At 70.0% G+C, this 57,671-nt stretch carries 41 protein-coding genes, 2 tRNA genes, 3 rRNA genes and 1 riboswitch (2 of these 47 running past the window's edge); of the genes, 24 read left to right on the top strand and 22 right to left on the bottom strand.

Annotation, left to right across the window (positions count from 1 at the left end):
- The 5 genes from ACFQZ6_RS17260 to ACFQZ6_RS17240 all read left to right on the top strand — a co-directional run.
- Positions 1 to 112 carry the 3' end of a metallopeptidase family protein gene (locus ACFQZ6_RS17260; protein ID WP_381609886.1) on the top strand. Its footprint begins 239 nt before the window's first position, so the window shows 112 of its 351 coding nt (coding positions 240-351); its start codon lies beyond the left edge, outside the window; the stop codon is at positions 110 to 112.
- Between the two features lie 97 nt (positions 113 to 209).
- A complete protein-coding gene (locus ACFQZ6_RS17255; RefSeq protein WP_381609883.1) occupies positions 210 to 776 on the top strand; it encodes a hypothetical protein in 567 nt (188 codons plus the stop codon).
- A 234-nt stretch (positions 777 to 1,010) separates the two neighbouring features.
- On the top strand, positions 1,011 to 3,203 hold the full coding sequence (locus ACFQZ6_RS17250) for a DEAD/DEAH box helicase (protein ID WP_381609880.1): 2,193 nt from the start codon (positions 1,011 to 1,013) through the stop codon (positions 3,201 to 3,203).
- Between the two features lie 194 nt (positions 3,204 to 3,397).
- The gene (locus tag ACFQZ6_RS17245; RefSeq protein ID WP_381609877.1) at positions 3,398 to 6,442 is read left to right on the top strand and encodes an FG-GAP repeat domain-containing protein; all 3,045 of its coding nucleotides are present in this window, start codon (positions 3,398 to 3,400) and stop codon (positions 6,440 to 6,442) included.
- Positions 6,443 to 6,521: 79 nt separating this feature from the next.
- Positions 6,522 to 6,594 (top strand) — tRNA-Lys (locus ACFQZ6_RS17240).
- Between the two features lie 129 nt (positions 6,595 to 6,723).
- Here the strand turns inward: ACFQZ6_RS17240 and ACFQZ6_RS17235 are convergent.
- The 4 genes from ACFQZ6_RS17235 to ACFQZ6_RS17220 all read right to left on the bottom strand — a co-directional run bounded on the left by ACFQZ6_RS17235 (position 6,724) and on the right by ACFQZ6_RS17220 (position 9,702).
- Positions 6,724 to 7,173 carry a DUF6907 domain-containing protein gene (locus ACFQZ6_RS17235; protein WP_381609874.1) on the bottom strand — a complete coding sequence of 150 codons (450 nt, stop codon included), beginning with the start codon at positions 7,171 to 7,173 and terminating at the stop codon, positions 6,724 to 6,726.
- Positions 7,174 to 7,234: 61 nt separating this feature from the next.
- Positions 7,235 to 7,891, bottom strand: coding sequence for a hypothetical protein (locus ACFQZ6_RS17230; protein WP_381609871.1), 657 nt, complete (start codon positions 7,889 to 7,891; stop codon positions 7,235 to 7,237).
- 102 nt (positions 7,892 to 7,993) lie between these two features.
- Complete coding sequence (locus ACFQZ6_RS17225) at positions 7,994 to 8,290, bottom strand: hypothetical protein (protein WP_115743256.1); 297 nt, start codon at positions 8,288 to 8,290, stop codon at positions 7,994 to 7,996.
- A 989-nt stretch (positions 8,291 to 9,279) separates the two neighbouring features.
- The gene (locus ACFQZ6_RS17220) at positions 9,280 to 9,702 is read right to left on the bottom strand and encodes a DUF7144 family membrane protein (RefSeq protein ID WP_381609866.1); all 423 of its coding nucleotides are present in this window, start codon (positions 9,700 to 9,702) and stop codon (positions 9,280 to 9,282) included.
- A 178-nt stretch (positions 9,703 to 9,880) separates the two neighbouring features.
- On the opposite strand from ACFQZ6_RS17220, the gene ACFQZ6_RS17215 reads away from it, so the two are divergent.
- The gene (locus tag ACFQZ6_RS17215) at positions 9,881 to 11,083 is read left to right on the top strand and encodes a cation:proton antiporter (RefSeq protein WP_381609863.1); all 1,203 of its coding nucleotides are present in this window, start codon (positions 9,881 to 9,883) and stop codon (positions 11,081 to 11,083) included.
- A 7-nt stretch (positions 11,084 to 11,090) separates the two neighbouring features.
- On the opposite strand, the gene ACFQZ6_RS17210 is transcribed toward ACFQZ6_RS17215, so the two are convergent.
- Together ACFQZ6_RS17210 and ACFQZ6_RS17205 are read right to left on the bottom strand one after the other, a co-directional pair.
- The gene (locus ACFQZ6_RS17210) at positions 11,091 to 11,717 is read right to left on the bottom strand and encodes a GTP cyclohydrolase II (RefSeq protein WP_381609860.1); all 627 of its coding nucleotides are present in this window, start codon (positions 11,715 to 11,717) and stop codon (positions 11,091 to 11,093) included.
- Positions 11,718 to 11,861: 144 nt separating this feature from the next.
- Positions 11,862 to 12,377, bottom strand: coding sequence for a MarR family winged helix-turn-helix transcriptional regulator (locus ACFQZ6_RS17205; protein WP_381609857.1), 516 nt, complete (start codon positions 12,375 to 12,377; stop codon positions 11,862 to 11,864).
- A 60-nt stretch (positions 12,378 to 12,437) separates the two neighbouring features.
- Here ACFQZ6_RS17205 and ACFQZ6_RS17200 point away from each other — a divergent pair, with 60 nt between their 5' ends.
- The 4 genes from ACFQZ6_RS17200 to ACFQZ6_RS17185 all read left to right on the top strand — a co-directional run bounded on the left by ACFQZ6_RS17200 (position 12,438) and on the right by ACFQZ6_RS17185 (position 17,019).
- The gene (locus ACFQZ6_RS17200; RefSeq protein ID WP_381609854.1) at positions 12,438 to 13,568 is read left to right on the top strand and encodes a dihydrofolate reductase family protein; all 1,131 of its coding nucleotides are present in this window, start codon (positions 12,438 to 12,440) and stop codon (positions 13,566 to 13,568) included.
- 708 nt (positions 13,569 to 14,276) lie between these two features.
- On the top strand, positions 14,277 to 15,290 hold the full coding sequence (locus ACFQZ6_RS17195) for an alginate lyase family protein (protein WP_381609851.1): 1,014 nt from the start codon (positions 14,277 to 14,279) through the stop codon (positions 15,288 to 15,290).
- 47 nt (positions 15,291 to 15,337) lie between these two features.
- Positions 15,338 to 15,411, top strand: a tRNA-Met gene (locus ACFQZ6_RS17190).
- A 323-nt stretch (positions 15,412 to 15,734) separates the two neighbouring features.
- Positions 15,735 to 15,892: riboswitch (cyclic di-AMP (ydaO/yuaA leader) on the top strand.
- Positions 15,893 to 15,903: 11 nt separating this feature from the next.
- Positions 15,904 to 17,019 (top strand): M23 family metallopeptidase, encoded by a 1,116-nt coding sequence (locus tag ACFQZ6_RS17185; protein ID WP_381609848.1) that lies wholly within the window; start codon positions 15,904 to 15,906, stop codon positions 17,017 to 17,019.
- A gap of 75 nt (positions 17,020 to 17,094) precedes the next feature.
- Here the strand turns inward: ACFQZ6_RS17185 and ACFQZ6_RS17180 are convergent, their stop codons facing one another.
- The 4 genes from ACFQZ6_RS17180 to ACFQZ6_RS17165 form a co-directional block, all read right to left on the bottom strand.
- The gene (locus ACFQZ6_RS17180; RefSeq protein WP_381609845.1) at positions 17,095 to 18,501 is read right to left on the bottom strand and encodes a PrsW family intramembrane metalloprotease; all 1,407 of its coding nucleotides are present in this window, start codon (positions 18,499 to 18,501) and stop codon (positions 17,095 to 17,097) included.
- Between the two features lie 40 nt (positions 18,502 to 18,541).
- Positions 18,542 to 19,363, bottom strand: a complete 822-nt coding sequence (trmB, locus tag ACFQZ6_RS17175; protein WP_381609842.1) for a tRNA (guanosine(46)-N7)-methyltransferase TrmB — start codon at positions 19,361 to 19,363, stop codon at positions 18,542 to 18,544.
- Between the two features lie 132 nt (positions 19,364 to 19,495).
- A complete protein-coding gene (locus ACFQZ6_RS17170) occupies positions 19,496 to 20,566 on the bottom strand; it encodes an FAD-dependent oxidoreductase (protein ID WP_381609839.1) in 1,071 nt (356 codons plus the stop codon).
- Between the two features lie 71 nt (positions 20,567 to 20,637).
- Positions 20,638 to 22,062 (bottom strand): MFS transporter, encoded by a 1,425-nt coding sequence (locus tag ACFQZ6_RS17165; protein ID WP_381609836.1) that lies wholly within the window; start codon positions 22,060 to 22,062, stop codon positions 20,638 to 20,640.
- A gap of 780 nt (positions 22,063 to 22,842) precedes the next feature.
- Between ACFQZ6_RS17165 and ACFQZ6_RS17160 the strand changes: the two genes are divergently transcribed.
- Complete coding sequence (locus ACFQZ6_RS17160; protein WP_381609832.1) at positions 22,843 to 24,921, top strand: asparagine synthase-related protein; 2,079 nt, start codon at positions 22,843 to 22,845, stop codon at positions 24,919 to 24,921.
- Between the two features lie 34 nt (positions 24,922 to 24,955).
- On the opposite strand, the gene ACFQZ6_RS17155 is transcribed toward ACFQZ6_RS17160, so the two are convergent.
- On the bottom strand, positions 24,956 to 26,899 hold the full coding sequence (locus ACFQZ6_RS17155) for a sigma-70 family RNA polymerase sigma factor (RefSeq protein ID WP_381609829.1): 1,944 nt from the start codon (positions 26,897 to 26,899) through the stop codon (positions 24,956 to 24,958).
- A gap of 201 nt (positions 26,900 to 27,100) precedes the next feature.
- Complete coding sequence (locus ACFQZ6_RS17150; RefSeq protein WP_381609827.1) at positions 27,101 to 27,874, bottom strand: TetR family transcriptional regulator; 774 nt, start codon at positions 27,872 to 27,874, stop codon at positions 27,101 to 27,103.
- A gap of 374 nt (positions 27,875 to 28,248) precedes the next feature.
- On the opposite strand from ACFQZ6_RS17150, the gene ACFQZ6_RS17145 reads away from it, so the two are divergent.
- The 3 genes from ACFQZ6_RS17145 (at position 28,249) to ACFQZ6_RS17135 (ending at position 32,388) form a co-directional block, all read left to right on the top strand.
- A complete protein-coding gene (locus tag ACFQZ6_RS17145) occupies positions 28,249 to 29,628 on the top strand; it encodes an NAD(P)/FAD-dependent oxidoreductase (protein WP_381609824.1) in 1,380 nt (459 codons plus the stop codon).
- Between the two features lie 246 nt (positions 29,629 to 29,874).
- The gene (locus ACFQZ6_RS17140) at positions 29,875 to 31,542 is read left to right on the top strand and encodes an ATP-binding SpoIIE family protein phosphatase (protein WP_381609821.1); all 1,668 of its coding nucleotides are present in this window, start codon (positions 29,875 to 29,877) and stop codon (positions 31,540 to 31,542) included.
- Between the two features lie 33 nt (positions 31,543 to 31,575).
- Positions 31,576 to 32,388, top strand: coding sequence for a class I SAM-dependent methyltransferase (locus ACFQZ6_RS17135; RefSeq protein WP_381609819.1), 813 nt, complete (start codon positions 31,576 to 31,578; stop codon positions 32,386 to 32,388).
- 71 nt (positions 32,389 to 32,459) lie between these two features.
- On the opposite strand, the gene ACFQZ6_RS17130 is transcribed toward ACFQZ6_RS17135, so the two are convergent.
- Complete coding sequence (locus tag ACFQZ6_RS17130) at positions 32,460 to 33,734, bottom strand: MFS transporter (protein WP_381618381.1); 1,275 nt, start codon at positions 33,732 to 33,734, stop codon at positions 32,460 to 32,462.
- 135 nt (positions 33,735 to 33,869) lie between these two features.
- Here ACFQZ6_RS17130 and ACFQZ6_RS17125 point away from each other — a divergent pair, with 135 nt between their 5' ends.
- The 4 genes from ACFQZ6_RS17125 (at position 33,870) to rrf (ending at position 40,124) form a co-directional block, all read left to right on the top strand.
- Complete coding sequence (locus tag ACFQZ6_RS17125; protein ID WP_381609816.1) at positions 33,870 to 34,418, top strand: MarR family winged helix-turn-helix transcriptional regulator; 549 nt, start codon at positions 33,870 to 33,872, stop codon at positions 34,416 to 34,418.
- 576 nt (positions 34,419 to 34,994) lie between these two features.
- Positions 34,995 to 36,522, top strand: a 16S ribosomal RNA gene (locus ACFQZ6_RS17120).
- A 274-nt stretch (positions 36,523 to 36,796) separates the two neighbouring features.
- A 23S ribosomal RNA gene (locus tag ACFQZ6_RS17115) occupies positions 36,797 to 39,919 on the top strand.
- Positions 39,920 to 40,007: 88 nt separating this feature from the next.
- Positions 40,008 to 40,124: ribosomal RNA gene (rrf, locus tag ACFQZ6_RS17110) — 5S ribosomal RNA — on the top strand.
- The 16S, 23S and 5S rRNA genes sit together here, the layout of an rRNA operon.
- Positions 40,125 to 40,271: 147 nt before the next feature.
- On the opposite strand, the gene ACFQZ6_RS17105 is transcribed toward rrf, so the two are convergent.
- From ACFQZ6_RS17105 to ACFQZ6_RS17080, 6 genes are all read right to left on the bottom strand, one after another.
- A complete protein-coding gene (locus ACFQZ6_RS17105) occupies positions 40,272 to 41,744 on the bottom strand; it encodes a type VI secretion protein (protein ID WP_381609813.1) in 1,473 nt (490 codons plus the stop codon).
- A gap of 34 nt (positions 41,745 to 41,778) precedes the next feature.
- The gene (locus tag ACFQZ6_RS17100) at positions 41,779 to 43,191 is read right to left on the bottom strand and encodes an ATP-binding protein (protein WP_381609810.1); all 1,413 of its coding nucleotides are present in this window, start codon (positions 43,189 to 43,191) and stop codon (positions 41,779 to 41,781) included.
- 14 nt (positions 43,192 to 43,205) lie between these two features.
- Positions 43,206 to 44,744, bottom strand: a complete 1,539-nt coding sequence (locus ACFQZ6_RS17095) for an SCO6880 family protein (protein WP_381618378.1) — start codon at positions 44,742 to 44,744, stop codon at positions 43,206 to 43,208.
- Between the two features lie 23 nt (positions 44,745 to 44,767).
- Positions 44,768 to 46,096 carry a hypothetical protein gene (locus ACFQZ6_RS17090; RefSeq protein WP_381609808.1) on the bottom strand — a complete coding sequence of 443 codons (1,329 nt, stop codon included), beginning with the start codon at positions 46,094 to 46,096 and terminating at the stop codon, positions 44,768 to 44,770.
- Positions 46,086 to 46,922, bottom strand: a complete 837-nt coding sequence (locus tag ACFQZ6_RS17085) for a hypothetical protein (RefSeq protein ID WP_381609805.1) — start codon at positions 46,920 to 46,922, stop codon at positions 46,086 to 46,088. The genes ACFQZ6_RS17090 and ACFQZ6_RS17085 overlap by 11 nt, the downstream gene beginning before the upstream one ends.
- A 200-nt stretch (positions 46,923 to 47,122) precedes the next feature.
- Positions 47,123 to 47,431 (bottom strand): hypothetical protein, encoded by a 309-nt coding sequence (locus tag ACFQZ6_RS17080; protein ID WP_360226935.1) that lies wholly within the window; start codon positions 47,429 to 47,431, stop codon positions 47,123 to 47,125.
- A gap of 431 nt (positions 47,432 to 47,862) precedes the next feature.
- Between ACFQZ6_RS17080 and ACFQZ6_RS17075 the strand changes: the two genes are divergently transcribed.
- Together ACFQZ6_RS17075 and ACFQZ6_RS17070 are read left to right on the top strand one after the other, a co-directional pair.
- Entirely contained in the window at positions 47,863 to 48,807 is a 945-nt protein-coding gene (locus tag ACFQZ6_RS17075) for a C40 family peptidase (protein WP_381618375.1), read from the top strand.
- 185 nt (positions 48,808 to 48,992) lie between these two features.
- Positions 48,993 to 49,748: a phosphatase PAP2 family protein gene (locus ACFQZ6_RS17070; protein ID WP_381609800.1), complete on the top strand. Its 756-nt coding sequence runs from the start codon at positions 48,993 to 48,995 to the stop codon at positions 49,746 to 49,748.
- A 135-nt stretch (positions 49,749 to 49,883) separates the two neighbouring features.
- Here ACFQZ6_RS17070 and ACFQZ6_RS17065 read toward each other — a convergent pair whose 3' ends face one another.
- Complete coding sequence (locus ACFQZ6_RS17065) at positions 49,884 to 51,437, bottom strand: FAD-binding oxidoreductase (RefSeq protein ID WP_381609797.1); 1,554 nt, start codon at positions 51,435 to 51,437, stop codon at positions 49,884 to 49,886.
- 404 nt (positions 51,438 to 51,841) lie between these two features.
- Between ACFQZ6_RS17065 and pstS the strand changes: the two genes are divergently transcribed.
- From pstS to pstB, 4 genes are all read left to right on the top strand, one after another.
- Complete coding sequence (gene pstS / locus ACFQZ6_RS17060; RefSeq protein WP_381618372.1) at positions 51,842 to 52,969, top strand: phosphate ABC transporter substrate-binding protein PstS; 1,128 nt, start codon at positions 51,842 to 51,844, stop codon at positions 52,967 to 52,969.
- Positions 52,970 to 53,109: 140 nt separating this feature from the next.
- Complete coding sequence (gene pstC, locus ACFQZ6_RS17055; protein ID WP_381609794.1) at positions 53,110 to 54,114, top strand: phosphate ABC transporter permease subunit PstC; 1,005 nt, start codon at positions 53,110 to 53,112, stop codon at positions 54,112 to 54,114.
- Complete coding sequence (gene pstA / locus ACFQZ6_RS17050) at positions 54,111 to 55,181, top strand: phosphate ABC transporter permease PstA (protein ID WP_381609791.1); 1,071 nt, start codon at positions 54,111 to 54,113, stop codon at positions 55,179 to 55,181. Before pstC ends, pstA begins: the two co-directional genes overlap by 4 nt.
- Before the next feature lie 52 nt (positions 55,182 to 55,233).
- Positions 55,234 to 56,010 (top strand): phosphate ABC transporter ATP-binding protein PstB, encoded by a 777-nt coding sequence (pstB, locus tag ACFQZ6_RS17045; RefSeq protein ID WP_360226953.1) that lies wholly within the window; start codon positions 55,234 to 55,236, stop codon positions 56,008 to 56,010.
- A gap of 363 nt (positions 56,011 to 56,373) precedes the next feature.
- Here the strand turns inward: pstB and ACFQZ6_RS17040 are convergent, their stop codons facing one another.
- Entirely contained in the window at positions 56,374 to 57,372 is a 999-nt protein-coding gene (locus tag ACFQZ6_RS17040) for an inorganic phosphate transporter (RefSeq protein ID WP_381609788.1), read from the bottom strand.
- A gap of 7 nt (positions 57,373 to 57,379) precedes the next feature.
- Positions 57,380 to 57,671: the 3' end of a DUF47 domain-containing protein gene (locus ACFQZ6_RS17035; RefSeq protein ID WP_381609785.1), read on the bottom strand. The gene runs 329 nt beyond the window's last position; the window shows 292 of its 621 coding nt (coding positions 330-621); the start codon falls outside the window, past its right edge; its stop codon occupies positions 57,380 to 57,382.

Genomic DNA, 57,671 nt, shown 5'->3' with positions numbered 1-57,671 from the left:
CTGCGCGTCGCGGGAGGACGTGGTGGCCGAGACGGAGATCACCGTCGTGCACGAGATCGCCCACCACTTCGGCATCGACGACGCGCGCCTGCACGCGCTCGGCTACGGCTGAGCCCGCCCGGGCTTCACGCGGCGCGTGTCCTCTTGTGGGCGGCGGGAGTTGGGCACGTTGACTCCTTCACCCGCCCCGCTCCCCGGAGGTGGCCCCCGTGCGCCCCTTGTACGTTCCCGCCCGCCTGGCCGTCACCGTCGTGGCCGTCGCCGCTGCCGCCGGTTGCATGAGCGTGGGTGACGGCGGTGGCGACCGGGCCCAGCCGTCGCACTCGGCGGGCGAGCGCGGCGGCGCGGAGTCCGGCGGATCGGCGGTGTCCAGCGACGGCGTCGGCTACGGCGAGGTCGCGGGCGGCGCGGACGACGGCCGGGGCGGGAAGAAGGGCAAGGGCGGGGGCAAGGGGAAGCGGGGCGAGGACGAGGCGGACGGCGCCGGGGACTCCACCGGGTCCTCCCAGGCGCCGTCGGCGGGGGCGAGCGGGTCGCCGTCGGCCGGTGGCGGCGGGCGGCCGGGGCAGGTCGCCCCACGGCCGGGCGTACCCGAGCCGACCGGGCAGCCCACGCCGACCCGGACCACCTCGCCGCCGGAACCGCCCCCGGAGTCGCCCGAGCCGCCGCGCTCGCCGGAGCCGACGACCGCCGAGCCGTCGTCGTCGGCCCACGAGGAGGCGGCACCGCAACTGGCGCAGCGGGAACCGGCACCGGCGGCGGGGGCGCCCGCCTAGCGAGGCGCCCGCTGAGCAGGGCGTCGGCCTGCGCTTTCGGGCGCGGTTTGCCTTTCGGGGGTGAGGGTGCGTATGGTGGTAGATCGTTTGATCCCATTTGCCCGGCGCCAACGCAGAGCGCGCCGTGTGGCGCGTACTCTCCCTTGCCGTGGCGGACCGCATTGAGGCGGTCGTGTGCGAAACACGGAGTTGACGGGCGCGTGCCGATGAGACTCCGGAAGGTTTCGCAGACGTATGTCTTTCGCCATTACCGATCATGCCGTCGTGCCCGAGGGCACCCAGGACGTCCAGGACATCCAGGACACCGACACCCAGCAGGCCCCCGAGATCACGTTCGCTGACCTCGGTCTGCCCGAGGGCGTCGTGCGCAAGCTCGCGCAGAACGGCGTGACCACCCCCTTCCCCATCCAGGCCGCGACCATCCCGGACGCCCTGGCCGGGAAGGACATCCTCGGCCGTGGCCGCACCGGCTCCGGCAAGACCCTCTCCTTCGGCCTGCCCACCCTGGCCACGCTGGCGGGCGGGCACACCGAGAAGCGCAAGCCGCGCGCGGTGATCCTCACCCCGACCCGTGAGCTGGCCATGCAGGTGGCCGACGCCCTCCAGCCGTACGGCGACATCCTCGGCCTGAAGATGAAGGTCGTCTGCGGCGGCACCTCGATGGGCAACCAGATCTACGCCCTGGAGCGCGGCGTCGACATCCTCGTCGCCACGCCGGGCCGACTGCGCGACATCATCAACCGCGGCGCCTGCTCGCTGGAGAACGTCCAGATCGCCGTACTCGACGAGGCCGACCAGATGTCCGACCTGGGCTTCCTGCCCGAGGTGACGGAGCTGCTCGACCAGGTGCCCGCGGGCGGCCAGCGGATGCTGTTCTCCGCCACCATGGAGAACGAGATCAAGACCCTCGTCGACCGGTACCTGAAGGACCCGGTCCTGCACGAGGTCGACGCGGCGCAGGGCGCGGTGACGACCATGTCGCACCACATCCTCATCGTGAAGCCCAAGGACAAGGCGCCGGTCACCGCCGCGATCGCCTCCCGCAAGGGCCGCACGATCATCTTCGTCCGCACCCAGCTCGGCGCCGACCGCGTCGCGGAGCAGCTCCGCGACGCCGGTGCAAAGGCCGACGCGCTGCACGGCGGCATGACGCAGGGCGCGCGGACCCGGACGCTGGCCGACTTCAAGGACGGCTACGTCAACGTCCTGGTCGCCACGGACGTCGCCGCCCGCGGCATCCACGTCGACGGCATCGACCTCGTCCTGAACGTGGACCCGGCCGGTGACCACAAGGACTACCTGCACCGCGCGGGCCGCACCGCGCGTGCCGGACGCACCGGTACGGTCGTCTCCCTGGCCCTGCCGCACCAGCGCCGTCAGATCTTCCGGCTGATGGAGGACGCGGGCGTCGACGCCTCGCGCCACATCATCCAGGGCGGCGCCGCCTTCGACCCCGAGGTCGCCGAGATCACCGGCGCCCGGTCCATGACCGAGGTGCAGGCCGAGTCCGCGGGCAACGCCGCCCAGCAGGCCGAGCGGGAGGTCGCCCACCTCACCAAGCAACTGGAGCGCGCCCAGCGACGCGCCACCGAACTGCGCGAGGAGGCCGACCGGCTGGTCGCGCGGGTCGCCCGCGAGCGCGGCGAGGACCCGGAGGCGGCCGTCGCCGCGGCGCAGGCCGAGCAGGAGGTCGCCGCGGAGGGCGCGACGCAGACCGTGGCGGTGCCGGAGCAGCCGGTGGCCCAGGACGTGGACCGCACGGAGCGCCGGGACGAGCGCGCGGAGCGCCGCGATGACCGGGGCGGGGACCGCGGTGGCTTCCGCCGGGACGACCGCCGCGATGACCGTCGTGACGAGCGTCGTGACGAGCGTCGGGATGACCGCCGTCCGTTCGACCGGGACCGCGACCGTGGTGGCCGTGGCTTCGACCGCCGTGACGGCGACCGGGGTGGCCGTTCGTTCGAGCGCCGTGACGACCGCGGTGGGGACCGTGGCGGCTTCCGCCGGGACGACCGTCGTGACGAGCGTCGCGATGACCGCCGTCCGTTCGACCGCGACCGGGACCGTGACCGGGGTGGCCGTTCGTTCGAGCGCCGTGACGACCGGGGCGGGGACCGCGGTGGCTTCCGTCGCGATGACCGTCGAGACGAGCGTCGCGATGACCGCCGTCCGTTCGACCGGGACCGCGACCGTGGTGGCCGTGGCTTCGAGCGCCGCGAAGGCGACCGCCCCGGCTTCCGCCGTGACGACCGCGGCGGCCACCGTGGCAGCGACCGCCCCTTCAACCGCGACCGCCAGGGCGACCGCCCCGGCTTCCGCACCGGCGGCCACGAGCGTCCGTACGGCCGCCGTGACGACCACCGCGGCAACGGCTCCTCCTCCTTCGGCCGCCGCGAGGACAAGCCGCGCTGGAAGCGCAACGGCTGACGCCGAGGGCGCTGACGCCGTAGAACGATGAGACGCCGTGGCCCCCATCCACCGGGATGGGGGCCACGGCGTTTGTCATCCGGCTGTAGGATCAGCCGACTTGTGAGGCGGATGTGAAGGCCCGGGGGCGCCGAAGGGTGCGGGCCGCCCGCCCGGTGCTTCTGGGGAGGGGCTCCTTGGCTCGTCACGCGTATATGTGTCGGCGTCTCGTAGCGGCCTCGGCCGTTCTGGCGGCCGGACTGACGCCGCTGCTGCCGACGCCCGCGGTGGCCGACGCGGCGCAGGAAACGGTCGTACCGGCGAGGCTGCGCAGCCAGTACCTCGGGGCGTCCTTCCGCGCCTCGTCGACGCACAGCAGCCATGACTCCGGCGGCGCGCGGGGCGTCTTCCACACCCTGGAGGGATACCGGGGACTGGTGTGGACGCGGTACGCGGACGGCGAGTCGGTGGGCGTACCGGAGTCGCCCGCGGGGACGGGCCCGATGCCGACCGGCACCGACGTGCTGGCGTACAAGTACAGCGACGGCAGGGTCGACTTCTGGGACGCGACCGACGGCACCACCCGCGGCCTGCGCATCCCGGCCGAGCTGGGCTACCTCACGTCGTACGACAACCTGACGATCGGCTCCCGGAACGTCACCGGCGACGACGGCAAGGTCACCCGCGAGGTGCACCTGCTCACGCCGGGGCCGGACGGCACGACCGCCGACACCCGGGTCAGTGGCGGCCCCGCCGGACTGATGCTCGGGCTCCCCACGGGCGCCGACGCGGAGACGCTGTACTTCCGCGCGGGCCTCGACGGGCAGATCGGCATGGCGGCGGTGGACCGCGCCACCGGTGAGGTGCGCGGCTGGAGCGGTGGGCTGCCCTCCGGGTACGGCCGGGTGAGCCTGGGCGGCGGCCATGTCGTCGTCTCCAACCTCACCAAGGCCGAGGTGCTGGTCTTCCCCCGCGACCTCTCGGGCGAACCGGCGAGGATCACGCTCGCGGGCGTCCAGGACGGCCTGAACGCCACGCACGGTCTCGCCGTCGTCGGGGACTGGCTGGTGAACGGCGTCCTGACCATGACGGCCCAGCCGATCACGGGCGGCGCCCCGGTGACCTTGCTGCGTTCCGCGGCGCAGGGGACCGTCGCCGCCCCCGACAGCACCGCCGTGCGGATCGGCACCGGCGCCGAGGGGTGGGGCATCCACCGCGTCACCCCGGCCCCGGACGGCGGCCCGCCCGTGGTCACGCAGGTCAAGGCGCTGCCCAAGCCGCCCGTCGAGATCCAGGGCCTCTCCCTGGAACAGGGGCGGCTCGTGGGCAGGGACGTCGGACCGCTGGACCTGAGTACCTGGACCCGGACCGTCGCGCCGACCGGCACGCCCACGTTCGGTGAGCGAAGCCTGTTCACCTCGACCAGCCGGACCGACACCTGCGCCGCCACGGACGTCGCCTGCCAGCAGGTCCAGGGCACGGCGGACGGCCGTACCGTCTGGCTGACGCACGACGGGACGACCGACCGCATCCGGGTCGCCGGACCGGAGTCGGCCACCGCCTGGGAGCGGACGCTCCTGCCGCCGGGCGGGCGGATCACCGACGTCTCCGGCCGCTACGTCCTGCACACCTCGCCGTCCCAGCAGTCCGTCCTCCGGATCGACGACGGCACCGCCCCGGTCGTCTCCCGCGCCCCCCGCCCCGCCGCCCTCTCCGGCAACACCCTCTGGAGCACCGGCACCACCCCCGGCACCGTCACGGCGTACGACCTGACGGCGCGCAGGACCACCGAGACCCTCACCACGGACGCGGGCTGCGCCCCCACCGAACTCCAGGCGCTCGGCCGCTACCTCTACTGGACCTGTGACGGGCGGGCCGGGATCTACGACCGCACGGCGGAGAAGTCGGTGCCGGTCCCGGCCGACGAGGCGAAGCTCGGCGACGGCTACGTCGTCACGCACGACAAGCGGGCCGGGAAGCTGACCCTGACGACGGTCGCCGGGGACAGCCGGGTCATCGGCGACCTGCCCGACACCGGCGTCTCCCAGCGGGACGTGCGCTGGACGGTCGACGAGGCGGGCGCCAACGCCGCCTACGTCGACGACCAGCGGCAGGTGCACCTCGTCCCCTCCGGGGTACCGCAGCAGCCGCTGCGCCTGCTCGACGAGCCCCGGAACGCGACGTACGTCGACGCGCGCCCCCTCGACACCACCCCGAACACGCTGACCACCGTCCTCCTCTCCAAGCCGTCCGCGAGCTGGCGGCTGACCGTGCGCGACCACACCACCGGCAAGGTCGTCGGCACCCGCTCGGGCGGCGCCGCCCGCGGCCAGCTCACCGTCGGCTGGAACGGCGACGACCCGACCCGCGACGGGGACGCGTTCCTGCCCAACGGGCGCTACGACTGGTCCGTGTCCGTCGCCCCGGCGGACGGCACCGGCGGCGCGCTGACGGTGGGCGGCTCGGTACGCCTGCGGAAGGGCAGCCCGGTCCGCCACGACCACCTCGGCGGCGACGCGACCGGCGACCTGCTCACCCTCAGCTCCTCCGGAAGCCTGCGCTTCCACCGGGGCACGGGCACCGGCGGGTTCAAGGGCGGGACCACGGGCACCGGCTGGCCCACCACGATCACGGCCGTGCCCTTCGGCGACCTGAGCGGCGACCGCTGCAACGACGTCCTCGTCCGGCTGAGCAGCGGAGCGCTCCGCCTGTACAAGCCGGGGTGCGACGCCGCCCTGGAGCGGTCAACGCGCTACACCACCCTGGCCACCTCCGGCTGGACGCAGTACGACGTGCTGACGGCACCCGGCGACCTGACGAGGGACGGCCGCCCGGACCTGATCGCCCGCAACGCCACGACCGGCGCGGTCTACCTCCACAAGGGCACGAGCACGGGCAAGCTGTCCTCGCGCGTGAAGCTGTACGACAACTGGAAGACGTACAAGAAGGTCATCGGCGCCGGTGACCTGAACGGTGACGGCATCGGTGACCTCCTCGCCCAGGACAAGTCGAACAACCTCTACCGCTACCTCGGCACCGGCAACGGCACCTTCACCTCGCGGGTGAAGCTGTTCTCCGACTGGGGCGCCTCGTACAACGCGGTCGTCGGCGTCGGTGACATCACCGGCGACGGCAAGGCCGACCTGGTGTCCCGCGACACCAACGGCAACCTGTACCGCAACACCGGCAACGACAAGGGCTCCTTCTACGGCCGCACCAGGATCGACACCGGCTGGCAGGGCTACAAGCGCCTCTGGTAGCGACGTGGAACGCTGTGTCTCCGATACCCGATCGGAGACACGGCCTCGTCGGGCTATGCTCGGGGAGGCAACATCGCCTGGGCCCTTAGCTCAATTGGCAGAGCAGTGGACTTTTAATCCATTGGTTGTGGGTTCGAGTCCCACAGGGCCTACCGAGGGAAGGGCCGTTTTGCGGCTCTGACCAGCGGTTTCGTGGCCCCGACCAGTCCTCCTGGCCGGGGCCACGCCATGTGTGGAGTCCGTCTGCGTGAGCGGGTGTGCCAACAGGCAGGGTGGCTTCTTCAGCCACCGAGTCCTTTCTTAGGGTTCGCCGCCGCAGGCGTGTTCCCCTTTGTGGCGTTGAAGGCGTTGGTGAGGCCGTCGAGGCGGTCGGCAAGTTCCCGGAGCCGATCCGCGTGTGCCGTGAGGGACTCCGAGAGGCGGCGCAAATCGTCGGAACTGTGCGGATGCCAGTCGCCATCCATCTCGACGTTCATGAAGGGGACGTGACCGGGTGGGCGCTCGGTGAAGGGGCGCTGTTCGAAACACGCACGCAGAACCACCGGCGTGCCACGGCCCGTTGAGACGGTGAATTCGTAGTCAGGGCTCGCGTGCGTGATGTCGACGCGGTAGCCGCCGGGCTGATGCTCTGTTTCGCTTCCGGTACACCAGTCGGGCTCCCAGACGGTGACGGGCCCGTGGTCGCACGTGTGGACAGTTACTGTCCGGGGCGAGTCGTCATGATCCGGCATGAGCACGTTCCTTGGTTCGGCGGTCATCGGCCCAGTCCGACATTTGGATGAGGGCTCCGGCTCAGTCTTCGTTGAGGAGTTCAGCCGCGGCTTTTGGATCCATGAGGGTCGACCAGGCTTGCTCGGCGGGAAGTAGGGGGCGGCTGGGGAGGGCGTACTCGGGGTACCAGGCCGTAGGGTCGCAGCCGGGGACATGGCGCAGGATGACCGCGATGAGGTCGTCGGGTACGGAGCCGGTGATGCGCACCACAGCATAGGTCTCATGGCCGTCGTCGGCGCGTACGAGGATGCCGAGCCGGAAAGCGGGAAAGTCGGCGGCGTGCTCATGCCCGTCGTGCAGTGATCCACGAGCCAGCTCCCGGACAGCCGCAGCGAGATCGCGGACGAGCCGGGCACCGGCCTCGAGTTGGTAGCGATCACGGTCGTTCTGGTCGGGGAGGAGGCGCCCGACGTACGTTGTGGTGCTCAAGGGCTGGCGGTTGTTGGCGTTGTAGTGGGCTCGTGCGACCCTCGCGGTCGTCTCCAGGGCTGAGTAGAAGTCGTCTGGTGAACCATCCTCGCGCTGCCCAGCAGCGATCAGCCAGGGCAGATCCTCGTCGGTCCAGACCGCTCCGCGCCAGCGTTGGACCTTGACCTTGAAGAGCACCTCGTCATCGATGGATCGGATGCGCTCATGCCCGGCCCCGTCGTCGGCGAAGTGTTCCCGGGCCTTGGCCAAGATCGGATGATCCAGTTCGTCGAGCGGCTCCCGGGCTGACGGTAGCGGTAGTTTCAAGTCCTCGCGGAGCGCGCGGAGGGTAGGTCGAGCGGGCCGCACGGATCAGTCGTCCTCGCCTACTCCGCCGAGTTCCTTGATTCGCTCCGGTGACAGTCCGGTGAGCAGCGAGACGCTCGATTCCACGGATCCGTCCAGCTTGCGCATCTTCTCCAACATGCTGGCCCGAACCTCCTCGCGGCGGATCTCCAAGTAGGTTCGGACAGCCTCGGCGACCAGGTCCTTCTTCGTCATCCCCAGAAAATGGGCGCCGTCCGCGATCAGCTCGTCTATGGCTGCATCGACCTTCAACGGAGCGGTCGTACGGGTTGTCCGACCGCGGGCTTCCTCTGTGATTCTCATGCTCACTTCCTCCCTGGTACCAAAAGGTACTCCTATTCTTCTCGGCTCGTGCGCGGAGCTGACCACGATGCGCTGCTGTGGGAGCAACCAGGCCGCCATCGCCTGACGCACGGCACCCACTACACGCACCCCGTCGCCCAGTCCGACCCCGACCGTCCCAGCCGCCCCACGGGCGCGAGGGCCGAGGCCGTCGACCGTTGCACGATTCGTGTGACCTGGACGGACAACTCCGACGACGAGACCGCGTTCTGGGTGAAAAACGTGACAGCACTGGGTCGACACCGCCGAACAAGACGTCGTAGGACTGAGACGTGTGCGCCACCACGCCCCAACAAGATCCAGGTCAGGTCGTCGTCGGCTCCGGCAACACGGTCCTCCAGCAGGGGGCGCCGGCCGTCGTACCCTCGGTCGATCCCGTACTGAGCGAACTGGTCCGCGCGCTGGCACAGGTGCGGCACGAACTCGCGCAGACTGCGTGCCGAGGTCCCGGGCGCCGTACTGGACGAGGACGCTGCGGACGCGGCGCGGGAGCTCGACGCGGCCGAGTCGAAGGCTGCCCGCCCCGAGCTTCACCCCGGGAGGCTGCGTCGCCGTGTCCGTGCAATAACCGACGCGCTCGGTGAGGCGGCCGCCCTGAGCGGCGCCGTCGTTGCCCCTGCAGTCGGCGTTCGACGCATTCGTCTCCGCTGGCTGCCTCGGCAATGCTCAGCAGGCCGTCGTGCGTGAGCGATGCGTGAGCGGATGGTGTGGCAGAGACCCTCACGGCGTGGGCCGAGTGCAAGGTGGCACCTACCTTGACCAGATGGTTCCGGATCCCGAAGAAGCATCCGGAACCACCCGACAAGCTCTGGCCAGATCTTTCAATCCACTGGTTGTGGGTTCGAGTCCCACAGGGCCTACCACGCGACCTCCGATCAGACAGAGATCTGACCGGGGGTCGCAGTCGTTCCCAGGGAGCCGACCGCCTCCCCCGGGCGTCACCTACGTACTCAGCGCGCCGCCGCCGTCTGCGCCAGTGACCAGATGACGAACGTGCCGATGGCGATGCCGATCAGGGCCCACCAGGGCTGGTACGGCAGGTAGAGGAAGTTCACCACGATGCTCAGGGCGGCGAGGGCGATGCCGCTCGCGCGGGCCCAGTCGGCGGGGCCGCTGAGGAGGCCCCAGCCGACGATGACCAGGATGACGCCGAGGATCAGGTGGATCCAGCCCCAGGCGGTGAGGTTGAACTCGAAGACGTAGTCGCCGATGGCGGCGTACACGTCGTCCTTCGCGATCCCGGCGATGCCCTGCAGGATGCCGAGGACGCCCTCCACGAACAGCAGGACACCGGCGAAGAGCGTGCCCCCGGCGGCCCAGCCGCTGGATCCGGGGGCGGACGGCGGGGGTGTGGGGTGGGTCGTCTGGCTCACGGTGGTTCTCCCTCCGGCCTCATGGCGGATCTCCACTCCGGCGCGGGGACGGCGCGGGTGCTTCGACTCTGGGCGCCGGGGCGGGCGGCGGCCAGCGGTGTGGGCCGTTCGGGTGGCGGTGCCGGGGAAGGGGCGGCAGAGCGGGGGAAGGGCGGGGCGGGCGAGTTGGATACCGGGCATGAGGGAGCCGGGGACGCTCATCCTGATCATGGCCATCGCGGTGCTCGCGCCGCTGCTGGCGTACGGCGTCAACCGCTGGGTGCCGGTCCCGCTCGTCATCTTCGAGATCGTGCTCGGGATCGTCGTAGGCCCGGACGGCCTCGGCTGGGCCGAGCACGACCAGTTCATCGACGGGCTGTCCGACCTCGGGCTGACCATGCTGATCTTCCTCGCGGGCTACGAGATCGACTTCGCGGCGGTACGCGGGACCACGCTGCGCCGCGCCGCCGGGGCATGGCTGGTCACCCTCGCCCTCGGCCTGGGCACCGCCTTCGCCCTCACCGGCGGCGAGACCACCAAGAGCTTCGTCATCGGTACGGCCCTCACCAGCACCGCCCTCGGCACGGTGCTGCCGATCCTGCGGGACTCCGGCGACCTGCGTGGCCCGTTCGGCACGCTGGTGCTGACCTTCGGTGCCGTCGGCGAGTTCGGCCCGATCATCGCCATGGCGCTACTGCTGAGCGGTCGGGCCCCCGGCCGGTCCACGGCGCTGCTGCTGGCGTTCGCCGCCATCACCGCCGTGGCGATCGTGCTGGCCCTGCGCCCGCGCCCGCCCTGGTTCTCCCGGATTATCACCCAGACCCTGCACAGCAGCGGCCAGTTCGCCGTGCGCTACGTGATGCTGCTGCTCGCCGTCATGCTGGGCCTGTCCCACGTCTTCGGCCTCGACATCCTGCTCGGCGCCTTCGCCGCCGGGGTCATCAGCAGGCTGGTGCTGTACGGCGCGGCGCCCGAGAGCAGCGGCGAGATCATGGGCCGGATCGAGGCGATGGGGTTCGGCTTCCTCGTACCGCTCTTCTTCGTCGTCACCGGCGTCGACTTCGACCTCGCCGCGCTCCTCGACGACGGCCGCCCGCTCGCCCTGCTCCCCGCCTTCCTGCTCCTCTTCCTCCTGGTCAGAGGCGGCCCGCTGTACTACCTGGCCCCACCCGGCCAGCCCCGCCGCGACCGCACGGCCCTCGCCCTGTACGGCTCCACCTGCCTGCCGCTGGTCGTCGCCATCACCACCATCGGCCTGGACGACAAGGTGATCGACGCGGGCGAGGCCGCCGCGCTGGTCGGCGCCGCCATGGTCTCCGTCCTCGCGTTCCCCCTGCTGGCCCTACGCCTACGCGCCCGGGCCCGCCCGGTCCCCGCCGAGAGCGGCGCGGAGTCCTGGTGAACGGGGCTCAGCTCGCGGACAACTCGGCGAGCGGCAGGGTGTGCTGGGTGTGCAGCACCTTGGCGCGCAGGTACCGCACATTGTGGTCGGTGGCGAAGACGCCGGTCGGGACGCGGTCCCGTACCTCCATCCCCAGCCCGCGCAGTTGCTCCGCCTTGTCCGGGTTGTTGGACAGCAGGTCCAGCGCGCCGACGCCGAGGGCCCGCAGCATCTGGGCGGCGGCGGTGTAGTCACGGGCGTCCTCGGGCAGCCCGAGGGCGGCGTTGGCCTCGTACGTGTCCAGGCCCTGGTCCTGGAGGGCGTACGCGTCGAGCTTGTTGTAGAGCCCGATGCCGCGCCCTTCCTGCCGCAGGTAGAGCAGCACGCCCCCACGCCCGGCGATCCGCTCCACGGCCTCCCGCAACTGCGGCCCGCAGTCACAGCGCGCCGAGCCGAAGACATCGCCGGTCAGGCACTCGGAGTGCAGGCGTACGAGGGGAACGGGGCCCGGGTCACCGAGGACGACGGCGACATGCTCCCGCCCGTCGGCCAGCCCGTGGAAGGTGACGATCTCGGCGTCGGCGCGGTAGCCGTCGGGGAAGCGCAGCGGCACCTGGACGCGGGAGCGCGGGGTGGCGGCGGGGGCAGGGGGCATACGGCTCTCCGGTTTCGGTCCGTTCGCTCTGGTGGGTGCCAGTGACACTCGGCTACTGCTCCAAATTTGAAGCAATCCAAGATGAATCGAAACCCTACACATGCTTGAACTTTGAAGCAACTGCCGAATGGATGACCCCGTCACTCACTTACAAGGCGTGGACCGCCGCCGCCACGGCAGGTCACCAGACGCGCACCCCACACCCTCATCCCCCTGCAAACCGCCCGCGATCCGCGAACAGATCGCCTCCAACTGGGCCACCTGCTCCTCGTCCAACTGATCGAAGACGGCACCGCGCACCGCCTCCACATGCCCCGGCGCGGCCTGCTCCAGCACGGCCATCCCCTCCTCCGTCAGCAGCGCGAGACTGCCCCGCCGGTCGGACGCGCACCCCTCCCGCCGCACCAGCCCGTCCCGCTCCAGCCGCGCCACCGCGTACGTCAGCCGACTGCGGGTGATCTTCACCCGCTCCGCCAGATCGGTCATCCGCAGCCGCCGCTCCGGCGCCTCCGAGAGATGGACCAGGATGGAGTAGTAGAGGTGCGGCATCCCGGCGTCCTGCTGGAGCTGGCGGTCGATCGTGTCCTCCAGGAGGTGGGTCGCGGCCATGAACGCGCGCCAGGCGCGCTGCTCCTGCGGGGTGAGCCAGCGAGTCGTCATACGCCCAGTGTAGTTTTGCTTAAAACTTGAATCACACCACCGGAGAGGTGGAGCACGCCGATGCCCGTCCCCCACGTCCTGCTGTCCGCCGCCGTCTCCCTCGACGGCTACCTCGACGACACCGGCCCCGACCGCCTCCTCCTCTCCTCCCCGGCCGACTTCGACCGGGTCGACGAGGTACGGGCCTCCGTCGACGCCATCCTCGTCGGCGCCGGGACGATCCGCGCCGACAACCCGCGGCTGCTGGTCAACTCCGCGGAGCGCCGCGCCGCCCGCCGGGCCGCGGGCCAGCCGGAGTACCCCCTCAAGGTCACCGTCAGCGCCTCGGGCGACCTCGACCCGGACGCGCGCTTCTGGCACACGGGCGGCGACAAGGTCCTCTACACGACCGACAAAGGCGCCGCGCGGGTGCCGCGCCTGCCCGCCGACACGACGGTCGTCCCCCTGGGCCCCGACATCGACTGGCGGGCGCTGCTGACGCACCTGCACGACGTGCGCGGGGTGCGGCGCCTCATGGTCGAGGGCGGCGGGACCGTCCACACCCAGCTCCTCCAGCAGGGCCTCGCCGACGAACTCCAGCTCGCCGTCGCCCCGCTCTTCGTCGGCGAACCGACGGCGCCGCGGCTCTTCGGGCCGGGGGCCTACCAGGCGGGCCGACTGCGCCTGTGCGAGACCCGGCCACTCGGCGACACGGTCCTCATGCGGTACGAGCCCACCGCCCCCGGCGCCGGTCCGCTTCCCCACGCCGCCGACCGCCACTGGCTGCGGCTCGCCTGCGAACTGGCGGCGCTGTGCCCACCGTCGGACACCGCCTTCAGCGTGGGCGCGGTGGTCGTCGCGGCGGACGGGACCGAGCTGGCCCGCGGCCACTCGCGGGAGGGCGGCGATCCCGTCGTCCACGCGGAGGAGGCGGCGCTGGCGAAGGTCGACGTGGGGGACGCGCGGCTGGCCGGTGCGACGGTGTACAGCAGCCTGGAGCCCTGCGCCCGGCGGGCCTCGCGGCCTCGGGCCTGTGCGCGGCTGATCCTCGACGCGGGGGTGCGCAGGGTGGTGACGGCGTGGCGGGAGCCGGACACCTTCGTCGCCGGGGCGGATGGGTGTGGGGTGCTGGTGGGGGAGGGGGCGGATGTGGTGGTGCTGCCTGAGCTGGAGGGGATGGCGGTGCGGCCCAATCGGCATTTGGTGGGGTGACGGGGTCTTGCGGGAGCGGGTGTGTGTGCGGCCCGGAGCTGAACGGGGGTGCCGCGGATGCCCGTACCGCTGGGTGGGTCGCGCGCCCGGCGCTGACGGGGTGCCGCTGCGCCCACCCGTGCCGCCCCAGCGGCACGACTGCCCGCAGCTACGACGGCACGACTGCCCGCAGTTACGGCGGAGCCGACGACGAGTCGCAGTCGCCGTACTACGGAAGGGGACGTGTCGGGGGGTGTCCGCCCGCAGTGGTTCGCGCGCAAGACCCCGTCCACCCCACGATGTACAGCCCGCGCGGTTCCGAGGACGGACACCCCCCGGCGCGGCCCCGACCCACCCCCGGCAGACAGCGCTACGCCCGCCACCCACCGGACCAGCCACAGGCCGCCGCAGGCGTGCATCTGGAGCAATCCGGCCTGCACGTCAGCGCGGAGCGGGTCACGCTGCCAGGGAGTGGTCTGCGGAGAGTGCGGAGGTGGTGGGGCGTGAGGTCGATCGGGCGGAGCGTTGCGCTCGGAGTGGTCGTGAGCTGTCTCGCCGGGCTGCTCGGCGGCTGCGGCAGTCTGGACTCCGAGGCCCGCAGCATGGCCCGCGCCCTCCCCCGACGCCGACTTCACCCACCCCGGCATCCTCCTCAGCGAGTCACAGCTCAAGGCCATCCGCAAGAACGTCACCGCGGGCAAACAGCCCTGGCTGAAGGCGTACCTCGACATGCGGGACAGCGAGTACGGCTCGTACCGCCACACCCCCAAGCCCGCCGCCACCGTCGCCTGCCCCACCAACGGCAGACCAGGCCCCGCCTGCCGAGCCGAGCGCCGCGACGCCATCGCCGCCTACACCCAGGCCCTCCTCTTCACCGTCACCGGCAAGCAGCAGCACGCCACCAAGGCCACCGCCATCATGGACGCCTGGTCCGCCAAGCTGAAACGGCACACCGGCGGCAACGCCGCCCTCCAGGCCGCCTGGTCCGGCGCCACCTGGGCCCGCGCCGCGGAGATCATCCGGTACACCCCCGACTCCGGCTGGCCCCAGGACCGCGTACGCCGCTTCGAGGACATGCTCCGCACCGCCCACCTCCCCGAAGTCACCGCCCGCGTCCCCGACTTCAACGGCAACTGGGACCTGGCCATGACCAACGCCGCCCTCGCCATCGCCGTCTTCCTCGACGACCACCAGACCTTCGACGACGCCCTCGCCCGCGCCCGCGAACGCGTCCCCGCCTACTTCTACCTGGCCAAGGACGGCCCCCGCCCCCGCCCCCCGAAGGGCGGCACCATCAACACCCCCGCCGAGATCGACGCGTACTGGTTCCGGCAGAAGACGTACAAGGACGGCCTCACCCAGGAGACCTGCCGTGACTTCCGCCACGTCGGCTACTCCCTCGCCGCCACCGCCCACATCGCCGAGACCGCCTGGCACCAGGGCGTCGACCTCTACGACGAGATCAAGGACCGCCTGACCGCCACCGTCAGCCTCCACGCCCGCGCCCAGCTCCGCCGCACCGCCCCCACCCCCGCCTGGCTCTGCGGCGGCAAGGTGAACCGGAACCTGGGCCCGCACCTGGAGGTCGTCCTCAACCACCTCGACCACCGCCTCGACCACCGTCTCGACGACTCCCACGGCACCGCCGACGCCCGCGAACTAGCCCGCCGTACCCGCCCCGCGGGTACCGACGGCCGCTTCGTCTCCTGGGAGACGCTCACCCACGCGGACAACCCCGGATAAACGCGTGTGCTGAGCCCCCCGCCCATGGCGTACACTGGTTTCACCGACGCGGGGTGGAGCAGCTCGGTAGCTCGCTGGGCTCATAACCCAGAGGTCGCAGGTTCAAATCCTGTCCCCGCTACTGAAGGCTCAGGGCCGGAATCCAGTTCATGGATTCCGGCCCTGAGTGTTTTGCCGTACGGCACGCCACCGCCGCCCACCCCACCCACCCCTCCGTCACAAGACGTGACCACCCGAACGCCCTCCGCATAACAACTGACACACGGTCAGATCCCCAACCCCCGGCCAACCCGCAGCCAACTCGCCCGGTTTTCACCGCTCATCGCCCCGTACGTCCCCCACCGTTAGGTAATGATCAAGCGGAACGGCTTGGAATTCAGCCCCCGGTTCTATTAACGTCCGATAACGCAGCGCGGTCGTCCCAGCCGTCACAAGAGACGGCTCCGTGCGCACGCGCCGAATCCCGCGAGGGAACCGGGGAACCACCACCCTGGGGTGAATCGCGCGTCAACCACCGTAGAAGTACGACTGGTTTACGCGCGTAGGAGACCTTCCTGCTCCGAACCCGTCAGCTAACCCGGTAGGCGAAGAAGGAAGGAAGGAGTACGCCTACGTGGCGTCCAACCGGCCTGGCCCTGACTTCGGCTCCGATCCCGGTTCCGTCGACACCGCCGTCTACGGCGACCCCGCTGTCTACGGCGACCCCGCTGTCCACGTCGACCCCGCTGTCCACGTCGACACCGTCGTCTACGGCGGCGAGCGCACCGACGAGGGCCCCTGGGAGGAGTGGAACCCCACCGCGGACTCCATCCGCCCCGTACGAGGTCGGCACCGCGTCAGCAAGCAGCGCGGCGGCGGACTGGCCCGCAGCTCCACCGTCCTCGGCGTCGGCGTCATAGCCGCCGTCGGCGCGGGCGGCATGGCCACCGCGCAGACGGGCAAGCCGCCGGTCTCCATCTCCATACCCGACCTGCCCTCCGTCGGCTCCCCCTTCTCGGACGACGACTCCGAGGACACCGCCGCCGAGCCCACCGAAGAGGCCGCCACCCCGCTCAGCAGCGTCGGCGTCACCACCACGGACACCGCCCAGGGCACCACCGACGCCGGTGAGGCGCTGCGCGCCCGGATCATGGCGCAGGCCGAGCAGCAGCAGGACCAGGTCGACACCAAGGCGCAGCAGGCCGCCGAGGCCGCCGCCGCGAAGGCCGCCGCCGCAGCCGCCGAGAAGGCGGAGGAGGAGGCCGCGGCCAAGGCCGCCGCCGAGAAGGCCGCCGCGGAGGAAGAGGCCCGCAAGAAGGCCGAGGCCGAGCGGCTCGCCGAGCTGGCCCGGCAGTACACGCTGCCGACCTCCTCGTACACGATCACCTCGACCTACGGTCAGGCCGGTGCGATGTGGTCCTCCGGCTACCACACCGGCCTGGACTTCGCCGCGCCCACCGGCACGCTCATCAAGGCGGTCCACAGCGGCACGATCACACAGGCCGGGTGGGACGGCTCGTACGGCTACAAGACCGTCCTCACCCTCGATGACGGCACCGAGATCTGGTACGCCCACCAGTCGTCGATCAGCGTCAGCGTCGGCCAGAAGGTGACCACGGGTGACGTGATCGGGCGCGTGGGCGCGACGGGCAACGTCACCGGGCCGCACCTGCACCTGGAGATCCACCCGGCCGGGGGCGGCGGGGTCGACCCGCTGGCCTGGCTGCAGAGCAAGGGGCTCACGCCCTGAGGCGTCGCGCCTCCTCACTCCTTCCCTGATCCCCGGCGGTCCTGACGGCAACCCCCCGACGTCAGGGCTGCCGGTTCAGTGTTGGTAGGGATTGTGGACCGGCTGAGCTGGAAGCACTGGGTAGGCCGCGTAGGGCGCCTGCATCGGCACCGGCCGCCACCCGTATCCGTACCCGTACCCGTCGTACCCGTACACCGGCCGCACCGGCGCCGTCATGCGTGCCGCGTGGTCCAGGGCCGGGCGGGCTACGTCCCTGCGGGCCCACAGTTCGTGCAGCAGTTCCCGTTCCCGTACGGCGAAGTCCGCCCCGGCCCGGCCGCGGCGGCCCCGGTGCCGTAGGAACGCGAGGGACGTCGCGTACGCCTCGTACTGCGCCACCGTGCGCGCCGCCGGTTTGCCCAGGTGGTGACCGGCGTACTCGCGGGCCAGGCGGCGGGCCCGCAGCGAGCCGAGCGCGTACGGCTCGGCCGGGGTGAGCCAGCCCGCGGCGGCGTAGGCGGGCAGTTCCTCGCGTACGGTGCGCAGTTCGCGTTGGCGGGTGTAGACGGCCAGCCAGACCAGCAGGCCGAAGACCGGGACCATGAACATGCCGTACACCGCGAAGAAGCCGTACGGGCCGAAGGACGCCGAGCCGTTCCACAGGGCGTGCGTGCCCATCGCGAGCAGCAGGCCCGCCAGCGGGAGCAGGACCCGGCGCACGTGCTGGCGGTCGGCGCTGAGCGCGGCGATGCCGAAGCCGATGCCGGTCAGGACGGTGAACAGGGGGTGCGCGAACGGGGACATGATGATGCGCACGAAGAACGTCGCCGCGGTGACCGACGCGATGCCGCTGCCGCCGGTGAGCTGGTCGGTGCCGAAGGCGGTGCCGAGGTAGAGGATGTTCTCGGTGAAGGCGAAGCCGGTGGCGGTGACACCGGCTATGACGACGCCGTCGACGATGCCGGTGAAGTCCCTCCTGCGGAAGAGGAAGACCAGGAGCACGGCGGCGGCCTTGGCCGACTCCTCGACGACCGGGGCTATCACCGTCGCGCCGAGGGTGTCCGCGCTGGCCGGGTCGGCGGTGGTCGTGGCTATCCAGCGGGTGGCGAAGCTGTTGGCGACGATCGCTATCAGCGCGGCGGCGCAGGCGCCCCAGGCGAACGCGAAGACGAGGTTGCGCCAGGGGCCGGGGGCGACGCGGTCGAGCCAGCGGAAGGCGGCGACGAGGAGGGGGACGGGGAGGACGGCGAGGCCGAGGCCCACCAGGAAGCCGTCGGTGCCGGTCTCCCTGCGGACGAGGGCGAGGATGACGAGGCCGGAGAGGGCGAGGAGCGTGACGAGGGCGCCGTAGCGGACCCAGGTGCGGTGCCACCAGCGGGCGCGGGGGGTGGGGGTGGGGGGCTGTGCTGCGTACGCCGGGTACGGTCCGTACGTTCCGTGTGCTCCGTACGTTCCATGTGTTCCGTACGTTCCGTGGGTGGGGTACGGGGGACTGGTGGCCACGGCATCGACCCTAACGGGGGAGTGGCGCCGTCCGTGGTGGTCAGGCGCCGGGGTGAGGCAGGTCAGTGTGCTGTAGGCGCTGTACGCGGCGGAAGAGCAGGTCGTTCACGACATGTCCCTTGTCCAGTCCCTGGCCCTCGAAACGGGTGAGCGGGCGGTGGGCGGGCCGGGGGGCGTAGCCGCCGTCGGGCTGGGTGTTCTCGAAGGCGGGGTGGGCGGTGAGGACGTCGAGCATCTGCTCGGCGTACGGCTCCCAGTCGGTGGCGCAGTGCACGAGCGCGCCGGGCTTGAGGCGGGTGGCGGCGAGGGTGAGGAAGTCCGGTTGGATCAGGCGCCGCTTGTGGTGCCGCTTCTTGGGCCAGGGGTCGGGGAAGTAGACGCGGAGGGCGTCGAGGGAGTCGGGGGCGAGCATCTCGCGGAGCAGGATGATGGCGTCGCCGTTGCCTACGCGGATGTTCGTGAGGTTGTTGCGGTCGGCGAGGTTGAGGAGGTTGCCCTGGCCGGGGGTGTGGACGTCGACGGCGAGGATGTTGGTGTCGGGGTCGGCGGCGGCCATCTGCGCGGTGGCCTCGCCCATGCCGAAGCCGATCTCCAGGGCTACGGGGTTGGGGGTGCCGAAGAGTGCCTGGAGGTCGATGACCGCGTGGCCGTCGATGTCGAGGCCCCACTTGGGCCACAGGCGCTGTAGGGCCTCGGCCTGGCCGGTGGTGACGCGGCTCCGGCGCGGCTGGAAGCTGCGGATCCGGCGCTCGAAGTGCGAGCCCGCGGGGTCGGCCTTCGGGCCGTCGGGGAAACGCGGCTCGCCCTTCGCCCGGCTGGGGGGTGTGGGGGTGGTGGGGTGGTTGCTCAACGACTCAGACACAGTGCGACCGATTTTACGGCGCGGGGTGCCCGCGGCGGCCCACCCCGCGGTACGGGCATCCGCTGCACCCCCACCAGCGCCGGGCCGCGTATACCGCGTATACCCACCTCCGCACTCACCCCGAGCGCACCCCTACCCCGACCCCAGAACCCCCAGCACCCTCCAAGCCACCGCCCGCCCCATCGGCAGGGACGCCGTCGTCGCCGGAGACGGGACGTTGAGGACGTGGACCGTGTGGGGCGCCTCGTGGAGGAGGAAGTCGTCGGTCGGCGTGCCGTCCCGCAGCCGTGCCGTCCCCGCGGGCGTCAGGTCTGCTGCCCGCACGTCGGGCAGCAGACGGCGCACCGCCTCGGTGAAGGAGCTGAGGTCGGCCCGCGTCGCGTGGGGGCCGACGTGGACCGTGCCGTCGATGCCGCGGGTGAGGTGGACGCCGGGGAGCGGGGACGTGGGGTCCGGCACCGGGTGGACGAGGCCCCGGAGCAGGTCGGGGCGGTTGAGGGTGTAGTACTCGCCCCGGGAGGACACCGTGCGCACGGCGGGGGTGTCGCCCGCCATCCGGGCCACCTCGGCGCCGTGCGGGCCCGCGCAGTTCACCAGTGCCCGGGCGCGCAGCACCGTACCGTCCGCCGTGTGGACCGTGACTCCGAGGGCGGGGCGTCGGTCGATGTGGACGACCTGGGCGCCGTAGCGGATCTCGGCGCCGGAGGCGTCGGCGAGTTGGCGGGTGACGCCGACGACGTCGCAGACGCCGGTCGTGCCGACGTGGATGGCGGCGATGCCGCGCACGGCGGGTTCGTGGTCGGGGATCTGGGCGGCGCCGAGTTCGCGGACCGGGATGCCGTTCTCCCGGCCGCGCTGGACGAGGGCGTGCAGGCGGGGCAGTTCGGCGCGGTCGGTGGCGACGATCAGCTTGCCGGTGACGGCGTGCGGGATGTCGTACTCGGTGCAGAATTTGATCAGTTCGGTGGCGCCCAGGATCGTGTAGCGGGCCAGGGGGGAGCCGGGGCGGTGGTGGATGCCGCTGTGGATCACCCCGGTGGTGGGGGGTGCGGGGGCGGGCCGCTTCTGTTGGTCCAGGACCGTGACCCTGGTGCCGGGGGCCGTGCGGGTGAGGGCGTAGGCGGTGGACATGCCGATCGTGCCGCCGCCGATCACGAGGACGTCGCAGTCATGCCTACGCGTCGGGGCCGCCGCCACCCGCACCACCTCCCACTCAGATAGTGCACTGCGCCACTGACAACGCCTTCAAACCCGGTGGCGGTGGGGTGGCGTTCCTATGCCGGTGCCATGAGGAGGGGGCGGGCGCGTTCGCGGAGTTCGACGACGCGGGGCTCGTCGCCGTAGGGCTCCAGGCGGTGCAGGAGGTCCTTGACGTACTCCGTGGTGCGGGCGGAGGAGATGCGTCCGGCGACCTCGACCGCGCGGACGCCCTGTTCGCAGGCGGCGTCCAGGTTGCCCGACTCCAGTTCGGCGACCGCGGAGACGACCAGGCGCAGGCCGTGGGAGCGGACGAACTCCTCGGTGGGTTTGGAGAGGGCCTGCTCGGTGAAGCGGCGGACCTGGCGGGGTGCCTTGAGGTCGCGGTAGCACTCGGCCGCGTCGGCGGCGAAGCGGTCGTAGGAGTAGAAGCCGAGCCAGGACGGGTCGCTGTCACCGGGGCGGGCGCGCTCCAGCCAGCCCTCGGCGGCCTTGAGGGCGCCACCGGCGGCCTGGGCGTCTCCCGCGCGCGCGTGCGCTCTCGCCTCGACCAGGCGGAAGAAGCTCATGGTGCGGGCGGTGGCCAGGCCGCGGTTGCGTTCCAGGGCGGCCTGGGCGAGGTCCACGCCCTCGTCGCCGAAGCCGCGGTACGTCGCCTGGAGCGACATGGAGGCGAGGACGTAGCCCCCGAGGGGGACGTCGGCGGCGGCGCGCGCGAGGCGCAGGGCCTGGATGTAGTAGCGCTGGGCCGCCTCCTGCTGGCCGGTGTCGAAGGCCATCCAGCCCGCGAGGCGGGTCAGTTCGGCGGAGGCGCCGAACAGGGCCCTGCCGACCTCGTCGGAGTAGGAGCCGAGGAGGAGGGGGGCCGCCTCCACGCGGAGGCACTCGGGGACCATGGACGAACGCCAGTCGCCGCCTCCGTACTTGGAGTCCCAGCGCCTGGCGTCCTCGGCGGCCTCCCGTAGCTTCTGCACGTCGCTGTGGCCGACTTTGAGCGGTGCGCCGGAGCCCTCCGAGGGGTTCGCGTCCCGGGCGACCGAGCTGTCGGCCGGGGTTATGAGCCAGCGGGAGGCGGGTGTCGCGTAGGCGCTGACCGCGAAGGAACCGGCGAGGGACTGCCAGATGCCGCCGGAGCCCGCCCGGCGTCCGGCGAGGTCGAGGCGGTACAGCTCGGTCGCCGACTTGACCGCCTGGCCCACGTCCCTCGGGAAGGCGAGGCCCACTTCGGGCGCCGGGTCCGCGTCCGCCAGGCCGATCTCGTGCAGGGGGACCGGGCGGCCCAGCTTCTGGCCGATGGCGGCGGCGATGAGGTGCGGTGCGGCGCCCTGGGGCACCATGCCCTTCGACACCCAGCGCGCCACCGACGTCTTGTCGTAGCGAAGAGTCAGACCTCGCTGTGCGCCAAGATCGTTGACGCGTCGGGCGAGGCCCGCGTTGCTGATTCCCGCGAGGGCGAGAACGGCGCCGAGTTTTTCGTTCGGCCCGCGTTGCTCCCTGGACATGCGCCACCCCTCGACACAGACGGCTGCCGCGCTGGCATAACCACGCGGCATTCGTAAACCCAGCGTAGTTCGCCGCATCCCATGCGTTAAGAGGCATTGTTCCGGATGGCGGGATTGTGGTCCGCACGGGAGTACGGGCTCTGCACGCACGGTTGCGGTGTGCCCCTGGTGTGTGGCCGTGCGCCTGCGCGTGCGCTCTTCTCCGGCCATCCGGGGAGCGGTTCCATGGCTCTGCGTGGGTCGGCCCGCTGTACTGGATCCAGTGGGCTGGGGGACACCGCCGCCTTCATCCCCGCGGGCGGCGGACGGGTCCGGGGGGCGGTGTCCGCCCTCCGGACCGCGCGCCGTCGGGCGGTGCGCAGAGCATGTACGGAGCGTGCACGGAGGACGGCCTCGCGGCGTGCCGCGATCAGGATTTGGCCGAAAATCGACCCCGTGACACGTGGGTGATCAGCCCTCTCACCAGAGGAATTGAGGGCGCGTTGGAAGTTTTAGGGGAGCGTTTGGGGGCGCATTCGAGTCGCTGTGACGACGGTCGAATTCCGCTGCTTCTTGAGTCAGGCTGTGATCAACTCCTTTGGTTCTGTGCATAGTTCGTTCTTTGTGGCGGACGCTGACGCGCGCGTGGTGTGGTTTGCGCGCCGGGGCGGGCGTGGGTGCGCGGGGCGCACCCCGGGGATCGCAAGCGGCGCCGCCGACCCGCTCCAGCGCGCCCTTCGTGGCAGCATGGGGAACCGGTTCGTACGGTGCACTGGTTGTCCACAGCCTGTGGAGGCGGCGATGCGGTGGTTGGTGGGTTGGAGCAGCACCGCCGCGGGAACGGGCGCGCTCGGTTCGGCGGGCGCCACCGGATACGACGGTGAGACCCTGCACCCGGTCGGCTCCCAACTCCTGTGGGGCGACCCCGATCCGCTGTGGGCGGTCGGTGACTGGCGGCCCGACGAGGTGCGCGTCGTCAAGGCCGACGAGCAGAACCGGATCGCGGTCCTCGGCGTCTGCGGCGCCAGCGACGAGGAGCTGCGGCTCGGGCTGTTCACCGCGCGCGGTGGGGCACTTCGGCATCTGACCGCCTGGCCCGGCAGCTACACCGTCGTCGTCCAGGTGGGTCGGCGGATCACGGTCTGCGGTGACATCGCGGGCGCCCGGCCGGTGTTCTACACCCCGTGGGCGGGCGGCACCGCCTACGCCACCGCCGCGCTGCCGCTGGCCGACCTCATCGAGGCCAACCTCGACTTCGGGCACCTCGCCGCGCTGCTCGCCGCCCCCGACGTACCGGCCGCGGTGCACGACTCCACGCCGTACGACGGCGTACGGCGCATCCCGCCGGGGCACGCGCTGATCCTGCGCACCGGGGCCCGGGAGATCGCCGGGTACGAGCCCGTCGCCTCGCTGGCGGTGGCGGCACCCCCGGCCGACCCCGACCGTGCCGTGGCCGACGTCAGGGACGCGCTCGTCGACGCCGTACGGGCCCGGCTCTCCGCACCCCGGCACGTCCCTGACATCGACCCCGGGCCGGTGCCGGGCATGGGGCCCGCGGAACGGCGTGCCGCGCGCGGGATGCCGGTCCCCGGGATCGGCGCCGACCTGTCCGGCGGGCCCGCGTCGGGGACGCTGGCGCTGCTGGCGGCCGGGCTGCCCGGGATGCCGGGCACCGTCCTCGGGCACGGCACCGGCGCGGGGGAGCGGCTGCTGGCCGTCACCTTCAACGACCTGGCCGTCGGCGGGCGCGAGGCCGAGCTGGAGCGGGCCGGTGCGCTCGCCGCCAACCCCCGGCTGCACCACGTCGTCGTCACCGGCGCCGAGGAGACGCTGCCCTACGCCGACCTGGAAGGCCCGCTGACCGACGAACCCGCCCGCAGCCTGGTGTCGGCCGCCCGGCACCGCGCGCGCCTCGCGGCGGGCAGTGCCGACCACTTCACCGGGTACGGCGCCCGGCAGGTCCTGGACGCCCACCCCGCGCGCCTGGCCGACCTGCTGATGGACCGGCAGCGGCGCCACCTCGTCCGGCCGGTGGCCGCGCTGGCGAAGGCGGACGGCTCGGTGATGGTCCCCGCGCGCGTGTACGCCGCCGCCCGGCGGCTCGCCCGGACGCCGTACCGCGCGGGCCTCGAAGACCTCGCCGAACGGCTGCGGCAGCGCCGCTTCGACGAACCCGGGGGCGCCGTGGCGGCTTCGCTCGCCGCGCTCACCTGGGCCAGACCCGGGCCCGCGGCGCGCTGGCTGACCGGGGAGGCGCTCGCTGAAGTATCGGTTCGCTTGCACGGGGCCACCAGCAGGTCGGGCGTCGGTCCCGGGCAGCGGCCCGGCGACTTCCAGGCGCGCGCCGCGCTCGCCCGGGAGGCCGCCGACCTGCGCGTCCTGGAGCAGGCCGCCGAGATCCGCTCCCAGCGGCTGCACACGCCGTTCCTCGACAACCAGGTCGTCCGCGCCTGCCGCGCCCTCCCGGAGGCGCTGCGCGTGAAGCCGGGGGCACGGGCCGCCATCCTGCGTACGGTCCTGGAGGGCGCCGGGGTCACCGACCTGCCGTCCGGCTGGGGCGTCCCCTCACCGGCACCGGCGGCGGCAGCGGCCCGCGCGGGACTGCGGCTGGCCGTGGAGCCGCTGATGGGGCTGTTCGACACGCCGCTGCTCGCGCAGGCCGGGCTGGTCGAGGCCCGCGTGGTGCGCAAGGCGCTGCGGGGCGCCGTACAGGGGGAGCCGCTGCCCCTGGACGGCCTCGCCGATCTGGTGTCCCTGGAGTTGTGGCTGCACCGCCTGCTCGCCCGCCGCGGCACCTGCTGGACCGGCACCCCCGCACGCGCGCGTGCCGTACCGGCGGGCATCCAGCCCAGGCGCGGGGCGCTCGCCTCCGGAGGGTGAGCCCCGGGTTCTCCCGTAGGGCCTGGGCGCAGGCTCAGGCGCAAGTGAACCTGGAGTCCGCCCAGTTCGCCAGCGTCACCGGGTCGAAGTGGCTGTGCGGCTCCACCACCAGGCGTACGGTCGCGTGGCCGGTGAGGTTCACGTGCACCGGCACCGCCGGATCGCCGCCCTTGACCCTTCCCGACCGCCAGAGCCTCGTGCCGTCGGCGTAGACGGAGAAGTACACCTGGCCGAGCTTCATCGTCATGTCGTCGACGCCCACGAACGCGTCGTACGCGGTGCACGCGCGGTTGAGGTCGATCGTGACTGAGGACTCGCCGTGCACGGTCACCCCGCGCGCGTACTGCTGGTCGGCGATCGACAGGCCGTCGCGCTGCCACACCCAGCTACTCTCCGCGCGCCGCATCTCGGGCTTGGTGCCGTCGCCGGTGGAGTCGTACGCCAGCTCGCTCCACTGGTAGACCGTCGGGGCGGGCGGAGGCGGAGGCGGGGGTGGGGGCGGGGGCGGCGTGGGCGTGGGCGTCGGGGTCGGCGTGGGGGTGGGGGTGGGTGTCGGGGTAGGAGTCGGGGTCGGTGTCGGGGTGGGGCTGGGGGTCGGACGAGGGCTCGGGGTCGGGGTCGGGGCCGCCACCGGCTTGACCGGCGGGAGCGTCGGCTCGGGCCGCGTCGGGGGCGGCGGCGCCGGGGGTTCCGGCTGGGCCGCCGGGGCCGAGGGGGGCGGCGGCTTGGCCACCGGGCGGGCGGGCGGCTCCTCCGCGCCGGTGAGCGCGAGCGCCACCACCGCGACCGCCGCGGCGACCACCCCGGCCGCGATCCCGGCCTTCGCCGGTGCGCCCAGCCCCTCCGAGGCCGCCGCCCCGCCGCCCGCGCCCCCGGACGACCCGCCCGAGGCCGCCGCCGCCCCCGCGGCGCCCGCCGCGCCCGCTCCCGCGCCACCGGCGATGAGCCCGGCCGCCTTGGCGTACCCGGCGGCGCCGAACCAGCCGATGACCGCGACCGGCACGACCGCCGGGATGCCGCTGGCGACCTCCTCGATCTGGCTGGCGGCCAGACGGCACTTGGCGCACTCCTCCAGGTGCTTGCGCAGCCCCCGCTCGGCGCGGGTACGGAGCCTGCCGCGGGCGTAGGTGCCGAGCTGGTCGGCGTACCGGGCGCACGCCTCGTCGTCGGCGAGGGCGGCGCTGACGTGGGCCTGGAGGTACGCCTGCTTGAGGCCCTCGCGGGCCCGGCTGGCGAGCACGCGCGTGCCGTTGGCGTCCAGGCCGAAGAGGGTCGCGACCTCGCTGGGCGACTCGTCCTCGACCTCGGTGTGCCACAGCACCGCCTGCCAGCGCTCCGGCAGCGAGCGGAAGGCCCGCATCGCCATCGACTGCTCGGCCTCGTGCATCGCGCGCACGTCGGCGCCCAGGTCGAGGGTGTCGGTGTCGGACACCTCGGAGGCGCGCGTAGCCTGCGTGGCGAACACCGCGAAGTCGTCGACCAGTTGCTCCCGCCGCGCGGAGTCCGTCCAGTTGGCGGCGGTCCTGCGGACGCTGGTCAGCAGGTACGCGCGTACGGCGTGCTCGGGACCGGAGCCGCCGCGCACCGCCTGGAGCATCCGGGCGAAGACCTCGGCGGTGAGGTCGTCGGCGGTGTGCGCGTCCCGGCAGCAGGTACGGGCGTAGCGGCGCACGGCGTCGGCGTGGCGCCGGTACAGCTCCTCGTACGCCGTGTCGTCGCCGCCGCGCATCCCGGCGATCAGTTCGGCGTCGGACGGCGGCAGCTCCCTGGGCGGCGGCAGGACGCTGCCCTCGCGCCAGTCGCGCTGCTGGGGGACGAGGTTCTCCTCGTCCGGGGTGTTCGGCGGCTCCGCGGCGGGGGGACCCTGTCGCGGGACGTCCGCCCGGCCGCCCTGCTGCGGCACCTGGGGCGTCGCCGGGCCGCGGGCGTCCGCGTCTCCGCCGCCCTCGGCTGATCCGTCCCGTCGCTCACTGTCCATCGCGCGAAGCCCCCGCCGCCTGCCCAGCCCTCAAGAACACCGGGTCAGCGTGCCACACCGGTTTCCGGCCGCGACACGCGCGGATGACCCATCCACTCGTCCGTGGGGACAAACCGCACGGCAGTGCTAGACCTCATCCGTCCGGGGAAGGAACGGACCTTCCCCGGACGGCAGATGAGGCGACGGTGCCCGGTCGCGCCCTCACGCCGGGCGGGACCGCAGCCCCTCCAGCAGGATGTCCAGCAGCCGCGCCGAGGCCGCCGCCTGCTGGGCCGCGTCCGGCAGCGAGGGCGCCGCCGTGGCGATCACCAGCAGGACGTCCGAGACGGACACGTCCGGCCGCAGCTCGCCCGCCGCCCGCGCCCGCTCCACGAGCTGGCCCACGACCTCCAGCAGCGCCGCCGCGCCGGTGTCCTCCGCCAGGGACGCCGCACCCGCCGCGCCCTCGTCGGAGACCAGCCGCAGCTCACCGGAGCCCGGCTGCACCCGCTGCTGCGGCACCCGCGCCGCGTCGAACCCGTCCGCCGCGCCGCCCTCCTCCGCGACCCCGACCCGCAGCACCTGCGGCGGCAGCAGCCGCCCGGCACCGGAGGCCACCGAGGTGCGCAGGAAGCGGGAGAGCGCCGACCACGGTTCGTCCTCCTGCCCGAGCGCCGCACGGGCCTGGTCCGTCAGCCGGGCCGTCTCCTCCTCGGCTATCCGCCGCACCAGGACGTCCTTGCTGGGGAAGCGCCGGTACACCGTGCCCACGCCGACCCTCGCGCGCCGCGCCACGTCCTCCATCGGCGCGCCGTACCCCAGCTCGCCGAAGACCTCGCGCGCCGCGCGCAGTACGTGCTCCAGGTTGCGCTGTGCGTCCACCCGCAGCGGCGCCTGGCGCGGGCCGTCCCCGCGTCCGTTGCCCGCCGCGGTACCGACCGGGCCACCAGGTGCGATGGCAGAAGCGGTAGACCAACGAGAGTCCTGAATGTGCATACGAAATCCCCCGGTAATGACGTCTCCCCCCGGAGACTCCCCGCCATTGGAAGCCGGAGCGCGTGGAACGGGCCTGAACCCCGGGCCCGCCCGTCGCGGACCCGATGGGCGCATCCCCCTACACCCCGTCGACACACGAACATAGTTGAGAGACAGTCAATTCAGAAGGGGCAGGTTCCGCACGGGACGCCCCTCGATCGGAGTACGGGTCGTGTACGCCCGGATTGCACCCCCGCCAGATCCCCGACGCACGCCCTCTGACCTGCACCGCTGCCCCGTACACCGGCAAACCGGCCAGCCCGTGCCCGACGCGGCCTCCAGTCATACGAATCGTCGAGGCTGTGGACAAAGTCGAGCGCCGGGTGCGTCATGGGATGGTGAAGGAACGTGCGCGCATTCTCGTTGTCGGCGGTGGCTACGTCGGGATGTACACGGCCCTGCGCCTCCAGCGCGGGCTCAAGCAGGAACTGCGCCGGGGCGAGGCGGAGATCACCGTCGTCACCCCGGACGCCTACATGACCTACCAGCCGTTCCTGCCGGAGGCCGCCGCCGGGAACATCTCCCCCCGCCATGTCGTCGTCCCCCTGCGCCGCGTCCTCGACCGCTGCGACGTCGTCGTCGGCGAGGTCCGCTCCGTACGCCACGCCGACCGGACGGCCACCCTCACCACCCTCGCCACCGAGGAGGAGGGCACCGGCCCGCGGGAGCTGCCGTACGACGAGATAGTCCTCGCGCCCGGCTCCGTCTCCCGCACGCTGCCCATCCCCGGCCTCGCCGAGCACGCCATCGGCTTCAAGACCGTCGAGGAGGCCATCGGGCTGCGCAACCACGTCATCGAGCAGATGGACATCGCCTCCTCCACGCGCGACCCCGCCGTCCGCGACGCCGCCCTCACCTTCGTCTTCGTCGGCGGCGGCTACGCGGGCGTGGAGGCGCTCGCCGAGCTGGAGGACATGGCCCGCTACGCCGCGCGCTACTACCACAACGTCAAACCCGAGGACATGAAGTGGATCCTCGTCGAGGCGTCCGACCGCATCCTCCCCGAGGTCGGCCCCGAGATGGGCCGCTACACCGTCACCGAACTGCGCCGCCGCAACATCCAGGTCCTCCTCGACACCCGCCTGGAGTCCTGCGCGGACCGCGTCGCCGTCCTCAGCGACGGCCAGCGCTTCCCCACCCGTACGGTCGTGTGGACCGCCGGGGTCAAACCCCACCCGCTCCTCGACGCCACCGACCTGCCCCGCACCGAACGCGGGCGCCTGAGGTGCACCGCCGAGCTGAGCGTCGAAGGGCACGCGCACGCGTGGGCCGCTGGTGACGCCGCCGCCGTCCCCGACGTCACCGCCGCCGACCCCGGCCGCGACTGCGCCCCCAACGCCCAGCACGCCGTCCGCCAGGCCCGCGTCCTGGGCGACAACATCGTCCACAGCCTGCGCGGCGAACCCCTGGAGACGTACGCCCACGCGTACGCCGGTTCCGTCGCCTCCCTCGGCCTCCACAAGGGCGTCGCCCACGTCTACGGCCGCAAGGTGAAGGGCTTCCCCGCGTGGTTCATGCACCGCACCTACCACCTCAGCCGCGTCCCCACCTTCAACCGCAAGGCACGCGTGGCCGCCGAATGGACCCTCTCGGCCCTCTTCAAACGGGAGATCGTCTCCCTCGGCTCACTCGAACACCCCCGAGCGGAGTTCGAACTCGCGGCCGGGGGAAAGCCTCCTAACGACACTCCCGACGACCCGAAGGGGTCGTCCTGACCGGACCCAGGAACTCTGGCGGCCACCCCGGCGTCTGACGGATGTCGGCCCGGTCACCCAGACTGCAAGACTGGTCCACGACTGACAGGGGGACGGACCACCAGCCGCCCCCCGAAACCCACAAGGCTGTTCCCAAGTGCTGCATCTTCCGGGGGTTGTGACACCGTGCGGCGACCGCCGCGCGGCTCCCCAGGGCCCCGGCCGGGTCCGGAGCCGGCCGACGACGACTACACGAGGCAAGGATTCGTGAACTTCACGCGCTGGAGCGCCCGGCTCCCCGGAACGCAGCGCCGCGCCGCAGCGCGGACCGACCACGCGCCCACCCCCGACCACCGGGGGGAAGGCTCCGTACCCGCGGCCCGCGCCGAACGACTCACCGACGAACCCCCGCCCACCCGCGCCGTCGACGAACTCCCGGTACGCCAGGTCCTCGACCGCGTCCCCGCCCTCGTCGCCCTGGTGCACGGCCCCGACCACCGCCTCGCCTACGTCAACGACGCCTACGCCACCGCCTTCGGCACCCGCCCCACCGGCGAACCCGCCCGCGACACCCTCCCCGAACTGAGCGAACTGGGCCTGCTGCCCCTCCTCGACCAGGTCCTGCGCAGCGGCAGACCCCGCACCCTGAAGTCCCGCAAGGCCACCGACGGCCGCTCCTACACCTTCACCTGCACCCCCGTCAGCGAGAACGGCGACGGCGCCGCGGGCGTCGGTGGAGTCGGTGGAGTCCTGGTCTTCGCCACCGACGTCACCGACCACGCCGAGGCCGCCGACCGCCTCAGAACCAGCGAACGCCGCCAGCGCGAGACCGCCGTCACCCTCCAGCGCTCCCTCCTCCCCCAGGAACTGGAGCAGCCCGACGACCTCCGCATCGCCGCCACCTACCAGCCCGGCGGCACCGAAGCCGCCGTCGGCGGCGACTGGTACGACGTCATCACCCTCGGCGGCGGCCGGACCGCCCTCGTCATCGGCGACGTCATGGGCCGCGGCGTCCGCGCCGCCGCCGTCATGGGCCAGCTCCGCACCGCCGTGCGCGCCTACGCCCGCCTCGACCTCCCCCCGCACGAGGTCCTCCAGCTCCTCGACGGCCTCGCCACCGAGATCGACGCCAACCAGATCGCCACCTGCGTCTACGCCGTCCACGACCCCAACGAGGGCCGCCTCGTCTACGCCTCCGCGGGCCACCTGCCCATCCTCGTCCGCGACGAGAACGGCGCCGTCCTGCGCGCCGACGAACCCACCGGCCCACCGCTCGGCACCGGCGGCTGGATGCACTCCTCCGGCTCCATCCCGCTCGCCCCCGGCTCCACCGCCGTCCTCTACACCGACGGCCTCGTCGAACGCCGCGACGCGGACCTCGACCACGGCATCGCCGCCCTGGAGAACGCCCTCGCCGGAGCCATCGGCACCCCCCAGGTCATCTGCGACCGCCTGATGCGCTCCGCGGGCGTCACCGCCGACCACGACGACGACGTCGCCGTCCTCGTCCTCCAGCACCCCGCCCGCACCGGCCCCGACGGCGACCTCTTCCGCAACGCCGCCCTCGACCTCCTCGGCGGCGTCGAGGCCGCCCCACGCGCGCGTGCCTTCGCCTCCGGCGTCCTCACGAGCTGGCGCTTCCCCGCCGAACTCCACGACCTCGGCGTCCTCGCCGCCAGCGAACTCGTCGCCAACAGCCTCCAGCACGGCACCCCACCCATGCGGCTACGGCTGCGACGCACCGACCGCCGCCTGATCGTCGAGGTCACCGACGGCGACGACCACCTCCCCAGGCGCCGCCGCGCCGAACCCGCCGACGAGTCCGGCAGGGGCATCGCCATCGTCGCCACCATCGCCTCCAACTGGGGCTGTCGGCGCACACCAGGCGGCGGAAAGGCGGTGTGGTGCGAATTCGTCCTCCCGCGCGCCACCTAGGCACCTCCCGCATCCGGTGCTAGTAGCAGACCCATGCCAGACGAAACGGGCTTCCAACTCCAGGGCAGCGCCCCCGAGCGCTATGAACACTTCATCGCGCCGATGATGGCGCCGTTCATCGAAACCGTGCTGGACACCGTCGATCTGTACCCCGGCGCCCAGGTCCTCGACCTGGCCTGCGGCACCGGCTTCGTCGCCCGCGCGGCGGCCAACCGCGTCGGGCCCACCGGCCACGTCGCCGCCGCCGACATCAACGAGGGCATGTTGAAGGTCGCCCACGCCAAGGCACCCCACGTCTACCCCGACCTCGAACTCACCCTGGCCCCCGCCGACCAGCTCCCCTACGAGGACGCGTCCTTCGACACCGTGATCTGCCAGCAAGGCGCCCAGTTCTTCCCCGACCTGACCGCCGCCCTCCGCGAGACAGCCCGCGTACTGCGGCCCGACGGCCGCCTCGCCCTCACGGTCTGGGCCCCCGCCGAACGCTCCCCCTACTTCGCCGCGCAGTACGAGGTACTGCGGCGGTACGCCGCACCCGAGGACACCGACGCCTTCCGCGCCGCCTTCTCCCTGACCGCCGACCGCCTCACCAGCGCCCTCACCGACGCGGGCCTGCACGACGCCACCGCCCGCGAGATCACCCGCGACGTCCACACGCCCCCGCTCAAGGAATGGGTCCCCGGCCAGATGGCCTCCGTCCCCTGGACCCGGTCCCTCACCACCACCGGCCAGGACACCATGACCCAGGCCAGCCAGGCCCTGGTCGAACGCCTCACCGACTACGAAGCCCCCGACGGCACCGCCACCCTCCCCTTCACCGCGATCCTGGTCACCGCACTCCGCTGACCCCGCTCGGCCTCAGGGCCGGGGCAGACCCGCACCGCCCCGGCCCGCGGCCGAACCTCCACCGGCCCGCCTCACGCCTCCGCGGACACCGGCTCCACACTCGCCCCACCACGCGTCACGACCCGGCTGCGCACCGCCGACGGCTGGTCCTGCGCCACCGTCAGCCTCCGCCCCAGCCGCAACGCCAGCACCGTGATCCCCAGCGAGAACAACAGGAACGTCACGACATACGGCCCGTGCAGCGCGGCCCCCATCGGCCCGCCCACCGCCGGACCCACCGCCAGCGCCAACTGCTTCACCAGGGCGAACGCGGAGTTGTACTGCCCCGCCATCCCCGTCGGCGCGAGATCCGCCACCAACGGCGCCACGGTCGGCGACAGCAACGCCTCCCCCAGCCCGAACAGCGCGTACGTCGACACGAACGCCGCCGTCGCCATCTCCTGACTGCCGTGCCCGAGCCCCGCGTACCCGGCGACCAGCCACGCCACGGCCCAGATCAGCCCCACGACCGCGATCACCCGCGACCGCTTCCGCCGCTCCACGAACCGCAGCACGGCGAACTGTGCCACCACGATCACCGCGGTGTTCGCCGCCAGCGCCGTCCCCAGCGCGGACGTCGATATCCCCGCCGCCTCGACGCCGTACGCGCTCAGCCCCGACTCGAACTGCCCGTAGCAGGCGAAGAACATCACGAAGCCCAGCACACACAACTGCACCATGGCCCGGTTGCCCAACAACTGCTTCCAGCTCCCGCGCGCCGACAGCGCGGGCGCCTCACCGACCCGCGGCGCCCGCGGCATCCGCACCGTCGCCATCACGACCACCAGCAGCAGGAACATCGCCGCCTCGATCGCGAACAGCAGGGTGAAGGAGGAGACCCGGGTCGCGTCGACGAGATGACCGCCTATGAGCCCACCTACCCCGAGCCCGAGGTTTTGCAGAAAGAACTGCGTCGCGAACGCCCGCGACCGGGTCTCCGACGCCGAGCACTCCACGATCATCGTCGCCAGCGCGGGCTGCATCACGGCCTGCCCCGCCCCCAGCAGCGCCGCGGACAGCAGCACGCTGACCGCGCTCCCCGCCAGCCCCAGGCTCAGCGCTCCGACAGCGGCGGTGAGCAGGGCGCCGAGCAGCACCGGCAGCGGGCCGCGCCGGACGATCGCCCGCCCGGCGAACGGCAGCACGATCAGCGCGGCCACGGCGAACACGGCGAGCACGGAACCCGCCGTCATGGCACCCAGCCCCCGGACCTGCGCCACATAGACGTACAGATAGGGGACGGTGAAGCCGAGCCCGAACGCGCTGAGCGCGTTGCCCACGTGGATCCGGCGCATCGCCGCGCCCATCGCCCTGGTCACGTTCACCTCACTCACTCGGTCAGACCTGAAGACTGAACACTGAAGACTTAGAACCTAAAGTTCGAAGCTAAAGACTACACATCGAAGGAGTTAGAGGCAAACGAGTCGTGTCATACTGCGGTGATGGGCGACACCTCCAACCTCCCCGAGCCGACGCTCGAAGAGCAGATCGCCGCGTACCAGCGCGAGTTCCAGGACCTCGACCCCCAGGTCGAGAAGATCGTCTCGGCGCTCTCCCGTCTGAACCGCCGCATGAACGTCGCCTACGGCCGCCAGACCGCCGAACTCGGCATCAGCAACACGGACTGGGAAGTCCTCAAGGCCCTCGTCCTCTCCGGCGCCCCGTACCGCATGGGCCCCAGCGACCTCGCCAAGCGCCTCGGTCTGACCCCCGCCGCCATGACCCACCGCATCGACCGCATGGTGACCGAGGGTCTGGTCACCAGGGAGCGGGACGAGAACAACCGGGTCCGGGTCATCGTCGAGCTGACCCCCGTCGGCCGTGAGAAGTGGCTGGCGGCCATGCGCCTGGCGACGGTCTTCGAGGAGGACCTCCTCCAGGACCTCACCCCCACCGAGCGCACCCTCCTCGGCGAGGTCCTCACCAGACTGCTGCGCCGGGTGGAGGACGCCCAGCCGGACGCGGGCGGCCGTCTCAGCGACCTGGACTAGCCCGGATCGGGTCCCTCCAAAAGATCTTGACAAGGGTCGCTTGACACGCCCCCACCCGATCCGTAGAGTTCTTCGGGTTGCCGCGGGGCCGTAACGGTTCTGCGACAGCACCTCCCGCCGCGACAGCGGCAACCCAAACCATCAGCACGATCTCCCTGCGGGGTTGATTTCGGCGTGCCCGAATTCAATTCCGATAGGGGCTCGGCGGCCCGATTGGGAATCGCCGGGAGAATCCGCTAAGGTTTGAGACGTCGGAACGGCCCAACAGCCGGGAAGACAAACCCCGCTGACTGGGGGTCAGGCCGAGAAAAGGATCTGATAGAGTCGGAAACGCAAGACCGAAGGGAAGCGCCCGGAGGAAAGCCCGAGAGGGTGAGTACAAAGGAAGCGACCGTTCCTTGAGAACTCAACAGCGTGCCAAAAGTCAACGCCAGATATGTTGATACCCCGTCTCCGACTCGTATGAGTTGGGGCGAGGTTCCTTTGAAGATAAACACAGCGAGGACGCTGTGTGCGAGAGGATCATTCCTCCTCTTGCACCGCTCTCGTGGTGTTGCACCCGATTACGGGTAAACATTCACGGAGAGTTTGATCCTGGCTCAGGACGAACGCTGGCGGCGTGCTTAACACATGCAAGTCGAACGATGAAGCCCTTCGGGGTGGATTAGTGGCGAACGGGTGAGTAACACGTGGGCAATCTGCCCTTCACTCTGGGACAAGCCCTGGAAACGGGGTCTAATACCGGATACGACCATCTTGGGCATCTTTGATGGTGGAAAGCTCCGGCGGTGAAGGATGAGCCCGCGGCCTATCAGCTTGTTGGTGAGGTAACGGCTCACCAAGGCGACGACGGGTAGCCGACCTGAGAGGGCGACCGGCCACACTGGGACTGAGACACGGCCCAGACTCCTACGGGAGGCAGCAGTGGGGAATATTGCACAATGGGCGAAAGCCTGATGCAGCGACGCCGCGTGAGGGATGACGGCCTTCGGGTTGTAAACCTCTTTCAGCAGGGAAGAAGCGAAAGTGACGGTACCTGCAGAAGAAGCGCCGGCTAACTACGTGCCAGCAGCCGCGGTAATACGTAGGGCGCAAGCGTTGTCCGGAATTATTGGGCGTAAAGAGCTCGTAGGCGGCTTGTCACGTCGATTGTGAAAGCTCGGGGCTTAACTCCGAGTCTGCAGTCGATACGGGCTGGCTAGAGTGTGGTAGGGGAGATCGGAATTCCTGGTGTAGCGGTGAAATGCGCAGATATCAGGAGGAACACCGGTGGCGAAGGCGGATCTCTGGGCCATTACTGACGCTGAGGAGCGAAAGCGTGGGGAGCGAACAGGATTAGATACCCTGGTAGTCCACGCCGTAAACGGTGGGAACTAGGTGTTGGCGACATTCCACGTCGTCGGTGCCGCAGCTAACGCATTAAGTTCCCCGCCTGGGGAGTACGGCCGCAAGGCTAAAACTCAAAGGAATTGACGGGGGCCCGCACAAGCGGCGGAGCATGTGGCTTAATTCGACGCAACGCGAAGAACCTTACCAAGGCTTGACATACACCGGAAAACTCTGGAGACAGGGTCCCCCTTGTGGTCGGTGTACAGGTGGTGCATGGCTGTCGTCAGCTCGTGTCGTGAGATGTTGGGTTAAGTCCCGCAACGAGCGCAACCCTTGTTCTGTGTTGCCAGCATGTCCTTCGGGATGATGGGGACTCACAGGAGACCGCCGGGGTCAACTCGGAGGAAGGTGGGGACGACGTCAAGTCATCATGCCCCTTATGTCTTGGGCTGCACACGTGCTACAATGGCCGGTACAATGAGCTGCGATACCGTGAGGTGGAGCGAATCTCAAAAAGCCGGTCTCAGTTCGGATTGGGGTCTGCAACTCGACCCCATGAAGTCGGAGTCGCTAGTAATCGCAGATCAGCATTGCTGCGGTGAATACGTTCCCGGGCCTTGTACACACCGCCCGTCACGTCACGAAAGTCGGTAACACCCGAAGCCGGTGGCCCAACCCCCTTGCGGGGAGGGAGCTGTCGAAGGTGGGACTGGCGATTGGGACGAAGTCGTAACAAGGTAGCCGTACCGGAAGGTGCGGCTGGATCACCTCCTTTCTAAGGAGCACATAGCCGACTGCAAGCGTATGTCTTGCACGGTTGCTCATGGGTGGAACGTTGACTACTCGGCACACTTGACCGTCTTCTCCTGCTAGTACGGCTCTTCGGGGCATGGAACGTGGAGGGAAGGGGCGAGGGTGTCGGGCACGCTGTTGGGTGTCTGAGGGAATGAACTTCTCTCAGTGCCGGTCCCGGTGAAGCATCGCGGTTGTGGTGTGTGACGGGTGGCTGGTCGTTGTTTGAGAACTGCACAGTGGACGCGAGCATCTGTGGCCAAGTTTTTAAGGGCGCACGGTGGATGCCTTGGCACCAGGAACCGATGAAGGACGTGGGAGGCCGCGATAGTCCCCGGGGAGTCGTCAACCAGGCTTTGATCCGGGGGTTTCCGAATGGGGAAACCCGGCAGTCGTCATGGGCTGTCACCAGCTGCTGAACACATAGGCAGTGTGGAGGGAACGCGGGGAAGTGAAACATCTCAGTACCCGCAGGAAGAGAAAACAACCGTGATTCCGGGAGTAGTGGCGAGCGAAACTGGATGAGGCTAAACCGTATGTGTGTGAGACCCGGCAGGGGTTGCGCATACGGGGTTGTGGGATCGCACTTGATCAGTCTGCCGGCTGGTCGGCGAGTCAGAAACCGTTGATGTAGGCGAAGGACATGCGAAAGGTCCGGCGTAGAGGGTAAGACCCCCGTAGTCGAAACATTAGCGGCTTGCTTGTGCGACACCCAAGTAGCACGGGGCCCGAGAAATCCCGTGTGAATCTGGCGGGACCACCCGCTAAGCCTAAATATTCCCTGGTGACCGATAGCGGATAGTACCGTGAGGGAATGGTGAAAAGTACCCCGGGAGGGGAGTGAAATAGTACCTGAAACCGTGTGCCTACAAGCCGTGGGAGCGTCGGAGTGGAGCTTGCTTCACTCTCGTGACTGCGTGCCTTTTGAAGAATGAGCCTGCGAGTTTGCGGTGTGTTGCGAGGTTAACCCGTGTGGGGAAGCCGTAGCGAAAGCGAGTCCGAATAGGGCGATTCAGTAGCGCGCTCAAGACCCGAAGCGGAGTGATCTAGCCATGGGCAGGTTGAAGCGGAGGTAAGACTTCGTGGAGGACCGAACCCACCAGGGTTGAAAACCTGGGGGATGACCTGTGGTTAGGGGTGAAAGGCCAATCAAACTCCGTGATAGCTGGTTCTCCCCGAAATGCATTTAGGTGCAGCGTCGTGTGTTTCTTGCCGGAGGTAGAGCACTGGATAGGCGATGGGCCCTACCGGGTTACTGACCTTAGCCAAACTCCGAATGCCGGTAAGTGAGAGCGCGGCAGTGAGACTGTGGGGGATAAGCTCCATGGTCGAGAGGGAAACAGCCCAGAGCATCGACTAAGGCCCCTAAGCGTACGCTAAGTGGGAAAGGATGTGGAGTCGCAGAGACAACCAGGAGGTTGGCTTAGAAGCAGCCACCCTTGAAAGAGTGCGTAATAGCTCACTGGTCTAGTGATTCCGCGCCGACAATGTAGCGGGGCTCAAGCGTACCGCCGAAGTCGTGTCATTGCAGCATGAGGGCTAACGCCCGCTGTGATGGGTAGGGGAGCGTCGTTTGCCGGGTGAAGCAGCCGTGGAAGCGAGTTGTGGACGGTTGACGAGTGAGAATGCAGGCATGAGTAGCGATTCACACGTGAGAAACGTGTGCGCCGATTGACTAAGGGTTCCTGGGTCAAGCTGATCTGCCCAGGGTAAGTCGGGACCTAAGGCGAGGCCGACAGGCGTAGTCGATGGATAACCGGTTGATATTCCGGTACCCGCTGTGAAGCGTCAAACATCGAGCATCGTGATGCTAAGGCCGTGAAGCCGCCCGGTTTCAGCTTTGCTGTTTCTGGGAGTGGTGGAGCCGCTGAACCAAGCGGTTAGTAGGTGAGTGATGGGGTGACGCAGGAAGGTAGTCCATCCCGGGCGGTGGTTGTCCCGGGGTAAGGGTGTAGGACGGTGTGTAGGTAAATCCGCACACCACGTGTCTGAGACCTGATGCCGAGCCGATTGTGGCGAAGTGGATGATCCTATGCTGTCGAGAAAAGCCTCTAGCGAGTTTCATGGCGGCCCGTACCCTAAACCGACTCAGGTGGTCAGGTAGAGAATACCGAGGCGTTCGGGTGAACTATGGTTAAGGAACTCGGCAAAATGCCCCCGTAACTTCGGGAGAAGGGGGGCCATTTCTGGTGAGGGGACTTGCTTCCTGAGCTGGGGGTGGCCGCAGAGACCAGCGAGAAGCGACTGTTTACTAAAAACACAGGTCCGTGCGAAGCCGTAAGGCGATGTATACGGACTGACGCCTGCCCGGTGCTGGAACGTTAAGGGGACCGGTTAGCTCCATTTCGGTGGGGCGAAGCTGAGAACTTAAGCGCCAGTAAACGGCGGTGGTAACTATAACCATCCTAAGGTAGCGAAATTCCTTGTCGGGTAAGTTCCGACCTGCACGAATGGCGTAACGACTTCTCGACTGTCTCAACCATAGGCCCGGTGAAATTGCACTACGAGTAAAGATGCTCGTTTCGCGCAGCAGGACGGAAAGACCCCGGGACCTTTACTACAGTTTGATATTGGTGTTCGGTTCGGCTTGTGTAGGATAGCTGGGAGACTTTGAAGCAGCCACGCCAGTGGTTGTGGAGTCGTCGTTGAAATACCAGTCTGGTCGTGCTGGATGTCTAACCTGGGTCCGTGATCCGGATCAGGGACAGTGTCTGATGGGTAGTTTAACTGGGGCGGTTGCCTCCTAAAGGGTAACGGAGGCGCCCAAAGGTTCCCTCAGCCTGGTTGGTAATCAGGTGTTGAGTGTAAGTGCACAAGGGAGCTTGACTGTGAGACCGACGGGTCGAGCAGGGACGAAAGTCGGGACTAGTGATCCGGCGGTGGCTTGTGGAAGCGCCGTCGCTCAACGGATAAAAGGTACCCCGGGGATAACAGGCTGATCTTCCCCAAGAGTCCATATCGACGGGATGGTTTGGCACCTCGATGTCGGCTCGTCGCATCCTGGGGCTGGAGTCGGTCCCAAGGGTTGGGCTGTTCGCCCATTAAAGCGGTACGCGAGCTGGGTTTAGAACGTCGTGAGACAGTTCGGTCCCTATCCGCTGTGCGCGTAGGAGTCTTGAGAAGGGCTGTCCCTAGTACGAGAGGACCGGGACGGACGAACCTCTGGTGTGCCAGTTGTTCTGCCAAGGGCATGGCTGGTTGGCTACGTTCGGGAGGGATAACCGCTGAAAGCATCTAAGCGGGAAGCCTGCTTCGAGATGAGGACTCCCACCCACTTGATGGGGTAAGGCTCCCAGTAGACGACTGGGTTGATAGGCCGGATCTGGAAGCACGGTAACGTGTGGAGGTGACCGGTACTAATAGGCCGAGGGCTTGTCCTCAGTTGCTCGCGTCCACTGTGTTGGTTCTGAAACCACGAACGGCCCCACGTTTGTTACAGGCGTGGTGTGGCTGACAGTTTCATAGTGTTTCGGTGGTTATAGCGTGAGGGAAACGCCCGGTTACATTCCGAACCCGGAAGCTAAGCCTTACAGCGCCGATGGTACTGCAGGGGGGACCCTGTGGGAGAGTAGGACGCCGCCGAACAATTATTCAGGGAAAGCCCCGCATCTTCGGATGCGGGGCTTTCTGCGTTTTCAGTGGCTGTCGCGGCTTGAGGCGTTGCGGGATCCCGTCGCGCACCTCGCCTTCATGGAGACGTACATGGGGAGGCGTTGTTCCAGGCCGTGGGCTTTATCGGAAGGCTGACAGGTCGTCGTGGGGCCAGCGGGAGCGGGACTGTTCCTGGGAGCGGAGGAGGGCCTGGGTGGGGAGGCCCTGGTCTGGGCCGGAGGACAGGAGGGTGGGCAGGGTGGGGAGGGGGGCCACGGCCGCGATGTCGTCCAGGACGAGGGTGAATGGTGGGTCGAGCCGACCGGAGGATGACCGTGCGGCCATGCGCCGGCCGTGCTCGACCACGCTGGAGACGAGGGCCGTCAGGAAGGGCATGGCGCCGGGGTTCGTCCTGGGGTCCTCGATGGATTCACCGACCACATAGAGCGTGCCCCCTTCGTTGACGAAGGAATCCAGGGCGAGCGCATCAGTTCGGTTTGGGGTGCAGGATTCGCGGATGTTGACCGTGGAGAGGGCGGACAGGGCACGCGTCGTCAGTTCGTGGGCCACGTCCCGGCGTTCCGGGTGGGAGGTGAGCGCGGCTTCCAGTTCGCCCGCGGCGCCGGGGGCGGCCTTGGGGTGGGTGCGCAGGACCCGTACCGCTTCCTGGATCTGGGTGCCCTGAGCCCAGCGGTGGACGTGGCGGATGGTGCGGTTGTCCAGGGCGGCGGCGTGGAGGTAGCTGCGGAGGAGGGTCTCCGCGGTGTCGGCCAGGGTCTGGTCGAGCTTCGCGGTGGGGCGGACGGGGGCGAGGAGGGCGGTGGCCCGCTCCTTGGCCGTGGCCTTGTCCTCGCAGCCCGCCGTGGGGGACCAGTGGAGGCGGGCCGGGGTGTCGCAGCGGTGGGTGGGGTCGTAGAGGTGGACTGGGCCCAGTTTGGCTCGGGCGTCCTTGGTCTCCTGCCAGAGGGCCGGGTTCGAGGTGACGACGAGGGCGGGGCCGTCGGCATCCGTGATGGTGTGGGTGGCGATGGTCTGGCGGGCTTCCCTGGGGGCGTAGTGCACTCCCGGTGCGGGGTGGTGTGGTTCCCAGCCGGTGGTGGGCTGTGCGGGTGGTGTCGGTGGTGTGGGCGGTGTGGGTGCCGGTTCTGGGGTGGTGGGGTGGGGGATCGCCGCCGTCTGGGGTTCCGTTCGGGGGGACGGGACCTCGTTGGGTTGCTGCGGCGGTGGGGCCGGGGGCAGTTTGCGTCTGGCTCGGACCGCGCGCCAGCGGGCCACCGTACTCATGGTGAACATGGTGAGGACGAACAGGACCATGAGCTGGCCGATGAACAGGCCCCAGAAGAGGCCGTAGCCGGAGAGCTGGGTGGGTGGGGTGTCGGGCCAGGCGGCGGGGATGTCGTGCGGTTCGGTGATGAGGGCGCGCAGGGCCAGCGGGGTGCGGGTGAAGGTGACGCCGTCCGGCCAGGCGCCGTGGGCGAACCAGGCGGCCAGGCCGGTCGCGGACCAGGCCAGCAGGGTCATGCCCAGGAGGAAACCGAGTATGCCGATCAGCAGGCCGTCCGGGATGCCGCCCTGTGCAGCCCGCCGTTGCCCCTGGTGGTCGTCCGGTCGCACGCCTCCCCCTCCGGATGTGGTGCTGGTGCTTGCTTTACGCCACCGTCGATTCCGAGTCGCCGAGGTGTTGTTCCACGAAGGCCGCGGCCCGTTCCTCGGCTTCCAGCTCGGCGGCGCGCAGGGCGTCGTCGTCGAGGAGGTCCGCGGAGGACTCCGTCATCGCGCGGTCGGTGAAGACGAGGGGACGTTCCGTCTCGGTGACCAGGTGTTTGACGACCTGGACGTTGCCGTTGACGTCCCAGACGGCGATGCCGGGGGTGAGGGACGGGATGATCTCCACGGCCCAGCGGGGCAGGCCGAGGACGCGGCCGGTGGCGCGGGCCTCGTCGGCCTTCTGGGCGTAGATGGTGCGGGTGGACGCCATCTTCAGGATCGCCGCCGCTTCCCTCGCCGCCGCGCCGTCGACGACGTCGGAGAGGTGGTGGACGACCGCGACGAAGGACAGGCCGAGGCGGCGGCCGAACTTCAGCAGGCGCTGGAAGAGCTGGGCGACGAACGGGCTGTTGATGATGTGCCAGGCTTCCTCGACCAGGAAGATGCGCTTCTTGCGGTCGGGGCGGATCCAGGTGTGCTCCAGCCACACGCCGACGATCGCCATGAGGATGGGCATGGCGATGGAGTTGCGGTCGATGTGGGACAGGTCGAAGACGATCAGCGGCGCGTCCAGGTCGATGCCGACCGTGGTGGGGCCGTCGAACATGCCGCGCAGGTCACCATCGACGAGGCGGTCCAGGACGAGGGCGACGTCCAGGCCCCAGGCGCGTACGTCGTCTATGGCGACGTTCATCGACTCGGCGGACTCCGGCTCGGGGTGCCGTAGCTGTTCGACGATGTCGGAGAGGACCGGCTGGCGTTCGACGATTGTCTCGTTGACGTAGGCGTGGGCGACCTTGAGGGCGAAGCCGGAGCGTTCGTCGAGGCCGTGGCCCATCGCCACCTCGATGATCGTGCGCAGGAGGGCGAGCTGGCCGGTGGTGGTGATGGCCGGGTCGAGGGGGTTGAGGCGGATGCCGTGGTCGAGGGCGGCCATCGGGTCCAGGCGGATGGGAGTTATCCCCAGCTCCTGGGCGATGAGGTTCCACTCGCCGACGCCGTCCTCGCCCTGGGCGTCCAGGACGACGACCTGGCGGTCGCGGAAGCGGAGCTGGCGCAGGACGTAGGTCTTCTCCAGCGCGGACTTGCCGTTGCCGGACTCGCCGAGGACCAGCCAGTGCGGGGCCGGGAGCTGTTGGCCGTAGAGCTGGAAGGGGTCGTAGATGTAGCCCTTGCCGGAGTACACCTCGCGGCCGATGATGACGCCTGAGTCGCCGAGGCCGGGGGCGGCGGTGGGGAGGTAGACCGCCTGGGCCTGGCCGGTGGAGGTGCGGACCGGTGGGCGGGTGGTCTCGACCTTGCCGAAGAGGAAGGACGTGAAGGCGTCCGTGACGACGGACAGCGGGTCCCGCATCAGCGCATCAGCCCCTACCTTCGGATTCCGGTGGCGAACGGGAGAGTGTTGACGAAGGCGCGGTGGTGCTCTCGGTCGCACCATTCGAGCTTCAGGTACGACTTGCCCGCTGACGCCCTTATCGTCCGCTTGTCGCGGGCGAGGGCCTCGGGGGTGCGGGAGGAGACGGTGATGTAGCCGACCAGGTTGACGCCCGCGGCGCCGCTGGCGAGGTCCTCGCCGCGCTGGTCGAGGCGGTGGTGGGCGGCGATGTCGCGCGGGTCGACGGTGCGGTTCATCTTGGCGGCGCGGGACGCCTCGGCCTCGTCGTTGGTCTTCTCGGTGAGCATCCGCTCGATGGCGATCTCGGTGGGTTCGAGGTCCATGGTGACGGCGACGGTGCGGATGACGTCCGGGGTGTGGACGAGGAGCGGGGCGAGGAAGTTCACGCCGACGGGGGTCAGCGGCCATTCCTTCACCCACGCGGTGGCGTGGCACCAGGGGGCGCGGGTGGACGACTCGCGGGTCTTTGCCTGGAGGTAGGTGGGCTCCATGGCGTCCAGCTCGGCGGGCCAGGCGTTGCGCTTCGTCATCGCCTGGATGTGGTCGATGGGGTGGTCCGGGTCGTACATGGAGTGGATGAGGGAGGCGAGGCGGCCCTGGCCGAGCGGCTGGCGGACGCGGATGTCGGCCTCCTGGAGGCGGGAGCAGATGTCGGTCAGCTCGCGCGCCATGACGATGGCGAGGCCCGCGTCCCGGTCGACCTTGCCGCCGTGGGTGCGGGCGGCGCGCGCCATGGCCTGGGCCTCGGCGGCGAGGTCGCGGGTGTAGTGCATACAGGCGACGAGGTAGGCGCGGTGCTGCTCGCTGCTCGTCGACACCATCGACTGGAGCTGGTCGTACGACTGCTGGAGCCAGGCCGGGGCGCGTTCGTCGCCGCGGACGGCGACGTCCTTGGCGTGGGCGTCGGGGTCGGCGGGGAGGGTCCGGGCGAGCATCTGGAGGCGGGTGACGAAGCCGTCGCCGTTGGCCACGTGCTTGAGGAGGGTGCCGAAGCGGTCGACGAGGGCTTCCTGGTCCTCGCTGTCGCGCAGGCCGACGCCGGGGCCCTCGATCTCGATGGCGGCGGTGACGGTCTTGCGGTCGGCGTGCAGCAGTACGGCGATCTCGTCGGGGCCGAAGGGGGCGGCGAGCCAACTGATGCGGCCGATGCCCGGGGGCGGGCCGACCTCGACCTCGCGGCCGTCGAGGCGGGTGCCCGCCTCGATGACGCCGGAGCGGTAGGCGGCGCCGCGGCGGACGGTGCGCTTGTAGCTGCGGTTGATCTCGAACCACTTGTAGAACGTGCGCTGCTTGTACGGCACGTAGACCGCGGCGAGGGCGACCAGCGGGAAGCCCATCAGCAGGACGATCCTCAGGGAGAGGACCGGGACGAGGAGCCCGCACATCATGCCGAGGAACGCGCCCAGGATGATCAGCGCGATCTCGCCGGTCTCGCGGTTGCGGCCGATGATCGCGTTCGGCCGGGCGCGGCCGATCAGATATGTACGGCGGGGCGTGACCGGGTGGGACACATGGGCCGCGTGGGAATCAGCCGTCAACGCCCTTCACCTCCCGTGCGGTTGGTACTGCTGTTGCGGGTGTTGCTGGCGTGCGGGGTGTTGACCGCGCTGGCGGGGCTCGCGGAGCGCGGGGCGGGTGCGGCGGAGGGGACAGTTCCGCCGCCACCGGGCGAGGTGCGGGAGCTGTGGGCGGCGACGCCGCCGGAGGCGGGGTTGGCCGGGCGGGGGCTGCTGGACTGCTGGCCGCCGCCGTTGCTGTCGGCTCGGGAGCTGTGGGTCTTGATGCCCTGGGCGACGAGGGTCGCCGGGGAGCTGATGACGGCGGCGGCCTTGCCTTCGGCGCCCTGCATGATGCGGTTGGAGCGGGAGTGGGCGATCTCGTCGCCGAAGCCGGGGACGAAGCGGTAGATCATCGCCGAGGCGAAGATGGCGAGCAGGATGATCGCCAGGCCGGAGACGACGGCGGAGAAGGCGTCGGGGCCGTCGTCGGCGGAGAGGGCTCCGGCGAGGCCGAGGACGATGACGATGACCGGCTTGACCAGGATGACGGCGATCATGATGCCCGCCCAGCGGCGGACGTGGCCCCACAGGTTCTTGTCGACGAGGCCCGCGTAGACGACGGTGCCGAGGAGGGCGCCGACGTAGAGCAGGGCGGCGCGGATGACCAGCTCCAGCCAGAGGACGCCGGCGGCGAGGATGGAGACCAGGGAGACGACCATCAGCATGATGGGGCCGCCGCCGATGTTCTCGCCCTTGGCGAGGGCGCCGGAGAAGTTGCCGAAGAAGGTGTCCGTCTGCTCGCCGGTGGTCTTGGCGAGGACCTCGGAGACGCCGTCCGTCGCCGATACGACGGTGTAGAGGACGAGGGGGGTGAAGGCGGAGGCGAGGACGGTGAGCCAGAGGAAGCCGACGGCTTCGCCGATGGCGGTGGTGAGGGGGACGCCGCGGACGGCTCGCTTGGCTACGGCGAGGAGCCAGAGGAGGAGGGTGAGGATCGTGGAGGCGGCGAAGACGACGGCGTACTGCTGGAGGAACCTGGGGTTGGTGAAGTCGACGTTCGCCGTCTCGTTGACGGCCTCGCTGAGTTTGTCGATGGTCCAGGAGGCGGCGTCGGCACAGCCCTTGGCTAGGGAGGAGAGGGGGTCGAGGGTGCCGTTGAGGTCGGGGGTGTCGGACTTGTTCTGGGCACCGGTGCCGCGTTCGCAGTAGTCCTTGGCGGGGCCTCGGATGAGATCGCAGGGGTCGTTGCTCGGGGTGGGCGTGGGCGTGGGGGCGGCGACGGCGCGGGTGGCCAGTAGCACCGCGGCGGTCTGTACGGTGGCGACAGCGGTCGTGATTTTGAGGATCCGGTGGTTAGCGCGCATAGGTGAACCCTCCGTACTCCTCGACGGCCTTCGTCATGTCGTCGGCGGTGGAGGCCCGTTGGTCGCGACCGACCGGTACCGGCCCGTCCTTCTGCTGGAAGTCGGTGACTTTCCAGTCGTCAGCGGTCCAGGCCAGCTGGTAGGTGGTGGTGTACCAGCTCTCCGAGACCGGGTTGGTCGAGTTCTCGCCGGACAGGCCGAAGAGAGAGGTGTACCAGACCTCGACCGTGGCCTTGTCGTTGCTGAACGCAGTGACCTTCGTGCCCACCGGGATGACCCGGGAGACGAAGGACTGCCCCTTCGGTGCGGCGCCGTTCTTGTCGAGACCGATGTTGGTCAGGAACTCCTCGCTGGAGTACGCGCGGTCCAGGTCGGCCTGGCGGGCGGCGGCGACGTCGGGGGCGTAGACGGTGGTGACGATCTCCTGCCGCCTGGCCTTGTCGAACATCTCGGCCGACCCCAGTGCCACCGAGTAGTTCGCCGCCGCGCTCTCTGCCCCCTGCTCCGTCTGGGCGTAGCCGCTTGGGATGCCGTTCGAGGTTGTCTGGACCGGTTGGTCGCCCGTGGGCGCCGTGGGGGCGATCTGGGCGCCTGCCGTGCCGTTCTTCTCGGGGGGTGCTGAATCGTCTCCTCCGCGGTTCGCGAAGGCGATGGCGGCGATGAGGAGGACGATGACGCCGACGACCGTCACCAGGCCGCGGGAGGAGGAGCGACCGCCGCGGCGGGCGCCGCCGTAGATGTCGCCGGAGGTGCCCGGGAGGTGGGTACGGGTCTGGCCCGAGCCGCCGTAGTCGCCGGAGGCCCCGTGTTCGTCCCCGAGACTCATGCCGTGAACGCCCCCTCGACGTCGTGCGGAAACATCTCGTACCGGAACGCGTAGGAGTACGACGGTAGCCGTGCTGGTGGCCGCGCGGGCGCGGTGTGGTGACTCGACATCAGGGAGACGCAACCTCAGCCGGTGGGCACGACGGGCGGGCGGGTGGATGGAGGGGGAGAGGGAAGGGGACCGGGCGTGCCCGGGCCGGGTTACACGGCCATGCCGTACACGATGGTGAAGAGCGTGCCGAGGGAGCCGATGATGAAGACGCCGGTGAGTCCGGCGATGATCAGGCCCTTGCCCTGCTCCGCGCTGAACGTGTCGCGGAGCGCGGTCGCCCCGATGCGCTGTTTGGCGGCGCCCCAGATGGCGATGCCGAGGCAGATGAGGATGGCGACCGCCATCACCACCTCGATCATCACCTTGGCCTCGGTGCCCAGGCTGCCGAAGGGGCCCCAGTCCGGAGCGATCCCGCCGATGATGGTGTTGATGTCTCCCTTATCGGCCGCAAAGAGCATGTAAGTCACCGCCCCTGTTGGGTAGTTCCGCAGTCCCCTGCGGTGCGCAGAGGTCAGACTCATTCTCGCCGACATTGTCGCCGTCGTATGTCGACTTGGCGTCATTGGTTGGCGGGTTTCGTACGAAAACCTCGTATGGTCACTCTGTGTATCACGGCCTGTCACGCCGGGCAACGAAGTGGGTGCGGAACCTGTGGTGTGGTTCCGTCGTTGAGTCACTTTTGCACTTTGCGCACGTTTCTGACGTCCGCTCACCGTGCGGGCGGGGTTTGCCCGCTCGCACGCCTCGGAGGAGAGTGTCCCACTGGATCGGCGGGCTCGTGCGTTCGGGCGAAGGGGCATTGAACGGGCGCCGGATGGGGGAGGGTTGAGGCGTGCGGAAATGGTGGGTGGCCGGTGGGATCGCGCTCGGCGCGGGGCTGAGCTTCGTCATGCTGCTCGTCATCGGGGTGTACGTGGTCGCCGGGAACCTCGTGAACGGGGCGGGCGGGGCCGGTAAGTCGTTGGCCAAGGGTGCGGTGCCCGCCGCGTACCAGGGCCTCGTGCAGAAGTGGGGGAACCTCTGTTCGGCCATCAATCCCGCGCTGCTCGCCGCCCAGCTCTACCAGGAGAGCGGGTTCAATCCGCGGGCGCAGAGCCAGGCCGCCGCGCAGGGCATAGCGCAGTTCATCCCGGGCACCTGGGCCACCCACGGCATCGACGGCGACGGGGACGGCGACCGGGACGTCTGGGACCCGAATGACGCGATTCCGTCGGCCGCGTCCTACGACTGCACGCTCGCCAAGTACGTCAGGGACGTGCCCGGGGACCAGACGAAGAACATGCTCGCCGCCTACAACGCGGGGGCGTACGCGGTCATCAAGTACGGGGGCGTGCCGCCGTACCGGGAGACGCAGAACTACGTGAAGGTCATCACCGATCTTGAGGTCAGCTTCGCCGCGCCCGTGGGGCGGGTCGATCCGTCCGAGCAGGCCGCCGCGGCCATTCACTACGCGCAGAAGAAGCTCGGCACGCCCTATCTGTGGGGCGGCAACGGCACCGCTGACCAGGGCGGACGGTTCGACTGCTCGGGGCTGACCAAGGCGGCGTACGAGAGTGTGGGGATCGAGCTGCCGCGGGTCGCCAACGACCAGTACAACGCCGGGCCGCATCCCTCGCGGGAGGAGCTGCTGCCCGGGGACCTGGTGTTCTTCTCCGACGACCTGACGGATTCGCGGGCCATTCGGCACGTGGGGATCTATGTGGGTGGCGGGTACATGATCGACGCGCCCCGGCCCGGTGCGGTGATCCGGTTCGACCCGGTCGACACCCCGGACTACTTCGGCGCCACCCGGGTCACCGAAGATGGCGCGAAAGCGTTGCCCTCGGCGATCTGAGAAGGTGTCCGAAACGGGCTGAACCGAGCGTGAGGCACACCCCTGAGCTGCGGTGATGAGTCTCTCTTCGATAACGTCTGAGTGATCATTCAGTGGAATGTGGAACGTACTGAGGGGAGCCGTGCGTTCCTGTACGGGGGCACCACGACAACGTGCCGTACGAAGACGAAGGGGCCGCTGTACTCATGGCTGGACTCGCGCAATCCGGGTCGAACCCCGACGTCGAATTGCTCTACGACATCAATGGCCTGGCCAAGGACGCTCCGCACTGGTTCGACCAGGTGATGGAGTTCGTCGGTGAGTTCGGGCTGCTGTTCGCCATGGTGCTGCTGGTGCTCGGGTGCTGGTGGCGCGTCCGGCGGCGGGCCGCGAGCGGCGAGGAGGCCGCGGTCTCCGTCGCCGCCCTCGCCTGGGCACCGCTCGCCGCCGCGATAGCCGTCCTCGTCAACGTGCCGATCCGCGGGTTCGTGGAGCGGCCCCGGCCCTTCCGCACCCACCAGGACCTCGAAGTGCTGGTCGCGGGGAAGACCGACTACTCGTTCGTGAGCGACCACGCCACCATCACCATGGCCCTGGCCGTCGCGCTGTTCGTCGCCAACCGGCGCTTCGGGCTCGTCGGGCTCGGGCTGGCGCTGGCTGAGGGCTTCTGCCGGGTCTACATGGGCGTGCACTACCCGACCGACGTCGTGGGCGGGTTCGCGCTGGGGACCGCGGTCGCGCTGCTGCTGTCGCCCGTCGCCATGGCGCTGCTGACGCCGGTCACCCGGGCCATGGAGCGCTCGGGGCGGGCCGGGTGGCTCATCCGCCGGGGAGCCGGGGGAGCCGGGGGAACGGGCGGAGCTGACGGCCAGGGTGCCGGTGCGGGGGTCACTGGGGCTCGGGGGGAGCGGGCGGCCGGGGTGGCTGGGGGGACGGCTGAGGAGCGGGATCTCGCCGCGTGAGGTGAGGTGTGACCTCAGGGGTCATCCGGCTTCGGGTGTGGTTTCGGGGGTCGTCCGGCCTCCGGGGTGGTCTGGCCTCCGGGGTGGTCTGGCCTCCGGGGTGGTCTGGCCTCGGGTGTCGTCTGGCCTCAGGTGTCACAGGGACTGCGGGTGGGTGAAGAAGCCCGTGGGGTCGTACGTGCGCTTCAGTTTCGTCAGGCGGGGGGCCGCCTCGCCGTAGTACGCCTCGCGCCAGTTCTCCAGGGTCGGGTCCGTGTAGTTCTGGTACGCCGACCCTGACGCGTACGGGCGCATCGCGGTGTGCGCCTCCGACAGCCAGGTCTGGGCCGCCGTGCCGGACGTGCCGGGCTGCCAGGCCGCGATGTACTGGGCCAGCATCCGGGAGCCGCGGTGGACGAACGCCGTCGCCGTGGGGGAGACCCGGTTGACCGCGCCGCCGAGGGCCGTGAGCGCGACGCTGCCCTTGCCGCCCCGGGCCGCGGTGATCCGCGCCAGCAGGGTCTGGACCCCCTCGGCGGGTATCGCGCGGTCGAAGAAGTCCGAGCGTGCCGCGTACGTCTCGCGCGCCAGCGCCCCCTCCGGGGAGCGGCCGGGCGTGCTGCCGGGGAGGTGGCACTCGGCGTCGCTGCCGAACGACGCGCAGCCCGCGTACACCTCCATCGACTCCCGGTACGAGCGCCGCTTCAGCACCACGTTGGCGGCGGAGGCGCCTATGCGGTCGGCCAGGCGGTCCACCGCGTTCTGGAGTTCGCCGTAGGTGCCGAGGGAGAAGGCCGTGACGGAGACCGTCGGGGAGCCGCCCTCGGTGTTGTTGAGGTTGACGGCCGACCAGATCTCGTCCGGCTGGTCCGGGCCCCACTCCTGCCAGGCCCCCAGCACCGCCGCCGCCCGCGACCAGGGCCAGCTCAGGTACGCCGACACGCCCTGCGGCGCCGGATGGGTGCGGAAGTGCAGTTCCGTGACGACGCCGAAGGTGCCGTTGCCCGCGCCGCGCAGCGCCCAGAACAGGTCGGGGTGCTCGGTGGCGTCCGCGGTGAGCTGCTCGCCGTCGGCGGTGACCAGGGTGGCGCGGGTGAGGCTGTCGCAGGTCAGGCCGTAGGCGCGGGAGACCACGCCGTGGCCGCCGCCCAGCGTCAGCCCGGAGATGCCGACCGTGGGGCAGGAGCCCGCGGGGATCGTGGCGCCCGTCGCGGCGAGGGCGCGGTAGACGTCGATCAGCTTGGCGCCCGCGCCCACCACGGCGGTGGTGCCGGAGGCGCGGACGTCGTCGAGCTGGGACACGTCGATCACCAGGCGGCCGTTTCCGGACGACCAGCCCGCGTAGGAGTGGCCGCCGCCCCGGATCGCCACGCGGAGGTCGTGGGCGCGGGCGTAGGACAGCGCCGTACGGATGTCCTCGGCGTGGTCGGCGTAGACGACCGCGGCGGGGGTGAGGGTGTCGAAGCGGGTGTTGTAGAGCTGGCGGGCCGTGGGCCAGTCCTGGTCGGCCGGGCGGATCAGGGGGCCGTCCAGGTTTTCGGCCAGGGCGGACCAGGTGGTGGGGGCGGGGGAGCGGGGCGTCGCTATCGGTGTTCTTGGGGGTGCGGGGTGCGGGGTGGTCTCCGGGGTGGGGTGAGGCGTGGGGCTGCAACTCGTCGATGCCGTGACTACCGCGGCTGCCGTGCCGCCGACGAAGGTGCGGCGTTCCATGTGGCCCCCCTGTCCCCTGTGGGCTGCGACGCGTTTCGGTTCAGTGTGCGGGGTGACCCTGCCCCCGTCTGCCCTCTGGGGCGGGGCGGGGTCGTGTAGCGTCCTCGGAGGTGCCCCTTTTGGCGGTGAATGGGGAGATGTGTGTGGTGGTGGAGCCTGGTCTGTCACCCTGTCGTGAGCCTCCTGGAATCTCTGCGTGTTCTTGCCGTGAGCATTCCGTGACCTAACCGCACCGACCGCAGGGGTTCACCCTCCGTTCACTTACGGCCATAGGCGGCTTCACCTGATCTGCCTAATTTCGGCCTTACCTGATGACGGACACGCCCGGGTACGGCGGGTCCGGCTCACTCAAGACTCCGCACGCCGCCGTTCAGGTCGGCGGCTCCTGGAAGGAACTCCCGAAAGTGAAGCTTCAGCGCAAGAACCGGCGGGCCCTCACCCTCGGTGCTCTCGCCGTCTCCGGCGCCCTGGCCCTCACGGCGTGCGGCTCGGACGACACGAGCGAGGGCGACGGCGGCAAGGCCAGCACGACCGCCGCCGCCGGTGACATCAAGTGCGACGACGCCTCGGGGCAGCTCCAGGCTTCCGGCTCCTCCGCGCAGAAGAACGCGATCGACGCCTGGATCAAGCAGTACGCCGCCGCCTGTAAGGGTGTGCAGCTCAACTACAACCCCACCGGTTCGGGTGCGGGCATCACCGCCTTCCTCCAGGGTCAGACCGCGTTCGCCGGTTCCGACTCGGCGCTGAAGCCGGAAGAGGTCGAGGAGTCCAAGAAGGTCTGCACCGACGGCCAGGCCATCGACCTGCCGATGGTCGGCGGTCCGATCGCGGTCGGCTTCAACGTCCCCGGCGTGGACAAGCTGGTGCTGGACGCGCCCACCCTGGCGCAGATCTTCGACAGCAAGATCACCAACTGGAACGACGAGGCGATCAAGAAGCTCAACCCCGACGCCGAGCTTCCCGACCTGAAGATCCAGGCGTACCACCGCTCCGACGAGTCCGGCACCACGGACAACTTCACCAAGTACCTCCAGGCCGCCGCCCCGGACGACTGGAAGTACGAGCCCGCCAAGACGTGGGAGGCCAAGGGCGGTCAGTCCGCGCAGGGCTCCTCCGGCCTGGCCCAGCAGGTCAAGCAGACCTCCGGCGCCATCTCGTACTTCGAGCTGTCGTACGCCGCTGACGGCATCAACACCGTCAGCGTGAAGACCGAGGCCGCCGAGCCGGTCGACGCCACCGTCGAGAACGCCACCGCGGCCATCGGCGCCGCCGAGGTCGTCGGCACCGGCAAGGACCTCGCGCTGAAGCTGGACTACACGCCGTCCGCCGACGGTGCCTACCCGCTGGTCCTCGTCACGTACGAGATCGTCTGCGACAAGGGCAACAAGGCCGACACGCTGCCCGCCACCAAGTCCTTCCTCAACTACATCGCCTCCGAGGGCGGTCAGGAGCTGCTCGCCGAGGCGGGCTACGCCCCGATCCCCGACGAGATCATCACCAAGGTCCGCGAGACCATCTCGGGCCTGAGCTGACCTGAGTGTGCGGCCCGCCTCCCACCGGAGCGGGCCGCACCGTCCGGTGCACCGCCGCCAGGAGCCGCCGCCGACCGGTAGCGGCTCCGCTTCTGGGCCGTCGTCGACGCTGCGACGGCTCCGCAGACCGGAGAATTCTGATGGACATATCGACACAGAGCACTGCTCCTCCCCCCACCCCACAGCCTTCCCCGACCGAGCGGAAGCGCGCCGCCCGCGGCGCCACCCGCCTCGGTGACCGGGTCTTCCTCGGCCTCTCGCGCGGCTCGGGCATCTTCCTGCTGGTGATCATGGCGGCCATCGCCCTGTTCCTCAGCCTGCGTGCCGCCAACGCGATCAGTAAGGACGAGGGCAACTTCTTCACCACCTTCGAGTGGAACCCCACCGGCGACCCGCCGGTCTTCGGCATCGCCGTCCTCGCCTTCGGCACGGTCGTCTCGTCGGTCATCGCGATGGCCCTCGCCGTCCCGGTCGCCGTCGGCATCGCGCTGTTCATCACGCACTACGCGCCGCGCAAGCTCGCCGGTCCCATCGCGTACGTGATCGACCTGCTCGCCGCCGTGCCGTCCATCGTCTACGGCCTCTGGGGCATTCTCGTCCTGGTGCCGAACCTGGAGGGCCTGTACGGCTGGCTCGACGACTACCTCGGCTGGACCGGCATCCTGGACTGGAGCGGAGGCGCCCCGCGGTCGCTGTTCACCGTCGGCATCCTGCTCGCGATCATGATCCTGCCGATCATCACCAACGTGAGCCGCGAGGTGTTCAAGCAGGTCCCGCAGATGCACGAGGAGGCCGCGCTGGCCCTCGGTGCCACGCGGTGGGAGGTCATCCGGATGAGCGTGCTGCCCTTCGGGCGCTCCGGTGTCATCTCCGCCTCGATGCTCGGCCTCGGCCGCGCCCTCGGTGAGACCATGGCCGTCGCCATGGTGCTGTCGCCGAGCTTCGACATCAACGCCAGCCTGCTCGACCCGGGCGGCGGCACGTTCGCGCAGAACATCGCGAGCAAGTTCAACGAGGCCACCGAGAACGGCCGGGACGCGCTCATCGCGTCCGGTCTGGTGCTGTTCGTGATCACCCTGCTCGTCAACGGTACGGCCCGGCTGATCATCGCCCGCCGCAAGGAATTCTCGGGGGCCAACGCATGAGCCACGCATCCGTCTCCACGTCCGGCAAGCGGCCGAGCGGGCTGCACGGCGCCCGGCTGCCCAAGTGGTTCCCGTGGGCCGCCGCCGCCGGGTCCGTGGCCCTCGGCCTCGGCATCAGCGCCGCGGCCGGGCTGGGCAGCAGCATCCAGTGGGCGTTGATCGCCGCGGTGCTCTTCGTCCTCGGGACGTTCGTCATCGCCGCGCGCGTCGAGGGCCGCCGTCAGGCCAAGGACCGCGTCGCCACCAGCGCGATCTGGGTGGCGTTCATCATCGCCGTGATTCCGCTGGCGTCGCTCGTGTACGAGACCGTCAAGCGGGGTGTGAAGGTTCTTGACGGGTACTTCCTGACGCACTCGATGGGGCTGATCTCCGACACCGAGCCCGGTGGCGGTATCTACCACGCCATGCTGGGCACGCTGGAGCAGGTCGGGCTCGCGACGCTGATCTCCGTGCCGATCGGGGTGCTGACCGCGATCTACCTCGTGGAGTACGGGCGGGGGAAGCTCGCCAAGGCGGTCACCTTCTTCGTGGACGTCATGACCGGTATTCCGTCGATCGTCGCCGGTCTGTTCATTCTGAGTTTGTGGATCATCATTCTCGACATGGGGTACTCCGGGTTCGCCGGGTCCATGGCGCTGACGATCCTGATGCTGCCGGTGGTCGTGCGGTCCACCGAGGAGATGCTCAAGCTCGTGCCGAACGAGCTGCGGGAGGCGTCGCTGGCGCTGGGTGTGCCGAAGTGGCGGACCATCCTGAAGGTCGTCGTACCGACGTCGATCGGTGGCATCACCACCGGTGTGATGCTCGCCATCGCGCGTATCGCCGGTGAGACGGCTCCTGTGCTGCTGCTGGTGTGGGTGACGAACTTCATCAACACCAACCCGTTCTCCGATCCGCAGGGTTCGCTGCCGGTCTACATCTACCTGCAGTTCGCCAACAGCGGTGGTTCCGGTGCGGCGTACGACCGTGCCTGGGCGGCGGCACTGACGCTCATCGCCTTCATCATGATCCTCAACCTGGCGGCTCGCGGTATCGCCCGCTGGAAGGCGCCGAAGACCGGTCGCTGACGCGGCCATCAGCGACCAGACTCCCCCCTGTGTGAAAGAAGCAGTGATTCAAATGGCCAAGCGCATTGATGTCAGCGGCCTGAACGCCTACTACGGGTCCTTCCTCGCCATCGAGGACATCTCGATGACCGTCGAGCCGCGGTCCGTGACCGCCTTCATCGGGCCGTCCGGGTGCGGCAAGTCCACCTTCCTGCGGACCCTGAACCGGATGCACGAGGTGACTCCGGGCGGGCGCGTCGAGGGCAAGGTCATGCTCGACGACGAGAACCTGTACGGCGCCGGGATCGACCCCGTCGCGGTGCGGCGTGAGGTCGGCATGGTGTTCCAGCGGCCGAACCCGTTCCCCACGATGTCGGTGTACGACAACGTGGCGGCCGGGCTGAAGCTGAACGGGTCGTACCGGAAGGCCGAGCTGGACGACGTCGTGGAGAAGTCGCTCCGGGGCGCGAACCTCTGGAACGAGGTGAAGGACCGGCTGAACAAGCCCGGGTCCGGGCTGTCGGGTGGTCAGCAGCAGCGGCTGTGCATCGCTCGGGCGATCGCCGTGGAGCCGAAGGTGCTGCTCATGGACGAGCCGTGCTCGGCCCTCGACCCGATCTCTACGCTGGCGATCGAGGACCTGATCGGTGAGCTGAAGGAGCGGTTCACGATCGTGATCGTGACGCACAACATGCAGCAGGCGGCTCGGGTGTCCGACCGGACGGCGTTCTTCAACCTGGCGGCCGTGGGGCAGCCGGGGAAGCTGATCGAGATCGACGACACGGAGCGGATCTTCTCCAACCCGTCGGTGCAGGCGACGGAGGACTACATCTCCGGGCGCTTCGGCTGATCCGGGGGTTCGTTCTCCCTTCTCCCCCTATACCCCTCGCGGTGCTGCATGGCGGTGCCACCGTGAGGACGCAAAGGACCCGTCCCCTGGCTCCCGGGGGGCGGGTCCGCCTCGTTCTGGGCTGGGCTGGGCTGGGCTGGCTTCGCTGTCTGCCGGGGGGTGGGTCGGGGCCGTGTCGGGGGGTGTCCGTCCTCGGAACCGCGCGCCCTGTCGGGTGCCTGGTGAACGGCGTTCCGCGCGCGAACCACTGCGGGCGGACACCCCCCGACACGGCCCCTTCCGTCGTACGGCGACTGCACGCCGTCGGCACCTCGTTCAGCGCCGGGCTGCGTGGCCCACCCTCGGGAGTCGAGGTGGCAGCGGTTACAGGAAAGCCAGGTATACGACGCCGTAGGCGCACGCCGCTACGATCGCCGCCGCTGGCATCGTGATGAACCAGCCGAGGACGATGTTCTTGGCGACACCCCACCGCACGGCGTTGATGCGCTTCGTCGCGCCGACGCCCATGATCGCGGAGGTGATGACGTGGGTCGTCGAGATCGGCGCCTTGAAGAGGAACGCCGTGGTGAACATGATCGACGCGCCGGTCGTCTCCGCGGCGAAGCCCTGCGGCGGGTCCAGCTCGATGATCTTGCGGCCCAGCGTGCGCATGATGCGCCAGCCGCCCGCGTACGTGCCCAGCGAGAGCATGACCGCGCAGGCGACCTTGACCCAGACCGGGATCGGGTCGCCGTAGTCCTCGACGTCGGCGATGACCAGGGCCATGACGACGATGCCCATCGTCTTCTGGGCGTCCTGGAGGCCGTGGCCGAGGGCCATGCCCGCCGCCGACACCGTCTGGGCGATGCGGAAGCCGCGCTTGGCCTTGTGCGGGTTGGTGCGGCGGAAGATCCACATGATGGCCGTCATCACCAGGTAGCCGACGAGGAGGCCGACGACCGGGGAGATGAACATGGGGATGACGATCTTCTCCAGCACGCCGTGCCAGTAGACCTGCGTGCCGCCCGCCAGGGCCGCGCCCACCATGCCGCCGAACAGCGCGTGCGAGGACGAGGACGGCAGGCCGAAGTACCAGGTGATCAGGTTCCAGGTGATCGCGCCGGTGAGGGCGGCGAAGAGGATGCCCATGCCCGTGGAGCCCTCGGGCGTCTCGATCAGGCCCTCGCTGACCGTCTTCGCCACCCCGCTGCCGAGGAAGGCGCCCGCGAGGTTCATCACCGCGGCCATGGCCAGGGCGGCCCTCGGCGTGAGGGCGCGGGTCGAGACGGACGTGGCGATCGCGTTCGCCGAGTCGTGGAAACCGTTGGTGTACGTGAAGAACAGCGCGACCATGATGGTCACGACCAGGGCGAAGGTGTCCATGGACGGGTCAGGACTCCTTGACGGCGATGGTCTCCACCGTGTTCGCCACGTGTTCGAAGGCGTCGGCGGCCTCTTCGAGGACGTCGACGATCTGCTTGAGCTTGAGGACCTCGATGGCGTCGTACTTGCCGTTGAAGAGGTGGGCGAGGAGCTTGCGGTGGATCTGGTCGGCCTGGTTCTCCAGGCGGTTGACCTCGATCCAGTACTCGGTCAGGTTGTCCATCGTGCGGAGGTTGGGCATCGCCTCGGCGGTCAGCTCCGCCGCGCGGGCCAGCACCTCGATCTGCTGCTCGACGCCC

It is taken from the genome of Streptomyces flavalbus, assembly GCF_042674625.1.
In the GTDB taxonomy this organism is placed as follows: domain Bacteria; phylum Actinomycetota; class Actinomycetes; order Streptomycetales; family Streptomycetaceae; genus Streptomyces; species Streptomyces flavalbus.
This window is presented reverse-complemented; position numbering and strand designations above follow the sequence as displayed.

Bases quoted from the DNA above. Each gene is read 5' to 3' on its own strand.
- ACFQZ6_RS17040 (WP_381609788.1), bottom strand. From the start codon at position 57,372: ATGGACACCTTCGCCCTGGTCGTGACCATCATGGTCGCGCTGTTCTTC.
- pstA (WP_381609791.1), top strand. From the start codon at position 54,111: ATGAGCCACGCATCCGTCTCCACGTCCGGCAAGCGGCCGAGCGGGCTG.
- ACFQZ6_RS17165 (WP_381609836.1), bottom strand. From the start codon at position 22,062: ATGTCCAGGGAGCAACGCGGGCCGAACGAAAAACTCGGCGCCGTTCTC.
- ACFQZ6_RS17125 (WP_381609816.1), top strand. From the start codon at position 33,870: ATGGGCGACACCTCCAACCTCCCCGAGCCGACGCTCGAAGAGCAGATC.
- ACFQZ6_RS17205 (WP_381609857.1), bottom strand. From the start codon at position 12,377: ATGACGACTCGCTGGCTCACCCCGCAGGAGCAGCGCGCCTGGCGCGCG.
- ACFQZ6_RS17245 (WP_381609877.1), top strand. From the start codon at position 3,398: ATGTGTCGGCGTCTCGTAGCGGCCTCGGCCGTTCTGGCGGCCGGACTG.
- ACFQZ6_RS17100 (WP_381609810.1), bottom strand. From the start codon at position 43,191: ATGCGGGACCCGCTGTCCGTCGTCACGGACGCCTTCACGTCCTTCCTC.
- ACFQZ6_RS17075 (WP_381618375.1), top strand. From the start codon at position 47,863: ATGCTGCTCGTCATCGGGGTGTACGTGGTCGCCGGGAACCTCGTGAAC.
- ACFQZ6_RS17235 (WP_381609874.1), bottom strand. From the start codon at position 7,173: ATGCCGGATCATGACGACTCGCCCCGGACAGTAACTGTCCACACGTGC.
- pstB (WP_360226953.1), top strand. From the start codon at position 55,234: ATGGCCAAGCGCATTGATGTCAGCGGCCTGAACGCCTACTACGGGTCC.
- ACFQZ6_RS17080 (WP_360226935.1), bottom strand. From the start codon at position 47,431: ATGCTCTTTGCGGCCGATAAGGGAGACATCAACACCATCATCGGCGGG.
- ACFQZ6_RS17225 (WP_115743256.1), bottom strand. From the start codon at position 8,290: ATGAGAATCACAGAGGAAGCCCGCGGTCGGACAACCCGTACGACCGCT.
- ACFQZ6_RS17150 (WP_381609827.1), bottom strand. From the start codon at position 27,874: ATGCACATTCAGGACTCTCGTTGGTCTACCGCTTCTGCCATCGCACCT.
- ACFQZ6_RS17070 (WP_381609800.1), top strand. From the start codon at position 48,993: ATGGCTGGACTCGCGCAATCCGGGTCGAACCCCGACGTCGAATTGCTC.
- ACFQZ6_RS17090 (WP_381609808.1), bottom strand. From the start codon at position 46,096: ATGCGCGCTAACCACCGGATCCTCAAAATCACGACCGCTGTCGCCACC.
- ACFQZ6_RS17065 (WP_381609797.1), bottom strand. From the start codon at position 51,437: ATGGAACGCCGCACCTTCGTCGGCGGCACGGCAGCCGCGGTAGTCACG.
- ACFQZ6_RS17155 (WP_381609829.1), bottom strand. From the start codon at position 26,899: ATGGACAGTGAGCGACGGGACGGATCAGCCGAGGGCGGCGGAGACGCG.
- ACFQZ6_RS17250 (WP_381609880.1), top strand. From the start codon at position 1,011: ATGTCTTTCGCCATTACCGATCATGCCGTCGTGCCCGAGGGCACCCAG.
- ACFQZ6_RS17130 (WP_381618381.1), bottom strand. From the start codon at position 33,734: ATGGGCGCGGCGATGCGCCGGATCCACGTGGGCAACGCGCTCAGCGCG.
- ACFQZ6_RS17200 (WP_381609854.1), top strand. From the start codon at position 12,438: ATGCCCGTCCCCCACGTCCTGCTGTCCGCCGCCGTCTCCCTCGACGGC.
- pstC (WP_381609794.1), top strand. From the start codon at position 53,110: ATGGACATATCGACACAGAGCACTGCTCCTCCCCCCACCCCACAGCCT.
- ACFQZ6_RS17085 (WP_381609805.1), bottom strand. From the start codon at position 46,922: ATGAGTCTCGGGGACGAACACGGGGCCTCCGGCGACTACGGCGGCTCG.
- ACFQZ6_RS17210 (WP_381609860.1), bottom strand. From the start codon at position 11,717: ATGCCCCCTGCCCCCGCCGCCACCCCGCGCTCCCGCGTCCAGGTGCCG.
- ACFQZ6_RS17145 (WP_381609824.1), top strand. From the start codon at position 28,249: ATGGTGAAGGAACGTGCGCGCATTCTCGTTGTCGGCGGTGGCTACGTC.
- ACFQZ6_RS17135 (WP_381609819.1), top strand. From the start codon at position 31,576: ATGCCAGACGAAACGGGCTTCCAACTCCAGGGCAGCGCCCCCGAGCGC.
- ACFQZ6_RS17160 (WP_381609832.1), top strand. From the start codon at position 22,843: ATGCGGTGGTTGGTGGGTTGGAGCAGCACCGCCGCGGGAACGGGCGCG.
- ACFQZ6_RS17215 (WP_381609863.1), top strand. From the start codon at position 9,881: ATGAGGGAGCCGGGGACGCTCATCCTGATCATGGCCATCGCGGTGCTC.
- ACFQZ6_RS17195 (WP_381609851.1), top strand. From the start codon at position 14,277: ATGCGGGACAGCGAGTACGGCTCGTACCGCCACACCCCCAAGCCCGCC.